The sequence below is a fragment of the Bradyrhizobium algeriense genome (assembly GCF_036924595.1).
GTDB classification, from domain to species: Bacteria; Pseudomonadota; Alphaproteobacteria; order Rhizobiales; family Xanthobacteraceae; genus Bradyrhizobium; species Bradyrhizobium algeriense.
The window spans coordinates 6,453,545-6,510,791 of the sequence record NZ_JAZHRV010000001.1 but is presented as its reverse complement, the minus strand read 5'-3'; the positions used below and the strand labels follow the sequence as shown (position 1 = coordinate 6,510,791).

The 57,247-nt window shown below is 63.1% G+C and carries 52 protein-coding genes and 2 pseudogenes (1 of these 54 only partly in view); 32 read left to right on the top strand and 22 right to left on the bottom strand.

Annotated features, from left to right (window positions below; genetic code table 11):
- Positions 1-352 precede the first annotated feature (352 nt).
- The 6 genes from V1286_RS31365 (at position 353) to V1286_RS31340 (ending at position 6,492) form a co-directional block, all read left to right on the top strand.
- Entirely contained in the window at positions 353-1,270 is a 918-nt protein-coding gene (locus tag V1286_RS31365; RefSeq protein ID WP_108512285.1) for an ABC transporter permease, read from the top strand.
- Positions 1,267-2,148, top strand: coding sequence for an ABC transporter permease (locus V1286_RS31360; RefSeq protein WP_334486314.1), 882 nt, complete (start codon positions 1,267-1,269; stop codon positions 2,146-2,148). The genes V1286_RS31365 and V1286_RS31360 overlap by 4 nt, the downstream gene beginning before the upstream one ends.
- Positions 2,145-3,125: an ABC transporter ATP-binding protein gene (locus V1286_RS31355; protein ID WP_334486311.1), complete on the top strand. Its 981-nt coding sequence runs from the start codon at positions 2,145-2,147 to the stop codon at positions 3,123-3,125. Before V1286_RS31360 ends, V1286_RS31355 begins: the two co-directional genes overlap by 4 nt.
- Complete coding sequence (locus V1286_RS31350; RefSeq protein WP_334486309.1) at positions 3,122-4,072, top strand: ABC transporter ATP-binding protein; 951 nt, start codon at positions 3,122-3,124, stop codon at positions 4,070-4,072. The genes V1286_RS31355 and V1286_RS31350 overlap by 4 nt, the downstream gene beginning before the upstream one ends.
- 46 nt (positions 4,073-4,118) lie before the next feature.
- Positions 4,119-5,648, top strand: coding sequence for an ABC transporter substrate-binding protein (locus V1286_RS31345; protein WP_334486306.1), 1,530 nt, complete (start codon positions 4,119-4,121; stop codon positions 5,646-5,648).
- Positions 5,649-6,258: 610 nt separating this feature from the next.
- Positions 6,259-6,492, top strand: a complete 234-nt coding sequence (locus tag V1286_RS31340; RefSeq protein WP_108512281.1) for a hypothetical protein — start codon at positions 6,259-6,261, stop codon at positions 6,490-6,492.
- Positions 6,493-6,558: 66 nt separating this feature from the next.
- Here V1286_RS31340 and V1286_RS31335 read toward each other — a convergent pair whose 3' ends face one another.
- A complete protein-coding gene (locus tag V1286_RS31335; protein WP_334486302.1) occupies positions 6,559-7,263 on the bottom strand; it encodes a glutathione S-transferase family protein in 705 nt (234 codons plus the stop codon).
- A 109-nt stretch (positions 7,264-7,372) separates the two neighbouring features.
- Between V1286_RS31335 and V1286_RS31330 the strand changes: the two genes are divergently transcribed.
- Positions 7,373-7,726 (top strand): winged helix-turn-helix transcriptional regulator, encoded by a 354-nt coding sequence (locus tag V1286_RS31330; RefSeq protein ID WP_334486299.1) that lies wholly within the window; start codon positions 7,373-7,375, stop codon positions 7,724-7,726.
- Positions 7,727-7,743: 17 nt separating this feature from the next.
- On the opposite strand, the gene V1286_RS31325 is transcribed toward V1286_RS31330, so the two are convergent.
- Entirely contained in the window at positions 7,744-9,417 is a 1,674-nt protein-coding gene (locus V1286_RS31325) for a tetratricopeptide repeat protein (protein WP_334486296.1), read from the bottom strand.
- A gap of 576 nt (positions 9,418-9,993) precedes the next feature.
- Between V1286_RS31325 and V1286_RS31320 the strand changes: the two genes are divergently transcribed.
- Positions 9,994-10,281, top strand: a complete 288-nt coding sequence (locus V1286_RS31320) for a hypothetical protein (protein ID WP_334486293.1) — start codon at positions 9,994-9,996, stop codon at positions 10,279-10,281.
- A gap of 46 nt (positions 10,282-10,327) precedes the next feature.
- Here the strand turns inward: V1286_RS31320 and V1286_RS31315 are convergent.
- The 9 genes and pseudogenes from V1286_RS31315 to V1286_RS31280 form a co-directional block, all read right to left on the bottom strand.
- A pseudogene (locus tag V1286_RS31315) lies at positions 10,328-10,576 on the bottom strand (integrase core domain-containing protein); the annotation flags it as partial.
- A gap of 293 nt (positions 10,577-10,869) precedes the next feature.
- Positions 10,870-11,232: pseudogene (locus tag V1286_RS39065) on the bottom strand (hypothetical protein); the annotation flags it as partial.
- 135 nt (positions 11,233-11,367) lie between these two features.
- On the bottom strand, positions 11,368-12,774 hold the full coding sequence (locus tag V1286_RS31310; protein WP_334486290.1) for a DUF7986 domain-containing protein: 1,407 nt from the start codon (positions 12,772-12,774) through the stop codon (positions 11,368-11,370).
- Positions 12,775-12,875: 101 nt separating this feature from the next.
- Positions 12,876-13,334, bottom strand: coding sequence for a hypothetical protein (locus tag V1286_RS31305; RefSeq protein WP_334486287.1), 459 nt, complete (start codon positions 13,332-13,334; stop codon positions 12,876-12,878).
- A 78-nt stretch (positions 13,335-13,412) separates the two neighbouring features.
- Positions 13,413-14,888, bottom strand: a complete 1,476-nt coding sequence (locus V1286_RS31300; RefSeq protein ID WP_334486284.1) for an amidase — start codon at positions 14,886-14,888, stop codon at positions 13,413-13,415.
- Between the two features lie 122 nt (positions 14,889-15,010).
- On the bottom strand, positions 15,011-15,289 hold the full coding sequence (locus tag V1286_RS31295; RefSeq protein ID WP_108512275.1) for a DUF1488 family protein: 279 nt from the start codon (positions 15,287-15,289) through the stop codon (positions 15,011-15,013).
- A gap of 28 nt (positions 15,290-15,317) precedes the next feature.
- Positions 15,318-15,497 carry a hypothetical protein gene (locus tag V1286_RS31290; protein WP_334486279.1) on the bottom strand — a complete coding sequence of 60 codons (180 nt, stop codon included), beginning with the start codon at positions 15,495-15,497 and terminating at the stop codon, positions 15,318-15,320.
- 85 nt (positions 15,498-15,582) lie between these two features.
- Positions 15,583-15,882 (bottom strand): hypothetical protein, encoded by a 300-nt coding sequence (locus V1286_RS31285; RefSeq protein WP_108512273.1) that lies wholly within the window; start codon positions 15,880-15,882, stop codon positions 15,583-15,585.
- The gene (locus tag V1286_RS31280; RefSeq protein WP_334486275.1) at positions 15,879-16,145 is read right to left on the bottom strand and encodes a hypothetical protein; all 267 of its coding nucleotides are present in this window, start codon (positions 16,143-16,145) and stop codon (positions 15,879-15,881) included. The genes V1286_RS31285 and V1286_RS31280 overlap by 4 nt, the downstream gene beginning before the upstream one ends.
- Before the next feature lie 194 nt (positions 16,146-16,339).
- Between V1286_RS31280 and V1286_RS31275 the strand changes: the two genes are divergently transcribed.
- Positions 16,340-17,146, top strand: a complete 807-nt coding sequence (locus tag V1286_RS31275; protein WP_334486273.1) for a transglutaminase-like domain-containing protein — start codon at positions 16,340-16,342, stop codon at positions 17,144-17,146.
- Positions 17,147-17,188: 42 nt separating this feature from the next.
- Here the strand turns inward: V1286_RS31275 and V1286_RS31270 are convergent, their stop codons facing one another.
- Complete coding sequence (locus V1286_RS31270; protein WP_108512270.1) at positions 17,189-17,416, bottom strand: hypothetical protein; 228 nt, start codon at positions 17,414-17,416, stop codon at positions 17,189-17,191.
- Positions 17,417-17,953: 537 nt separating this feature from the next.
- Here V1286_RS31270 and V1286_RS31265 point away from each other — a divergent pair.
- From V1286_RS31265 to V1286_RS31235, 7 genes are all read left to right on the top strand, one after another.
- On the top strand, positions 17,954-18,889 hold the full coding sequence (locus V1286_RS31265; RefSeq protein WP_334486271.1) for a class I mannose-6-phosphate isomerase: 936 nt from the start codon (positions 17,954-17,956) through the stop codon (positions 18,887-18,889).
- Positions 18,886-21,171 (top strand): glycosyltransferase family 4 protein, encoded by a 2,286-nt coding sequence (locus V1286_RS31260; protein ID WP_334486269.1) that lies wholly within the window; start codon positions 18,886-18,888, stop codon positions 21,169-21,171. Before V1286_RS31265 ends, V1286_RS31260 begins: the two co-directional genes overlap by 4 nt.
- A 39-nt stretch (positions 21,172-21,210) precedes the next feature.
- On the top strand, positions 21,211-22,506 hold the full coding sequence (locus V1286_RS31255; protein WP_334486266.1) for a glycoside hydrolase family 130 protein: 1,296 nt from the start codon (positions 21,211-21,213) through the stop codon (positions 22,504-22,506).
- Positions 22,507-22,549: 43 nt separating this feature from the next.
- Positions 22,550-22,792, top strand: coding sequence for a hypothetical protein (locus tag V1286_RS31250; protein WP_334486263.1), 243 nt, complete (start codon positions 22,550-22,552; stop codon positions 22,790-22,792).
- A gap of 375 nt (positions 22,793-23,167) precedes the next feature.
- On the top strand, positions 23,168-23,365 hold the full coding sequence (locus V1286_RS31245; RefSeq protein WP_334486260.1) for a hypothetical protein: 198 nt from the start codon (positions 23,168-23,170) through the stop codon (positions 23,363-23,365).
- A 33-nt stretch (positions 23,366-23,398) separates the two neighbouring features.
- Complete coding sequence (locus tag V1286_RS31240; RefSeq protein ID WP_334486258.1) at positions 23,399-23,638, top strand: hypothetical protein; 240 nt, start codon at positions 23,399-23,401, stop codon at positions 23,636-23,638.
- A 52-nt stretch (positions 23,639-23,690) separates the two neighbouring features.
- Complete coding sequence (locus V1286_RS31235) at positions 23,691-23,825, top strand: hypothetical protein (RefSeq protein WP_256473058.1); 135 nt, start codon at positions 23,691-23,693, stop codon at positions 23,823-23,825.
- A 100-nt stretch (positions 23,826-23,925) separates the two neighbouring features.
- Here V1286_RS31235 and V1286_RS31230 read toward each other — a convergent pair whose 3' ends face one another.
- Positions 23,926-24,891, bottom strand: coding sequence for a VOC family protein (locus V1286_RS31230; RefSeq protein WP_334486253.1), 966 nt, complete (start codon positions 24,889-24,891; stop codon positions 23,926-23,928).
- 307 nt (positions 24,892-25,198) lie between these two features.
- Here V1286_RS31230 and V1286_RS31225 point away from each other — a divergent pair, with 307 nt between their 5' ends.
- Both V1286_RS31225 and V1286_RS31220 read left to right on the top strand, forming a co-directional pair.
- A complete protein-coding gene (locus tag V1286_RS31225; RefSeq protein WP_334486250.1) occupies positions 25,199-25,765 on the top strand; it encodes a thiamine pyrophosphate-binding protein in 567 nt (188 codons plus the stop codon).
- Positions 25,762-26,361: a thiamine pyrophosphate-dependent enzyme gene (locus V1286_RS31220; protein WP_334486247.1), complete on the top strand. Its 600-nt coding sequence runs from the start codon at positions 25,762-25,764 to the stop codon at positions 26,359-26,361. Before V1286_RS31225 ends, V1286_RS31220 begins: the two co-directional genes overlap by 4 nt.
- A 101-nt stretch (positions 26,362-26,462) precedes the next feature.
- Here V1286_RS31220 and V1286_RS31215 read toward each other — a convergent pair whose 3' ends face one another.
- Complete coding sequence (locus V1286_RS31215; RefSeq protein ID WP_334486245.1) at positions 26,463-27,386, bottom strand: LysR family transcriptional regulator; 924 nt, start codon at positions 27,384-27,386, stop codon at positions 26,463-26,465.
- Between the two features lie 165 nt (positions 27,387-27,551).
- On the opposite strand from V1286_RS31215, the gene V1286_RS31210 reads away from it, so the two are divergent.
- On the top strand, positions 27,552-28,784 hold the full coding sequence (locus V1286_RS31210; protein WP_334486242.1) for a rhodanese-like domain-containing protein: 1,233 nt from the start codon (positions 27,552-27,554) through the stop codon (positions 28,782-28,784).
- A 70-nt stretch (positions 28,785-28,854) separates the two neighbouring features.
- Here the strand turns inward: V1286_RS31210 and V1286_RS31205 are convergent, their stop codons facing one another.
- On the bottom strand, positions 28,855-29,574 hold the full coding sequence (locus tag V1286_RS31205) for a DNA-3-methyladenine glycosylase I (RefSeq protein WP_334490026.1): 720 nt from the start codon (positions 29,572-29,574) through the stop codon (positions 28,855-28,857).
- A 318-nt stretch (positions 29,575-29,892) separates the two neighbouring features.
- Here V1286_RS31205 and V1286_RS31200 point away from each other — a divergent pair, with 318 nt between their 5' ends.
- The 4 genes from V1286_RS31200 to V1286_RS31185 all read left to right on the top strand — a co-directional run bounded on the left by V1286_RS31200 (position 29,893) and on the right by V1286_RS31185 (position 33,584).
- Positions 29,893-31,767, top strand: a complete 1,875-nt coding sequence (locus V1286_RS31200; protein ID WP_334486239.1) for a DEAD/DEAH box helicase — start codon at positions 29,893-29,895, stop codon at positions 31,765-31,767.
- 60 nt (positions 31,768-31,827) lie between these two features.
- The gene (locus V1286_RS31195) at positions 31,828-32,118 is read left to right on the top strand and encodes a DUF1330 domain-containing protein (RefSeq protein ID WP_108512257.1); all 291 of its coding nucleotides are present in this window, start codon (positions 31,828-31,830) and stop codon (positions 32,116-32,118) included.
- Positions 32,115-32,267 (top strand): hypothetical protein, encoded by a 153-nt coding sequence (locus V1286_RS31190; protein WP_334486235.1) that lies wholly within the window; start codon positions 32,115-32,117, stop codon positions 32,265-32,267. The genes V1286_RS31195 and V1286_RS31190 overlap by 4 nt, the downstream gene beginning before the upstream one ends.
- Positions 32,268-32,330: 63 nt before the next feature.
- Positions 32,331-33,584, top strand: a complete 1,254-nt coding sequence (locus V1286_RS31185) for an aminopeptidase (protein ID WP_334486232.1) — start codon at positions 32,331-32,333, stop codon at positions 33,582-33,584.
- Between the two features lie 25 nt (positions 33,585-33,609).
- Here the strand turns inward: V1286_RS31185 and V1286_RS31180 are convergent, their stop codons facing one another.
- From V1286_RS31180 to V1286_RS31170, 3 genes are all read right to left on the bottom strand, one after another.
- Positions 33,610-34,662 carry an amidohydrolase family protein gene (locus tag V1286_RS31180; protein ID WP_334486229.1) on the bottom strand — a complete coding sequence of 351 codons (1,053 nt, stop codon included), beginning with the start codon at positions 34,660-34,662 and terminating at the stop codon, positions 33,610-33,612.
- Positions 34,663-34,724: 62 nt separating this feature from the next.
- Positions 34,725-35,726, bottom strand: a complete 1,002-nt coding sequence (locus V1286_RS31175; RefSeq protein WP_334486227.1) for an alpha/beta fold hydrolase — start codon at positions 35,724-35,726, stop codon at positions 34,725-34,727.
- 132 nt (positions 35,727-35,858) lie between these two features.
- The gene (locus V1286_RS31170; RefSeq protein ID WP_334486224.1) at positions 35,859-36,686 is read right to left on the bottom strand and encodes an MBL fold metallo-hydrolase; all 828 of its coding nucleotides are present in this window, start codon (positions 36,684-36,686) and stop codon (positions 35,859-35,861) included.
- A 211-nt stretch (positions 36,687-36,897) separates the two neighbouring features.
- Between V1286_RS31170 and V1286_RS31165 the strand changes: the two genes are divergently transcribed.
- Both V1286_RS31165 and V1286_RS31160 read left to right on the top strand, forming a co-directional pair.
- Entirely contained in the window at positions 36,898-37,782 is an 885-nt protein-coding gene (locus V1286_RS31165) for an alpha/beta fold hydrolase (RefSeq protein WP_417021293.1), read from the top strand.
- 94 nt (positions 37,783-37,876) lie between these two features.
- The gene (locus V1286_RS31160) at positions 37,877-38,845 is read left to right on the top strand and encodes a Bug family tripartite tricarboxylate transporter substrate binding protein (RefSeq protein WP_334486219.1); all 969 of its coding nucleotides are present in this window, start codon (positions 37,877-37,879) and stop codon (positions 38,843-38,845) included.
- Between the two features lie 2 nt (positions 38,846-38,847).
- Here V1286_RS31160 and V1286_RS31155 read toward each other — a convergent pair whose 3' ends face one another.
- Positions 38,848-40,371, bottom strand: coding sequence for a permease (locus V1286_RS31155; RefSeq protein ID WP_334486216.1), 1,524 nt, complete (start codon positions 40,369-40,371; stop codon positions 38,848-38,850).
- Complete coding sequence (locus V1286_RS31150; protein ID WP_334486212.1) at positions 40,368-41,120, bottom strand: ABC transporter ATP-binding protein; 753 nt, start codon at positions 41,118-41,120, stop codon at positions 40,368-40,370. The genes V1286_RS31155 and V1286_RS31150 overlap by 4 nt, the downstream gene beginning before the upstream one ends.
- A 294-nt stretch (positions 41,121-41,414) precedes the next feature.
- On the opposite strand from V1286_RS31150, the gene V1286_RS31145 reads away from it, so the two are divergent.
- From V1286_RS31145 to V1286_RS31120, 6 genes are all read left to right on the top strand, one after another.
- Complete coding sequence (locus V1286_RS31145) at positions 41,415-42,290, top strand: branched-chain amino acid ABC transporter permease (protein WP_108512250.1); 876 nt, start codon at positions 41,415-41,417, stop codon at positions 42,288-42,290.
- The gene (locus V1286_RS31140) at positions 42,290-43,441 is read left to right on the top strand and encodes a branched-chain amino acid ABC transporter permease (protein WP_334486209.1); all 1,152 of its coding nucleotides are present in this window, start codon (positions 42,290-42,292) and stop codon (positions 43,439-43,441) included. The genes V1286_RS31145 and V1286_RS31140 overlap by 1 nt, the downstream gene beginning before the upstream one ends.
- The gene (locus V1286_RS31135) at positions 43,438-44,196 is read left to right on the top strand and encodes an ABC transporter ATP-binding protein (protein ID WP_108512248.1); all 759 of its coding nucleotides are present in this window, start codon (positions 43,438-43,440) and stop codon (positions 44,194-44,196) included. The genes V1286_RS31140 and V1286_RS31135 overlap by 4 nt, the downstream gene beginning before the upstream one ends.
- Positions 44,197-44,206: 10 nt before the next feature.
- Complete coding sequence (locus V1286_RS31130; protein ID WP_108512778.1) at positions 44,207-44,986, top strand: ABC transporter ATP-binding protein; 780 nt, start codon at positions 44,207-44,209, stop codon at positions 44,984-44,986.
- Positions 44,987-45,122: 136 nt separating this feature from the next.
- Positions 45,123-46,961: an AMP-dependent synthetase/ligase gene (locus tag V1286_RS31125; RefSeq protein WP_334486204.1), complete on the top strand. Its 1,839-nt coding sequence runs from the start codon at positions 45,123-45,125 to the stop codon at positions 46,959-46,961.
- Between the two features lie 93 nt (positions 46,962-47,054).
- Positions 47,055-48,254: an ABC transporter substrate-binding protein gene (locus V1286_RS31120; RefSeq protein ID WP_334486201.1), complete on the top strand. Its 1,200-nt coding sequence runs from the start codon at positions 47,055-47,057 to the stop codon at positions 48,252-48,254.
- Positions 48,255-48,562: 308 nt separating this feature from the next.
- Here V1286_RS31120 and V1286_RS31115 read toward each other — a convergent pair whose 3' ends face one another.
- The gene (locus tag V1286_RS31115; RefSeq protein WP_334486198.1) at positions 48,563-50,743 is read right to left on the bottom strand and encodes a PQQ-dependent dehydrogenase, methanol/ethanol family; all 2,181 of its coding nucleotides are present in this window, start codon (positions 50,741-50,743) and stop codon (positions 48,563-48,565) included.
- A gap of 258 nt (positions 50,744-51,001) precedes the next feature.
- Positions 51,002-51,778 carry a transglutaminase-like cysteine peptidase gene (locus tag V1286_RS31110; protein WP_334486195.1) on the bottom strand — a complete coding sequence of 259 codons (777 nt, stop codon included), beginning with the start codon at positions 51,776-51,778 and terminating at the stop codon, positions 51,002-51,004.
- A gap of 618 nt (positions 51,779-52,396) precedes the next feature.
- On the opposite strand from V1286_RS31110, the gene V1286_RS31105 reads away from it, so the two are divergent.
- Positions 52,397-57,247: the 5' portion of a VCBS domain-containing protein gene (locus V1286_RS31105; RefSeq protein WP_334486193.1), read on the top strand. 270 nt of this gene lie beyond the right edge of the window; 4,851 of the gene's 5,121 nt are visible here — the first part of the coding sequence; it begins with the start codon at positions 52,397-52,399; the stop codon falls past the right edge of the window.

Below are 57,247 nucleotides of genomic sequence, written 5' to 3'. Positions count from 1 at the left end.
CGTGTGGAGCCATCTCGGTTCAGGTCGCTCGAAAAATGGGCGCAGGCTTCGAGGCGGCGGGCCTCGGTATCCGGTGCGGTCCCTGCATGGCCCACATTCTGGAACCAGGGACATTGAACTCGCTCGAACTTTTTGCGGCCGCGAAACCTTGTCTGGATCTGGCGCCTGTCGTGAGACCGGGGGGGTGCCGTGGCACGCGCATTGCAGTCACCGCAATGGGCATTGTCGCGGTGGGCAATCGTGGCAATCTCTAACTCGCTCTTGCATGGGACGACAGTTTGGTGACACCGTTGCGCTTGCTTTGCCGGCCTGAGAGCGTGGGGCGTGCTGGTCGGTTTTGGGGTTGTTGTAGATGTTGCGTCTGATTGCCCGGCGTCTTGCCATCGGTGTGCTGGTTGCGCTCACCGTGATGACGCTCGCGTTCCTGCTGACGCGGCTGTCCGGCGACCTTGCGGTTTCGATCGCGGGCCCGTCGGCAACGCAGGCCGACGTCGAAATCGTGCGCAAGGCCTATGGCCTCGATCGCCCGCTTTATGTCCAGTTCTTCGCCTGGACCGGCCGCGCCATGGTCGGCGATTTCGGCCAGAGCTATTTCTTCAAGGACAGCGTGGCGAACCTGATCCAGAAGCGCCTGCCGATCACGGTCACGCTTGGCCTCGTCGGCCTGAGCCTTGCGTTGGTCATCTCGATTCCACTCGGCATCCTGGCGGCGCTGCGCGAAAATACCTGGGTCGACCGCGGCGTCACCCTGTTCACGATGGTGGGGCAGGCGGTGCCGAGCTTCTGGCTGGCGCTGATTCTGATGATCGTGCTCGGCCTGCAGCTCGGCATCCTGCCGATCTCGGGCACCGGCACCTGGCAGCATTTCGTGATGCCGGGGATCGTGCTTGCCTTCACGGCGATCCCGGCGCTGACGCGGCTGACGCGTTCGGGGATGATCGAGGCAATGGCGTCCGACTATATCCGTACTGCGCGCGCAAAGGGCCTGTCGCGGGCGCGCATCGTCTTCAAGCACGCGCTGCGCAACGCCGCCATTCCCGTCGTGTCGATCGCGGCCGTTCAGCTCGGCTTCATGCTGGGCGGCTCGATCGTCATCGAGACCGTGTTCGCGCTGCATGGCGTCGGCTATCTCGGCTGGGAGAGCATCGCCAAGAACGATTTTCCGGTGGTGCAGGCGGTGGTGCTGGTGCTCGCCGTGTTCTATATCGGCCTCACTCTCCTGGCCGACATCCTCAATGCCCTGCTCGATCCGAGGCTGCGTACGGGATGAGCGAGCCGATCGCCATTCAGGCGCCGCAGCCTTCGAGCACAGGTAGCTCGCGCATCGGCACCGCCGGCTTTGCGATCGGGATCGCCATCGTCGCGCTCGTCGCCGCAGCCGCGGTGGTCGGCAACGCGCTGGTACCGCAGGACCCGTTCATTCAGGACCTCGGCAACCGTCTCAAGCCGCCATTCTGGATGGAGGGCAGCCAGGCCGGGCACCTGCTCGGCACCGACCAGCTCGGGCGGGACTATCTGGCGCGGCTGGTCTATGGCGCGCGCATTTCATTGTTGATCGGCATCATGACGGTGATCACGTCGGGCCTGATCGGCATCACGCTCGGCGTGCTCGGCGGATTCTTTGGCGGCCGTGTCGACGATTTCGTGCTGTTCGCCATCACGACGCGGTTGTCGATCCCCGTCGTGCTGGTCGCGCTTGCGGTGGTCGGGCTGATGGGATCGGGCCTCGGGCTCGTCGTCGCGACCCTTGGGCTGTTGTTGTGGGATCGCTTCGCGGTGGTGGCGCGCGCGACCACCATGCAGGTCCGCAACCACGATTATGTCAGCGCCGCCTGGTGCGCCGGTGCCTCGATGCCGCATATCCTGATCAGGGAGATCCTGCCGAACATTGCGAGCCATCTCGCCGTGGTGGCAACGCTGGAGATGGCGCTGGCGATCCTGCTCGAAGCCGCCTTGTCGTTCCTTGGCCTTGGCGTGCCGCCGCCGCTGCCGTCCTGGGGGCTGATGATCGCCGAGGGCAAGGATTACATGTTCTTTTCGCCCTGGGTGATCATGATTCCCGGCGTGGCGCTGGCCGTTCTGGTGCTCGGCATCAATCTGGTCGGCGACGGATTGCGTAACCTGCTCGGCGCGGAGCGGCTGCGATGAGCGCGCTGTTGGAGGTCGAGGAGCTTCAGGTGAGTTTTGGTGGCCGCACCGCGGCGGTGCGCGGCGCCTCGTTCTGGGTCGAGAAGGGCGAGACGCATTGCCTGGTCGGCGAATCCGGCTGCGGCAAGTCGGTCACCGCGCTGGCCGTCATGAGCCTGCTCGCCCGCGGCGGCCAGCGTTCGGCAAAACATATGAGCTTTGCCGGCACCGACCTCACGTCGCTGTCGGACCGCGAAATGGCGCGGCTGCGCGGCAACCGCATGGCGATGATTTTCCAGGAGCCGATGACCAGCCTCAATCCAGCGTTTACGATCGGTTCGCAGATGGCCGAGGTGCTGACGCGCCACAAGGGCGGTTCGCGCGTCGCGGCGCTGGACCGCGCCGCCGAACTGATGGGCCGCGTCGGCATCACCGCACCTGGCATGCGGCTTGGCCAGTTCCCGCACCAGCTCTCGGGCGGCTTGCGCCAGCGCGTGATGATCGCGATGGCGCTGATGTGCGATCCTGAATTGCTGATCGCCGACGAGCCGACCACCGCGCTCGACGTCACCGTGCAGGCGCAGATCCTGCGGCTGCTCGCCAACCTCAAGCGCGAGTTCGGCCTCTCGATCCTGCTGATTACCCACGACCTCGGCATCGTTGCGCGCATCGCCAATCACGTGTCTGTCATGTATGCCGGCGAGGTGGTCGAGCGCGCGACGACCGCGGAACTGTTCCGTGCGCCGCAACACCCCTACACGCGCGGTCTCCTGTCCTGCGTGCCGGTGCCTGGCCGCGTGCAGCGCGACCGGCCGCTCGGCTCGATCCCCGGCGTGGTGCCGGCGATCGGACCTGGCTTTGCCGGCTGCGCCTTCCGCTCGCGTTGCGCCCACGCCGACGAGACTTGCGAGCATAAAATTCCGCGGCGGCAGGCAGGCGACGCGCACGACTATCTTTGCCGGCTCGAGCCGGACTGGGCGGAGCTGCAACCCGCATGACCGCCGCGATCGAGGTCGAGAACCTGCGGTGCGAATTCCGCGTCCACACCGGGTTGATGTCGGCGGAAAAGCGCGTGGTCGCGGTCGACGATGTCACCTTCAGCGTCCCGGCCGGCAGCGTGCTCGGCATTGTTGGCGAGTCCGGCTGCGGCAAATCCACGCTTGCGCGCCTGATCCTTGGGCTGCTCAAGCCGACGGCGGGGACCGTGCTGGTGGACGGCAAGCGCCTGTTCGACCTCGACCGCAAGGCGCGTGCCCGGCTGATCCAGCCCGTGTTCCAGGATCCGTTTGCTTCCCTCAATCCGCGTCGGCGCATCAAGGACATCGTCGCCCTGCCGCTGGCAGCCCAAGGTACCTTCTCGCGCGGCGAGATCGAGCGCCGGGTCGGCGGCATTCTCGAGCGCGTCGGGCTGTCGGCCGCCATGGGCGAGCGCATGCCGGCGCAGCTTTCCGGTGGGCAGCGCCAGCGCGCGGCGATTGCACGCGCACTGGTGCTGGAACCCAGGATCGTGATCTGCGACGAGCCGACCAGCGCGCTAGACGTCTCGGTGCAGGCGCAAATCCTCAACCTGCTCGCTGATTTGCGCCGTGATCTCGGGCTGACCTACCTCTTCATCAGCCACAATCTCGCCGTCGTGGAGCACGTGGCGAGCGAGGTCGCGGTGATGTATCTCGGCCGTTTTGTCGAGCGCAACGAAACCGATGCACTGTTTCGCAAGCCGCGGCATCCCTATACCCAGGCGCTGCTGGAGAGCGTGCTGACGCCGGAGCCGGGCAAGGGCGTGCCGGACATCGGCCTCGGCGACATCATGCCGGATCCGGCCAATATTCCGCCGGGCTGCCGGTTTAACCCGCGCTGCCGCATCGCAGTCGAGCGCTGCCGCCATGAGGCACCAACGCGCATGGTCCGGCCTCCCCAGGGAATGGTAGAGTGTCATCTGGCATAGGGCGTGCTTCACGCCACTTCGAAAAACACCAATAATGGAGGGCGATATGCGTATGCAAAATAAACTCGGTGCTGCCATTCTGGCGGCGGCTTTGCTCGGCGCCGGTGCGGTGCCCGCGACGGCGCAGAAATCCGTCGACACGCTGCGGATCGTGATGCGCGATGCGCTTCCCAACATCGATCCCTATTTCAACAATTTGCGCACCGGCGTGGTGATGCACCACCAGGGCTGGGACGCGCTGGTCTACCGCAATCCGGATACGTTCAAGCTCGAACCGCTGCTCGCCACCGAGTGGAAGCTGCCGGATCCGACCACCATCGAGTTCACGCTGCGTCCGGGCGTCAAATTCCACGACGGCAGCCCGTTCACGGCCGATGACGTCGTCTACACCATCAACCTCGTGGCCGATCCGACGAGCCGCGTATCGACGCCGTCGAACTACAACTGGATCGACAAGGCCGAGAAAACCGGCGACCTTTCGCTGCGCGTCACGCTGAAGCGGCCGAACCCCGCGGCGCTGGAATATTTCGCGCTGGTGCTGCCGATCTATCCCAAGGCCTATCGCGAGAAGGTCGGTGCCGAGGGCTACGCCAAGGCGCCGATTGGTGCAGGTCCCTACAAGATGACCAAGGTCGAGCCCGGTGTCTCCATCGACTTCGAGCGGTTCGAGGATTACTGGGCCGGCAGTCCGAAAGGCAAGCCGGCGATCAAGAAGATGAGCGTGCGCTTCGTGCCGGACGCCAGCACCGAGATGACTGAATTGCTCGCCGGCCGTGCCGACTGGATCTGGAACATGAATCCGGACCAGATTGAGCCCGTGAACCGGATGCCGCATCTGCAGGCGGTGCGAAAAGAGTCGATGCGGATCGGCTTTCTCTCGCTCGACGCCGGCGGCCGCACCGGCGCCGACAATCCCCTGACCAAGCTGAAGGTACGGCAGGCGATCTGGCATGCGATCGACCGCAAAGCGATCGCCGAGAAGCTCGTCACCGGCGGCAGCCGCGTTCCTTCAGCGCCATGCTTCCCAACGCAGTTCGGCTGCGATGCCGAAGCAGCAGTAGCCTACGACTACGATCCGGCGAAGGCGAAGAAGCTTCTGGCAGAGGCCGGTTATCCCGATGGCTTCGACGTCGAGCTTGCCAGTTACGTGCTGCCGCAATGGGGCTCGGCGGTCCAGAACTACCTGCATGCGGTCGGCGTCCGCGCCAAGCTCAACCAGCTTCAGACGGCAGCCCTGATCCAGCGCGCCAAGGCGGGCGAATTGCGGATGTATCTCGGAAGCTGGGGCAGCTATTCGATCAATGACGTCTCGGCGGTCCTGCCCAATTACTTCGACGGCGGCGCCGATGACTACGCGCGCGATCCGGACGTGCAGAAATGGCTGCTGCAGGGCGGATCATCCATTAACCCGGAGGCGCGCAAGGAAGCCTATTCGGCGGCGATCAAAAAGATCACCGAACAGGCCTACTGGGCGCCGCTGCATACTTACGTGACGACCTACGGTCACTCCAAGCAGCTCGACTTCACGCCGTACCCGGACGAGCTGCCGCGCTTCTATCTGGCGAAGTGGAAGTAGGGGCGGCGAGGGCTCGCAGGCTTAACCGACTTTGGCTGGGGCTTCTGAGCGGTGCGATGCTCTTAAGCAAGCCATGACCTGTCGCGTCGCTGTTTCAATTTGAGCCAGCGTTTCTCGAAAAAACACAACGCCGCACCAGCGGAGTATAATCGCTGGGCGGCGTTGGTGATTTACTGGGCCCTCAAATCCCCAGCATCGGTATGTCAGCAAGACGCGTGCCGGGTTCGATCACGAGCGCGCCTACCCACGGACCATCGGAAATCGGCAAATTCTGCGCCTGGGCTGCGAAAGGCGGTTTCTAATTGATGAACTCAATGCCGGTCCGGCCGTTCCATCGTGGCGAGCGGAGTGCCTTGAGCCGACGGGACAGGAGCCGCAGTCTGTCGACTACCCGACACGGCTTGTCTTTTGACTACCTTTGATCGATCGGATCAGGGGGGCGGCGGGCTCGAGTAGCAATTGCCACTGCGCTAGCTAGTCCGACTTCTTTACGCCCAGAGCCTTTGCAACGGTATATCGACCAGGGGCGAGGTACCATCCTCGTCAGGCGTTGATCGTCGCTAACGCAGACCCCGGCCGTCAACGGTCGGCTCGATTGGATTTGAGACCGATGGATTATCAGGCGTTCACCAACGACAGCCTCACCATGATGTACGAGGGCATCCGTGGCGCGCTTGCCTCTGATGATGCGCAGAAGGCGGCAGGCGACCAGCCCCGGTTTCGCGTTCGGGAGACGCCCGATTGGAGAGCGCACGCGGCCAATCTGGAGAGCGAGATGCTTCGGCGCGGCATGTTTTTCGAGATCATTGACTGGTCGGAAGACCAGCAGCAGCTTCCGTTCTAGTCCGGCTGCCCGGATGCACGCCGGGCTTCTTGCCCAGCGCCACCCAGACGATGCTGCGCAGTGACCTCAGCCGCCGAACCGCTCGATAACATCCGCGAGTGGGGTATGGCCGACACAAGCGCCTGTTCCCGAACCAATGTCGCCGCTCTCCAGCGCCGTTGCATAGATGACGGCGGGGTCGGCCTCAATGCGTCGGCGTATCGCGGCGAGTTTTGGCCAGCGTGAGGGATCGGCGACCTGATGGAAGTCGAGCCATCGCGCGACGCCGACCAGAAGGCCGTCGGCCAGCGTCGGGCGCTCACCCATGAGAAAGGGCTGATCGTCGATCATGGCCTCGAGCTTGTCATGCCGCTCGATCACCCGCGCGGCGCCGAACTCGCGCAACGATGCCTGCATTTGCGGGTTCGGCTTTTCCATCTCCATCGCGACCCATAGCGGCGAGAAGGCGCCGGTGAAGCCCGTGTTCACAAAGGCCATCAGCTGGTGCATCCGGTCTGCTTCCGGCGACAGCGGCGCGAAGCTGATGCGGCGCTCGCTGTCTCGTGCCTCGAGCCATCCGGCGATCGCCATCGTCTCGGTCAGTACCCGCCCTGCATCCGTGATCAGGGCCGGCGTTTCATGCCTTGCATTGATGCGGGCATAGGAAGGGTCGCGCATCTCGCCGAGCATATCGACGCGGCACAGCCGATAGGGTTTGCCAAGCCATTCGAGCGCGGCGACAAGCCCCATCGAGCTTCCGGCCGGGAAGCCATAAACAAGAATCGGTTCCATTGGTATGTTCTCCGTGATTTCTGCTGATCACGCTGCGCAGCGTGACTGGAAACTACGGATCGCGCTGCCCAAGTAAATGACGCACCTTTTTGTAACCACGAGCAATCGGATGAAAGATCTCGTCTCCCGCTGTCCCATCGAAGAAGTGATGCAGGTCGTGAGCGGTCGCTGGCCCGGTCTGCTGATCTACTATCTGAAGCAGGGCACGAAACGCTTCAGCGACCTGCGCAGGGACAACCCCGCCATATCGCACAAGATGCTCACTTTGGAGCTTCGCAAGCTGGAGGACGCCGGCATTGTCGCGCGCACTGAGTTCGAGGGATATCCGCTGCGCGTGGAATATGATTTGACGCCGGCCGGTCTCAAGCTCGTGCCGCTGCTTGATGCGCTGGGTAGCTGGTGGGAAGCGACTGAAGCTGGCCGCGGTCATGGCAGCACGTTACCGGTCGAGGTGACGGAATAATCGCAGGGCGCAGTACGTCAGCCTTCCGGCAACCCCGCCGCCGCCATCAACTGCATGATCCGTTCGGCAGCCTCGATATAGACGGGGCTGGAATTCTTCCTGGGCGTCGGAACGTTTTGCACGGTCGAGCCGGGCCGCAATTCACGGCCCTTTTCCATCGCCGCTCTGGCTTCTTCGGTCTTCCCCAATTGCTGATAGGCCGCCGCAAGCAGCATATGCGTGCGCCCGCTGGCGGCCGTGATCGCGATCGACTTCAGCAGCCACGGCACGGCGTCTTCGGCGCGGCCCATCAGCATGTTGGCCCAGCCGGCACCGATCATCCATGTCCAGCGCGACACCTGCGGCGTGTCGAACCGGTCCGCCTGCTTGAACGTCGCGAGCGCGTCCTCGAAGCGCCCCAATTGGATCTGGGCAAGACCGACATGATACAGCGCAATCCCGTTCCACGGGTCGAAGCTCAAGGCTCGCGCGCAGGCGACGAGACTCGCGCTAAACTGGTTGGTGGCGTTGAGGAAGCGGCAATGGGCCTCGTGCGCCGGAATATAATTGGGTTTTGCGCGCAACGTCCGCTGCAGCATCGCCTCGGCCTTGGTCTCCGCCGCCTCGCGCTCGTCCGTACCCAACCACACCATCTGCACGCCGCGCATCAGCAGCGCGGCGAGTGCGACCTGAACCTCGACATTGTCAGGATCTTCGGCCAGCGCTTTCTCCAGTATGGCCTGCGCCGCCTGAAAACGTTCCGGCGAGGTCTGGTTGATATGGGCGGTCGCCTGCTCGATCACGACCTTGCTCTTCGTAGCCGATGGCCCGTCGGCATTCAGCAACTCGTTGATGCGCAGCGCCAGGGCGTGACCGACGCCCGCCGCCAGCCGGGACTGCTGCATCTGCAGGTCGGTGTCCGCCGGGTTGACCTGATATGACGCCGTCCACGTCACCTCGCCGGTTGCCGTGTTGGTCATGCGCATTCGTATCGACCAGGCCTGCTCGCTCTTCTGCAGTTCGCCCTTCACCACGAAGTCCGCCTTGGGTGCGCCCGTTTCCGGAGCGAGCACGCGGATGTTTTCGATTTTCGCCAGGCCGTCAGTGAGGCGGCTGCTGACGTCGGCCGCCATCTGGGCGACGAGGGGATCGCTGCTCGCATCCGTCATCGGCATGACGGCGATGGTTGTGGGCCCGCGCGCAAAGATCAGGCCGGGGCGCAACATCCACACGGCGATCGCCGTGCACAGGATGGCGAGCCCCGCGACAGAAGCGAACGCGATGCGCCGCCGGCTGAAGTCGAAAAGCCGTTTCGCGGGCTCATTGTTCGCCTCGACCGTCGCCTTCGTGTCCGATGCAACGGGCACCGGCTGGCTGACGGGCGCAATTTCCGGCGCCGCAGGGACGGGGACCTCGGTCACCTCGGCCTGGAACAGATAGCCGCGCCCCGAAATGACCCGGACCACCTGGCGCTTGCCGTCGCCCAGCGCAGTGCGGATTTCGCGGATGCACTGGAACAGGCTGTCCTCACCGACATGGACGTTCGGCCAGACGGCTTCCATCAACTGCTGTTTGCTTAGGACCCGGCCGGCATTGCTGGCGAGTAGCCGCAGTATCTCCAGGCTCTTGGGCCGGAGCCTGATCGTCCCGCCATCGGATGTGCGCAGCTCGGCGCGCTCAGAATCGAGCTCAAACCCAGAAAAGCGCAGCACCGTCCCCTCCAAACCGGCAACTGTGCCCATTTAGTGCCCGGATTGACCCTAAAAATGTGCCCAAACGCACAAGTGGGCCGAATATCAGAAAAATTTCAGAATGTCCTGGGTGCAATCTCAGGACCTCCGGACGGCGAAATGAGAGGAAAGGGGAGTTGAAGCGGGGAGTCGTGCCGAATGGGGACTGCGATTCTGGAGAGGCGCGCGGACCTCTGCGGGCTGGGGGCGGAAGATGTTCGGTATACGTAATTATTACCGTGCTGCGGGCTGTGTCGCCGGCAAGCGGCTGCGCGTCGCGCTTCTGGCTTTGCCTGCGCTGGTGGCCGCGGGCTCACCGGCGGCGGCCCAGGACGCCACCTGGCTCGCCAGCCCCGGCTCGGGCGACTTCAATACGGGCGGCAACTGGCGCACTGGGCGCGAGCTTCGTAGTCAACGGCGCCGCGCAGGCACGCGATGCCGCCCTGACCACCGCGTCCGCCGAAGTGAAATGGCGCAACGGTTTTGCGGTCGGCGCCACCTTCGAGGGCGGGTTCTCCAACGTCACCCGCAGTTACGCAGGCAGGGGATTCTTGCGCCATGTGTGGTGAGCTTCACAATCGGACCGGCATCTTCATGCTAAAATCAATTCGCCCCGCCCACGACATGGCCTTTGAAGAAGCCGATCAGCCCGCAGAGCAAGGATCGAACGAGATGGACAATGCGGTGAACCTCGCCCAGGTCAGGGCCGAACTGTCCTATCTCAATCGTCTGGACGAAATTCGCGAGACCAATGTGGCGAGTTTGAAGCGCCTGAAGGAAGCCCGTGACGCTCTGCTTGGCAGAGGAAGTGAAGTCGCGGAAATCTCAACCTCACGCAGATTCTAGAGCCGCCGAAATACTGCAACCCCGCCGTCATTGCTGTCGATGTTCACTAATTCGCTGATTGGATCGCGGTGGCCTTGGTAGCGGCGAAGGCCTTGGGAGTTTGCCCTGCCAAGGCCTGATGGGGCCTGTGGTTGTTGTAGTAGATCAGGTACTCGAACAGTTCGTTGGCGAAGTGGTCGAGATTGTCGAAGGTGGCGCCCTCGATGACGTCCTCATCGAGCGTGCGCCAGAAGCGTTCGACCTTGCCGTTGGTCTGCGGCCGATAGGGCCTGGTGTAGCGGTGTTTGATGCCGAGCTCGAGCAGCATGGCCTCGAACGGATGCTCGTCCGGCTTGGTGCGGGCGGCGAACTCGGCGCCGGCAGCGCCTTCTTGGAGGTCAGGACCTCGGCCCAGGCCAGCCGCGAGCAACTGTCGATCAGGCTGACGATGTAGGCCGTGGCCGGGGGTGGCGCGAGAAACATATCGCGCGGCAATTGATGCAGATCGACGTGGCCGAGCTCTCCGAGCTTGTCCTTGATAATGCGGCGTTTCTCCTCGCGCATCGCCGGCGTGCGGCGGTTCAGCCCATAGCGTGTCAGCACCCGATAGATGGTCGAGGGCGAGGGTATCGTGTCGCGCCGCTCGCGCAAGACGGCATGGATCTCGTAGCGGTTCATACCCTTCTGCCGGCATGCAACGATCTCCGCCTCGATGCCCTCTGGCTCGCGCCGTTCCCGCCATTTGGGTCCACGGCGGCGCGGCAACAAATCTGCCTCATCGCCGCTCTGCAGATAGCGGTTGTAATACTTGCGGAACGTCTGCGAGCAGGTTCCGTGGTGGCGGTAGAAATCCCCAACCCGCTTGAACAGCTTCGACCGGCCCGCCTTTACCGCCTCGTACTCCGGGATCAGGAACCGCCACTTCTGCAGGTAATTGCGTTCAATCGTCCGGTCATAGCTGTTATCGCGCATTGGATCGTCCTCCAGAGGAGCGATCCAATCAGCGAATTAGTGAACATGCACAATTGCGAGCGCAATTGCGCTCGTCGCCGGGCGGCGCTTTTGCGCTCGACCCGTTGGCTCGCAATGGCGGACCAAGTTGGTGATCTATCGTCTCAACTCGGCGATGCCCAGCTCCGTCCACATCCAGTCGAAGCGGTAACTCGCCATCGCACTGTCGGACTCGCCGGCCCTGGCCGTCCGGTTTTCCATCATTTTGAGCCAGTCGACGACTTTCGCGCGCCCGCTTGCGGTCTTGACCGCGGCGCGCGGCGATTTGTTTCCGAGCGCCGGGACGGGCTGATCGAGCGTGTCGCGATAATGCCGGTCCATGGTTTCGTGGATGATGGCGTTCCGCTCCTGCTCTGAAAGATCGGCCTTCTGCGGCGCACCCGCGTCGCGTGACGCCAACACTTGCTCGATGGTTTCCGTCACAACCAAGGGCTGCCCGACGCGCGCTCCGAGTATCGTGGACAACAATTTATTCCCCCGTTCCGAACGCTCCAGCGAATTGACCGATAGCACCAGGGCTCTGCCATCCAGTTTCACGCTGCCGAGCACGAGCGCGCCGTCATCGCGCGTGGTTTCGATAGTGAGGGATTTCGACGGTCGGGCGCGACCGGTCGACGCGGCGGCGCGCTTCCCCCGACGGACCCAGTTCCATTTCGTTGCGGTTGCAGGCACCAGATCGGCGCATGAATCCAGTGCCGCGCGGACGTCGTCATCCGCCGTGCCGTCGGCGAGTGGATATCTAACCGTACATTGAAGGAGTTCATCGTCGTCGGCGTTGCGCAAATCGGGCATTGCCGGCTGTTCGGCCCGATCGATCGCGTCGATGAGCCAGCAGGTCGTGAACGTCGAGCTTACCGCACGCAGCCTTTCGGTTTCCGAAAGGCTGGCGATAACGGCTGGGTCGAAATCTTCTCCGATCGCTTTGGCAAGTTCCCGCTTTTCCTTCCGGGTGAGCTTGCTGCGAAGGCCCTGGATGAGGTTCTCCGACGTCTCGTACTCGTACGGCAACACGGCGCCGCTGATCTGTGTCCGCTGCCCCACCTGAACGACGCGCCCGGCGAAGCGGTCCCATTGCTTGAGGGTGCGGGTTGCCGACCGCTCGCTGATCAGCACCGGCTCGCCTCCGCGGACGAGGTCGCGAGCGCGGAACGATTTATCGAGCACGACATCACTCACTTCATAGAGACTCACCACCGAATTTCGTAATGCGGTCATATAAGCCCGAACGTCCGCGGCTTCCTTCCATCCGCGGCGCTTCAGATACTCGTCGACGATGTTGCTGTCGTCGTCGAACTCCCGCGTCAGCAGGTCCTCGAAGGCGCAGGCCCAGACCGTGCTCATGAACAGATCTTCGCCAAGGGTCGAGACGATGTCGTCGACCGCGAGGCCGGTCTCGTCGCAGGTCGGCAGCACGTGATCTTCGAGGACCATCTCAAACCGGTCGCGCCATGGCTCGCGCGTCGCCCATTTCATCAGTCCTTCGAGCAGATGCTTGCGCGCCATACTCCAGCTCCACCACGGGACCGCCGATCGCGGTCCGTGGCGTTATTTTATCGTTCCGATGATGGTGTGCAATCGCTCGCGGCGAAATCAACAGGGTCTTGTCAATGCCGGTCCGGTTCCGGCGCCGGGCCGGCTCCAGGCTCGATCGTTATGCCGTTGATTTCGCACCATTCCCGCAGGGCCGCTTCAGTTGCCTTGCTCTCGAAATCGTACCATCGATCGAGGGCCTTTTTTCGTTGCAGCAGATCCTTGAACCGCGCATAAGCGCCCCTCTTATGGAATATCCGCTGGATTTCGTCGAGTTCGTCCGGAAGAAATTCTCTGGCGAATGCGAACACCAGCGGCGTGCCGAGATCGAGTTCCTTCTTGTGAGGGATCGAAAGATATTTTTCCTCGTCGTCGGCATCGTCCGGCCACTCGTCGACGTCGTCCCCCAATTCAGAATGCCACAGAAATTTGCCGGTTTTCCGGCAGAGCACGGCCTCATGCTCGTACGGCTGCCCGAGACTGACGAATTCGAACGTGTGTAGCAGCTCAGTCCAATCAAGTGACACCGGCATTGGTGTTCTCCTGCTTGCCGCCAGCAGCGTCTCCAATCCACTGGCGCTTATATGGTCATTACTTGATTCCTGTGCCGTTCAGCCGTTCGTCACATGCACGCCCGGCTTCTCCCCCGCGTTCCACTTGCCGCCGATCGCGCGCTCGATCTGCGCGGCCAGTTGCAACAACAGCCCGTCATTGGCCTGCTTTCCGATCGCCTGGATGCCGAGCGGCAGGCCGTGCTCGTGGGTGGCGAGCGGCAGCGAGATCGCGGGGATGCCGCAGAGATTGGCGAGCGGCGTGAAGGCAAAATTGCGCCAGAGATTGCCGAACCAGTCCAGCACGGACGGATTGTCGCTGATCGTGAGGTACTCCGTGGTGCCGACCTTCGGCGTCGGCAATGCCGTGATCGGGGTCAGGATGATGTCCCAATCCTCGAAGAAGGCGCCGAAGCCGCGCGAGGTGGTGTTGAACACCGCCTGCATGCGCGCCCGGTCGGCAAAGCTCATGTGTCGGCCCGCCTCCCAGATCCGCACGTTGACCGGTTCGATCAGATCGGCCGGCGGCTGCATCAGCCCGCGCGCGGCGAGCATGTTGCCGATGACGATCGCAAAATTGCTGATGTAGCAGGTGGTCTGCGCCGCGAAGGCTTCGCGATAATCCAGATCGGGCAAGGCGTAATCGACGTGATGGCCGAGGCCTTCAAGGAAGCGCCCGACCTTTTGCAGCTCGGCCGCGATCTGCGGCGTCGCCTGGTAATCGCCCCACTTGTACGACAGCGCGATTTTCAGCCGGCCCGGATCGCGCATGATCATCCGCGTATAAGGCTCCGGCGAACTCCAGAACGGCATGAATTCGCCCGGCGCCGGCCCGCGGCAGGCGTCGACGAAAGCCGCGGTGTCGCGCACCGTGCGCGACTGGCAGCCCTGGATGGAGACCAGCCCGCTGAGGTCGGACAGAAGCGGCGATAGCGAGAACACGCCGCGCGAGACCTTCAGCCCGATATTGCCGTTGACGCCGGCTGGGATTCGGATCGAGCCGCCGCCGTCGGTCGCATGCGCGATCGGCACCGCGCCGGCGGCGACCATCGCGGCGCTGCCGGCCGACGAGCCGCAGGTGGTGTAGTCGGTATTCCAGGGGTTGCGCGTGACATAGACGGCGGGATTTTCGGCCGAACTGCAGACGCCGAATTCCGGCGTCGTGGTGCGGCCGATCAGATTGAGCCCGGCCCCGCGCATCTTCGTCGTCATGAACGTGTCGGCCGTGGCGCGGTTACCGCGCATGTAGAGCGAGCCCATTTCCTGCAGGCGGCCCTTCATTGTCGGGCCAAGATCCTTCATCAGGAAGGGCAGGCCGGCAAACGGGCCGTCGAGGTTGGTGCCGTCGGTGCCGGGGTCTGTGACCGCATCCTCGAAGATTTCGACGACGGCTGAAAGCGCGGGATCGACTTTGGCGATGCCGGCGGCCGCCTGCGCAGCCAGTTCCGCGGCCGTCAGTTCACCCTTCGCTACGCGCGCAGCCAGCGCAACGCCGTCGTGGTCAGCCCATTCGTCCCAGCTCATCGGCAAGTTCATGCAATCGGTCCCCTCGGAAAATAGCTCGGAACCTTAGAACATGATTGGGGAGGGCGGAACTTTTTTTCACCGGTCCGCAGACCGCTTCATCGCGGCCGTCGTGACAGCGCTGAGCCGCAGCGTCAGGAACGGAAATCGATGCTGCGCACGATGATGCCGGGGGGAGTGCCTTCGAACTCCCGCGCCTGGAATTTGCGGGACGCGCAGGCTTCGATCCGGTCCCGCAACCGCGCGAACTGTTCCTCGCGCCGGTTGGCCGGCGTCCGCGGCACGTGTTCCAGATCGTCCATCGCCGAAGCGCTGACGGCGCAGGGCACTTCCCTGCCGCCGTCCATCATCGAGAACAGCAGGACCATCCGGTCATCGTCATAGCCTCGGATGTTGCCGCGCGCGAACGTCATCAGGCTTTCCTCCCGGAACGGAGCGGACTTAACTCTTCTTTTTCGTTACCGGCGGATTGATTTCTGCGATCCTGCGCAGGCAGTCCGCTTCGGAAGAATGCGGGCCCGAGACGAAGGTTCCGCTGACTTTGGTCGAGTACCAGCCGGACTCTACCCCGAGACGAAGCGATTCTTCGGTCATGACGTGACGTGGCGAGAGGTTCTGCATCAGGTGCTTTCGGTTTACGCCGTTCGATCCTGGTCGGGACGGCTGGATGAAGTGTACAGTTCTTTTAGGCCGAACATCGTCCTGTTCAGGTCTCCTCCCCGGAAAGCCGGGTAAGATCGGCAAGCACCGCGGCGACGAGGTCGCGGTGATGGGTGTCGGTCGGCGCGAGACCGGCCGAATACAGATTGAGCACGTAACGCGCCTTGGCCACCGCCTCGGGCCACGAGGTGGCCGGCACGGCAAGGAGCTGGAGTTCGACAGCGCCCTGCTCGTCACGCAACAGTTTTGCGTTGGCCTCGACGTCGGCAAGCACGCGACGGATATCGGTGGCCTTCTGCGCCGCCATGCCGCGATGCTTGTCGAGCTCGATCGGGGTCTCGGTCACGCGGGGGCGCTCGCGTCGATGCGTTGCGCGTCGGACAGATCGATCGAACTGATCGAGATCATTTCCATCGCGGAGCGGTGCGGCGGCGCGCCGGGCACCATGATCATGGTGGCGACCCGCCGAAAACACGGAAACGAAAGGCCCTCGATCATCTCCTCGTCGGTGATGATTTCGTAAGCCCCCGGTGCGAGCTGCCGATCGATACCCTTGATGCGGAACGGATGCCTGAAATGAACCGTTTCCCGTCGTGTGCGCGTGGTCATGCCGGCAGCCTCGCGTATCTGCGCACGAAGTCATCATGTTTTGCGGACATCATCGCAACGTGCGCGCTTTTGCGCCAATTAGCTATCGTTTTCTTTGGTACTCGCCGCATTTGGTCGAATGAGGCAGCCCGCGCCTTGTATTCGCCGGTTTCGTAGCCACTTCGAGCAGTCAGTAGATGGAGAAGGGCTTTCGAGTGAAGATTCGCGTCGGATTCGAAATGCTCTACGATTTCCCGCAGCCGACGCCGATGATCATGGTGCTGGGCACACACTTCACCCGTGCGTCCGACGTCATTGTGCCGGACTTCCTCACCACCGACCCCGTCGTCGAGATCGCACCCTATCGCGACATGTTCGGCAATTGGTGCAGCCGCATGGTTGCGCCCGCCGGCCGCGTGCGTCTCGCGGCCGATGGCGTCGTTCGCGACAGCGGCCTGCCCGATCCGGTGTTTGCTTCCGCGGTTCAGCATGCGGTCGAGGACTTGCCCGCGGACACCCTGGTCTATCTGCTCGGCAGCCGCTATTGCGAGACCGAGCGGCTTTCGGAAATCGCCTGGCAATTGTTCGAGAAAACGCCGCCAGGCTGGGCGCGGGTCCAGGCGATCTGCGATTTCGTGCACCGTCACATCGCATTCGGATACGAGCATGCGCGCGCCAGCAAGACGGCGTGGGAGGCTTACACGGAAGGCAAGGGCGTCTGCCGCGATTACGCTCATCTTGCCGTCGCGTTCTGCCGCTGCATGAACATTCCCGCACGCTATTGCACGGGCTATCTCAGCGACATCGGTACGCCGAAGCCCTGGGCCGCAGGCGATTTCGCCGGCTGGTTCGAAGCCTATATCGGCGGGCACTGGCGCACCTTCGATCCGCGCAACAACGTGCCAAGGATCGGCCGCATCCTGATCGCGCAGGGGCGCGATGCCTCCGATGTGCCGATCACCCAGACGTTTGGGCCAAACACATTGGCCGGCTTCAAGGTCTGGACCGACGAGGTTGCGTGACGACGGATCGTCTCGAGTCGACCGGCTTGGTTAGCCAGCCAGCTAGCTCAACAAGGTGCGCGCCTTCATGACGGCATCGTAGACCTGGACCTGAAGCATCGGATAAGCGGTCTTCAGCTTTCGGCCGGAGACTTCCGCAGCCTCGGCCGTGTCAAACTGCGACTTGAAATGGCCGTCGACGATCGTCGCGAACCCTTCGGTCGGAGGCCTGTCGGCCCGCACCGTCTTCTTCGGCTCCGGCTCTTCAATGGAAAGCAGGGGTTTCTTCATCGTCATTCCTTTCGCGTTCACCGCGATGATCTCGTCGGAGCTGGCTCGGCGGCTGGTCTGAATGGGCGGCGGCACAAGATGGAGAGATGTCAGATGGAGAGATATCGTTCCGATCTTGCCGGAGATTCGCAGGGCCTCGCCAGAACAGGCCCGGACGCCCATCGCCTTGCGGCCTGGGATAGGCGGTGATCGGGGCAGCAGACGCTCTTTTCGTCACGATGTCGAGGGAAATCCCCACAGCGAAGGCAAGGTCAGCGTTCATGCCGCATCTAATCCGATCGCGATAGAAACGTGATGTAGAACCGGGATCGATCTCCGGCGAGCCGAGCCATGCTCGGCGTGCCGTCTTCTACGATATCGACCGCGCGCGAAGCAAAGTGGTTGCTATTGGGTGCGGCAGTATCCATATGACCAACAGCGTACCCGGTTTCGCAACAAGGCGAGTCCGCAGACGCGACGCTTAGCCACACAATCCTACAGACGATATCGACCAACGGCATGTCGCTTCGGCATGCGCGTTACGGGTCAGGAGACGCTATGTCCATCGAACACGCGTCCGTGCAGGCCTTGCGCAAGCCTTGGGGCGTCAGCGATCTCCAACCATGGAGCAGCGTCGACGGTACCGGGGATGCCGTGGGAGAGCTCTGGTTCGAGCGCGCTGACAGCGGTGCGCCGACTCCCGCCTTGCTTCTCAAGTTGTTGTTCACCAGCGCGCCGTTGTCGATCCAGGTCCATCCGGACGATACGTTTGCGCGCGCGATGGGGATGCCGAACGGCAAGAGCGAAGCATGGTACATCATCTCGGCGGAGCCGGGCGCGCAGATCGGCGTCGGCCTGAAGCGACGGATCACACCACAGGAATTACGCGCGGCGATAACGAATGGCTCGATCGTTGAGCTGGTTCAATGGCGTCCGGTTGCGAAAGGCGATGTCATCTTCATTCCGGCCGGCACCATCCACGCTCTCGGCGCAGGCATCGTGCTCGCCGAGATTCAGCAGCGCAGCGATACGACATTTCGCCTGTTCGACTACGGCAGAGCACGCGAATTGCACATCGACGATGGCGTAGCAGTCGCCAATGTCTTTCCGCTTGGGCCTCCACGTCAACCGACCCGCCTGACTCTTGAGCGGACGGTTCTGGTCGCGAGCCAACATTTTGTGCTCGAGCGGCTCGATCTGCCCGGGGGTTCGAGCTGGGCGCTGCTCGCCGATTCGGAAACCTGGGTTCTCGCGCTCGACGGCCATGCGGCGATCGGATTGGCCGCGCTATCCATCGGGCAGGCGATCTTCGTCGGCGGCGATCGCGCCAGCATCGAAGTCGGTGCCAACGGGTTATCCGCCCTGATCGCGTATCCCGCAAGCGGTCCGATCGGCTCCCTTTTGCACAGGCTTTCCGGGCGATCGACCAGACCTGTTCAGGCCGTTGCTGCCGACCTGGCGGAACTCACCGGCCTGGCCGAGGCGCACGTATGACGCCGCTCCGCAGGATCGCGGTGATCGGAAATTCATTGCCTCGCCGCTGCGGGATCGCAACATTTTCGACGGACCTGCAGCGCGCGATCTCGAATTCAGGGCCAAACCTGCAAACCTGCATCGTGGCGATGACCGACCACGACCAGACTTACGATTATCCGGCCTCGGTCGCGTTGCAGATCAAGGATGGAAGCATCGAGGAGTATGTCGGCGCCGCAGCGTTCCTCAACGCCGGCCGGTTCGACATCGTCTGCCTGCAGCACGAGTTCGGAATTTTCGGCGGTGAGGCCGGGGCTCATATCCTGGAACTGCTGTCGCGCCTGACCATGCCGGTCGTCACGACGTTGCACACGGTGCTGGCCGCGCCGACGGCGGCTCAGCGCGCGGTGATGGAGCGCATCGCCGAGATGTCCTCGAAGGTCGTCGTGATGGCCAACAAGGGCCGCGAGCTGCTGCGCGATATCTATCGGGTGTCGGACGAAAAGATCGAGGTCATTGCCCATGGCATCCCCGACTTTCCGTTCGTCGCGCCGGACGCGGCAAAGGCCAAGCTCGGATTTAGCAACCGGTCGGTCATTCTGACGTTCGGTCTGCTGTCCCCCAGCAAGGGCATCGAGGTCATGATCGACGCCATGCCGTCGATCCTGCAAAGGCGGCCGGACGCGGTCTATGTGGTACTCGGTGCGACGCACCCCAATCTGGTTCGCGATCAGGGCGAAGCCTATCGCGGCAGCCTGATGGAACGCGTGCGCAAACTTGGCATCGAGGACCACGTCGTATTCCTCGACCGGTTCGTTGATCAGGCCACGCTGCTCGAATTCATTTCAATGTGCGACGTCTACGTCACGCCCTATCTCAACGAGGCGCAGATGACGTCGGGCACGCTGGCCTACAGCTTCGGCCTCGGCAAGCCGGTCGTCTCGACACCTTACTGGCATGCGCGCGAATTGCTGGCCGACGGGCGCGGCGTTCTCGTTGCCTTTGGCGACGCGACAGGGACCGGCAACGAATTAGCAGGATTGCTTACCGACAGTCCTCGCCGGCAGGCGATGCGCGAGCGCGCCTACGCTGCCAGCCGATCGATGACATGGGAGCGCACCGCCGAGCGTTACATGACCGCCTTCGAAAATGCCCGGCAGGGCCACCGGCTGAAGGTGATCGCGCGTGCCGCGCCGGACGCGATCGCGCTGCACGGTCACGCGGTGGCCGATATGCAATTGGGCCATTTCCTGTCGATGTGCGACGATACCGGCCTGTTCCAGCACGCCGTGCATTCGGTGCCTGACCGCGCGCACGGCTACTGCGTGGACGACAATGCCCGGGCGTTGCTGTTGGCTTGCGCGCTCAATGAACCGGGCGAGCACCCGCTTTCGGAAAGCCAGACGGGCCGCTTTGCCGCCTTTGTGCAGCATGCGTGGAATCCCGATACCAGGCGCTTTCGCAACTTCATGGGTTTCAACCGGACCTGGCTCGAAGATGAAGGCTCCGAGGACAGTCACGGGCGAACCCTGTGGGCCCTGGGTGAATGCGCGCGGAAGGATGCCAGCCGGTCACGGCGTCGATGGGCGGCGGCCTTGTTTGCCGAAGCCTTGTCGACCGCCGCGGCCTTTCGCTCGCCTCGCGCCATGGCCTTCACGCTTCTCGGGCTGGACGCCTATTGCGCCGCAGCTCCTGATGATCAGCGGGCCCGTGAGATCAGGCATTCTCTTGCCGACACGCTGGTGTCCGCCCTCGCTCTGGTCGAGACGCCGGACTGGGTGTGGTTCGAGGGAGGCCTGGCGTATGACAATGCGCGCCTGCCGCAGGCCCTGATTGCCACAGGCCTCGCAACACAAACGTCCGCCTATGTCGATGCCGGTTTGAGAACCCTGCGTTGGTTGATGACGCTGCAGACGGCGTCGACCGGACATTTCCGCCCCGTGGGTACGACGAGCTTCGGTGAACTTCGGAAGCCTCCCGGGGCCTTCGATCAGCAGCCGGTGGAAGCCACCGCCACGATTGCGGCGTGCCTGACCGCGTGGCGCGCGGACGGCGATGCCGAATGGAAAGTCATCGCGGCGGGGGTTTTCTTCTGGTTCTTTGGCGGCAACGACCTGTCGGTTGCGCTCGTCGATTCCGAGACCGGCAGTTGTCGCGATGGGCTGCATCCCGATCGTGCCAATGAAAATCGCGGCGGCGAGTCGGTCGTGTCCTACCTGCTGGCGTTGGCCGAGATGCGCCAGCTTGCGCGCGCCAATATCAATCCGACGAACCCCGTGGCGCTTCGCGCCATCGGCGCTTGAGTTAAGCGTCCACTCACGCAAACGCGAACTGAGGACATCTTGTCACAAGCCAATTTTCTCAATCGGCAGGCACTCTACCTGCGTCCCGATCCCGCGCGCGTGATCGTGCGTCCGTTCAAGCCGGCGACCGAGCCGCGCGATCTCAACCCGACCGACAAGACCCGTGCCAATCATATCGTCGAGCGTGTTCTCAATCTCGATCCGCAGGCCGCGGCCGGCCAACTGGCCGACGTGCTGGAGAACTTCCAGGGCCGGCACCGCAACCTGCTGAAGACATTTGAGCTGCGCGCCGACGAAATGGAGGAGGCGCTGCTGGCGCACATTACGTTTTCCGAAGTGCAGCGCCAGCTTATTGGCGCCTACTTCCTGCACGAATACTCGTTCGAAGCGTCGGCATTGTTCAATCCCAGCATCGTGCCGCACCCCGACCAGTCAGGAATCCCGAACGGCAGCCTGCGCTTCATTCTGAGCCTCCGAGCCGTCGGCGAGGGGCACGTATCGTCACTGACGTTTCGCGCTGGCACCATCGCCGCTGAAGGCAGCATCAGAGTCGATCCGACGGCCCGGCTCGCTTCGAGTCCCCGGATCAGGCACCGGTTAGCTGGACCGATGGGCGACGAAGTCGACGTCGTTTTCGAGCCGGCACAGGACATCAGTGAACGCGTGATCTTTCCGGTCACCGATTCGCAATCGAACGGCATCGAAGACGCGCGCTTCGTCCAATTCAGCGATGGCGGTCGGACGACCTATTACGCAACCTATACCGCCTACAAGGGTACCGCGATCCGGTCGGAACTGATCGAGACCAGCGACTTCCTCTCGTTTCGAATGACGCCGCTGCACGGCGCAGCCGCGCGCAACAAGGGCATGGCGCTGTTCCCGCGCAAAATCGACGGCAAGTACGCCATGATCGCGCGACAGGATAACGAGAACCTTTATTTGATCTATTCCGACGACCTCTACAGATGGGAAGGCGGTCAGCCGATCCTGAAGCCGCAATTCCCTTGGGAGTTCGTGCAGATCGGCAACTGCGGATCGCCGGTCGAGCTGGAGGAGGGCTGGCTGATGCTGACGCATGGCGTCGGCCCGGTCCGAAAATATTCGATCGGCGCGGCACTGCTCGACAAGCGCGACCCCACCAGGGTGCTGGCCCGTTCGAGCGAACCGTTGTTGCGGCCCGAGCCGTCCGAACGCGAAGGCTACGTTCCCAACGTCGTCTATACCTGCGGGGCGATGGCGCACAATGATCAGCTCATTTTGCCCTACGCCGTATCGGATACGTACTCCAACTTTGCAACAATCCAAATTTCCGCGTTGATGCGATCGATGTCCTGAATCAGAAATCGCTCAGTGCGGCCCGTCCTCAAAGGAGCGCCCCATGGCTCGCGAAACAAGCTACTTCGTTCAGGTCTTCGATGCCGGCCGGGGAGGAAACCTGAAAGCGGGCGCTCCGATCGCCTGCAAAACGGCAACGGGCGCGCTTCGCACCGCGGAGCGGCTGGCCTTGAGCAAGCTCGGGGTTGTTGCCTTTTCATCCACCGGCGATCCTGAGATGGGCGACTATGATGACGAGCCGACGGTCATCTTCCGCAAGGGAGAGCTGCCATCGGCCTTCGATTGAGACAGGCTCGGCAACTTTCCGCGGATCGGGCCTGCTGTCGGACCGAACACGTGGATCTGCTTCGAGCCGGAAGCAACGGGATTGTGTCAGCTATCCTTCCGTAACCGCGATTGAGGTTGGGACACGCTAAGTGCGGGCATTACCGCTGGAAAGGCGATCGCGATTGTCTACGCGGCGTTTTAGCGCTCGCTATTCCCGCGACGCGAGCCTAGGGTCGATCATCACCGCGTTTCCCACGGCGTCGATCGGGTGATTGAGGGCTGAGAATGCTCACGCCCGGGCGAACGGAGCTTTTGTTGTCCCAGGTTTGCTTGGCCGCCGACCGGACCGTCCCGCAGTTCCATCCTTTGTCGGTGTCGGCCGTGGCATCCCTGCATGGATAGGACGACCGAACTGCATTACCTGATCAGCGGCAACAATCAATTTGGCCGGATCAATCTCAGCCGTGCGGCGGCGGGGGCGGCCGTCAAGAAGGCAAACGAGCTTTTGCAGGAAGGTTATTTGGACGTGAGGATATCCACGCCCCGGGGCCGGATCCTGTTGTCTGATGAGTTCGATCAGCTTGAAGGATAGCCGAGCGCCCACCAGAGGTCCGGGAGGCAAGCCATGAGCATCAGAGCCTGCAAGACCGCCGATGAGCTCCAGGATATAATTGTCGAGCAGGCAAGGACCCTCCATGGTCCCTGGCCGTCGGGGATGACGATGTTTGTTTTCGACGATGCTTACGGATGGAGCGCGAGCATCAGTCGGCCAATTTCGGAGGCCGACAATTTCTATCGCACCCGCACGCTCGATCTGATCGGGACCTTGAAGGTCCGATATGATCTGGACGCGCCGCGCCTCTAGTCGACCAGTCTGCGTTAGTTCCGCCATCACCATCAACCCTAAGGAGATCGACATGGCTAAAGGCGAGCAAAGAGGCAATCGGGAAACCAAGAAACCCAAGAAGGAGAAGATCAAGGTGATTGCCGCGGCACCGAGTCAGAAGACCGGAGGCTGGCAGCCGACCTTGGGTACCGGCAAGAAGAAATAATGCTTGCTGCGCCCTGGCGGGGATGGACCTCATTCCGTCCCGCGGTCGCATGGCCCATCGGGGGCTGCTGAGCAGGGCTAATCGACGATTGCTGCCAGCATCAGACTTTGATCAGCCGCAGCTTCGTGCCCCAGGGATCTGATGTCTCGATGCCGTTCTCAATCGCTGCAGCCGGCGCACCCGCCTGCTGCAGTCGCAGCGTTTGGGCCTCAAGAATTTGCTGCGTCGCGACCTCCAGCGAAAACCACGCTAGCCCGGTGGCTGTGTCGTCGCGCGGGCCGGCGCCGGCGCTCTGCCAGACGTTGATCCCGAGGTGATGGTGATAGCGCCCTGAGGAAAGAAACGCGGCGCCGCTCCGCTTGCGGGTCGGGTCGAAGCCGATGGCGTCGCCGTAAAAGCGGTCCGCCTGTTCGAGGTCGCCGACGCGCAGATGCATATGGCCGATGCGCAGGTCATCGGGGGCCTTGGCATAGTTGGTCGTGCGCGTGTCCGTTAGCGCCAGCAGGCCGTCGATGTCGAGCTGGTCGGTTGCCATCGCGACCGAGCCGCCATCCCATTTCCAGGTTTCGGGCGCACGATCGGCATAGACCTCGACGCCGTTGCCTTCGGGGTCGTCGAGGTAGACGGATTCGCTGACGAGGTGATCGGCAAAGCCGGACAGCGGGATCTTGTTTTTCGCCGCGTGCACCAGCCAGCGCGCGAGGTCCTTGCGCGTCGGCATCAGGAACGCGGTGTGATAGAGCCCCGCCGCGTTCCGTGCCTCGCGCGCCGCGCTTTCGCGCCGTTCGAGGTCGAGCAGCGCCACGCCGCCCGAGCCGAGACGCGCGCTTGTGGCCGAGCGCTGCATCACAGTCAGGCCGATCGCGTCGCGATAGTAATCAGCGACGAGGTCGAGGTTGCGCACGCGCAAGGTCACCATGCCGATCCGCATCGGCGTCCGGTTGGCAAAGGTCGGCCCGCTGCCGCCTGCGGTCCCCTCGGCTTGCGCCGCCGCGATCGCCGCCGCGCCCAGCGAGGAGGCGCCGGCGAGGTGAAGCAACGTGCGGCGGGTCAGGTCGATGGTCATGAAAGCTCCTCCGGCGATCGGTACAGGGAAGCAAATCCTGCGCCGGATTCCAAGCCGCAGTTGACCTCTTCCTCCGTCATTCCAGGGCTCGCGCTTCGCGAGCGCTCGCAATGACGTGGAGAGGCCGAGCCGCGCGTCCATCCCTCACCCTGAGGAGGCCGCGAAGCGGCCGTCTCGAAGGGCGAGTCCCACCCCAGCCTTTCAATTTTGCGATAGAAGCCATGTCCACATTCAAATTCCTTAAGGCCAGGCTGCGATCTATGGTTCGCGCCAATCACCTTGGGAATCGCAGAGGAAACTGAGCCCGATGGCGGAAGCAGCAAAATCACGGAGCGAGGCGGCACCAGCGCTGCCGACGTGGCCGGACGAAATCTATCGCGTGCTGAAGGACGCCGGCATTCGCCAGGTGGCGATAGTGCCGGACGCCGGCCACAGCCGTCTGATCCGCTCCTTCGAGGCCGGCCCTGAAACCCGCGTCGTGACGCTGACGACGGAAGAGGAAGGCGTGGCGATGCTGGCCGGCGCATGGCTCGGCGGCGAGCGGGGCGTTCTGCTGCTGCAGTCGAGCGGCGTCGGCAACTGCATCAACATGCTGTCGCTGCCCGTCATCTGTCATATGCCGTTGTTGATGATCGTCACCATGCGCGGCGATTGGGGCGAGTTCAATCCGTGGCAGATCCCGATGGGGCAGGGGACGCGGCCCTCGCTGGAGGCCATGGGCGTGATCGTGAACAAGGTGGACGAGCCGCATCTGGTCGCTTCCGCCGTGCAGGGCGCGGCGCACCTCGCCTTCAACAGCTGGAAGCCGGTGGCGGTGCTGATCGGACAGCGCGTGCTCGGCGCCAAGAACTTCAAGGAGCTTGCCAGCAAATGACCAATCCCAACGCACTCCTGCATCGGCGCGACGTCGTCAACGAATTGCTGCGCGACCGCGGCGATCTCCTTGTCATCGCCGGCCTCGGCGCGCCGAACTGGGATGTCTCCGCCGCCGGCGACCATCCGAACAATTTTCCGCTCTGGGGCGCGATGGGCGGCGCCTCCATGATCGGGCTCGGGCTGGCGCTGGCGCAGCCGAAGCGAAAAGTGATCGTCATTACCGGCGACGGCGAGATGCTGATGAATGTCGGCTCGCTCGCGTCAATCGCGGTGGAAGCGCCGAAGAATCTGACGATCGCCGTCCTCGACAATGAACGCTTCGGCGAGACCGGCATGCAGAAAACCCCGACCGCCTCCGGCGTCGACCTCGCCGCCATCGCTACCGCCTGCGGCATCCGCTCCTCGCGCATCGTGCGCACGATGGCCGAAGTCACCGAACTGCGCGACCTCGCCCATGAGGGAAGGGGAACGGCCTTCGCCCAGATCAAGATCAATCCCGAGGCGCTGGTGTTCGTGATGCCGCCGGCGGACGGCGTCATCCTGACGACGCGCTTCCGGCAATCGGTGCTGGGCGACGAGGCGCTGTTTAATTGAGAGACGCTACCCAAAGGACGTCGTCATGCCCGGGTCATCTAGCGCGAAGACACGCTTCGCACTTCTGCCCGGCCATGACGAAGAGCGAATGCCCGGCCGCACTACGCCGTCATGTTGATCTTCCACAGCCCTTCCTTCGAAAGTTGCTGAATCTCCGACATGATCAGCGTCGCAATCGTCGTCGTTGCAATCGACGGCGGATGGGCGATTGGCGAAGCGAGAATCAGTTCGCGCGACACCGAGGGGCTGACGGCCGCCATCTCCAGGCGTTTCGCCGCCACTTCGGTGCGGATGGCGGAGGGCGGCAGCAGCGTGTAGCCAAGCCCTTCCTCCATCAGGCTGATCTGCGCGCGATAGGAATCGACCTCGATCATGGCGTCGAGCTTCAATTTCTCGCGCGCCAGCGCCTTCTCCAGCAGCGCCCGCAAGCCGTGCGAGATGCTGGGCAGGATCAGCTTCTGCTTCACCAGCCATTTCAGGTCGACCTGCTTCCGCTTGTTGAGGCCCGAACCCGGCGGCCCGACGGCCACGATATCCTCGCGGCCGATCGACTGGACCTGAAGATGCAGGTCGACCGCGGGGCCGTAGATGATCGCGAGATCCATTTCGCCGCGGTGGAGCCACTCGACCAGATGCCCGCCATAGCTCTCCACGATGCGCAGCGAGACGTCGGGAAATTCGCTGATAACGCGGCGGGCGAACCGCCCGGACAGCACCGCGCTCACCGTCGGCACCAGCCCGAGGATGACGCGGCCCGACGGATTGCCGTTGGCCGACTTGAGATCATCGCTGACCTGTTCGATCTGGCGGATCAGGCCCGTGGTGCGGTCGAGCAGCATCCGGCCGGCGCTGGTCAGGAGCATGCCGCGGCCGTTGCGGACGAACAGCTCGACGCGCAGCTCGTGCTCGAGCAGCTTGATGTGCCGGCTCAGCGCGGGCTGGGCGGCGCGCAGCCGGTCCGCCGCCTTGCTGAGGCTGCCCAGCTCGGCCACGGCGCGGAAGGTGCGCAATTGTTTGAGGTCCATCGGATGCCTGGGTGCTTATCTGGTGGGCATCATATGCTGTTTTCGGCGAAGTCGGTGCAATCAGTTCAATGTTCGATGACATGAGAGTTAATGCCTCGCCCGGCGTGACGCGTGGCTCTCGATGCTGTTAATGGAGCAACGATCCCCATCCGGAATTCACGATCCATGACCGTACCCCCCGTCAGTCCCTCGCAAATCCGCACCGCGCTGCTGTTGCGCGATGAAATCGCACTGCTCGACGTCAGGCACGAGGCCGTCTTCGCCACCGGCCATCCGCTGTTTGCCGCCAACATGGCGGCTGACCGGATCACGCTGGAGGCCGCAGCGCGGCTGCCGCGCAAGGACGTGCCGATCGTTATCTATGATGACGGCGAAGGCCTCGTCGCCGTCGCGGCAGACCGGCTCACGGCGCTGGGCTACAGCAACGTCCGCCAGCTCGATGGCGGATTGCAGGGCTGGAAACAGGCGGGCTTTGAGCTGTTCCAGGACGTCAATTCCTATGCCAAGGCGTTCGGCGAGCTGGTGGAGCATCGCCGCCACACGCCTTCGCTGGCCGCCGAGGAAGTCAGCGCCCTGATTGCGAATGGCGCCAACATTCAAATCCTCGATGTCCGCCGGTTCGACGAATATGCGACCATGAATATCCCGGGCTCGATCAGCGTACCGGGCGCCGAACTGGTGCTGCGTGCCGGCCGCGCCGCGCCGGATTCCGAAACCACCATTATCGTCAATTGCGCCGGCCGCACCCGCTCGATCATCGGCACCCAGTCGCTGATCAATGCCGGCGTTACCAACAAGGTGCGGGCGCTGCGCAACGGAACGATCGGCTGGACGCTGGCCAAGCAGAATCTCGAACATGGCTCCAACAGACGCGGCGAGATCGGCACCATCGCGGGCGGTGAGGTCAGCGCGCGCGATGTCGCCTATCGCGCCGGCGTCCGGCACATCGGCGTTGCGGAGATGGCGGCGCTGCAGGCGCAGGCCGATCGTACGCTCTATCGTTTCGATGTGCGCTCGGAAGAGGAATACACCGCCGGCCATCTCGCAGGCTTTCGCCATTATGCCGGCGGGCAATTGGTGCAGGAGATCGACATGGCTGCGCCTGTGCGCGGCGCGCGCATCGTGCTGACCGACAATCTGCGTGTCAGGGCCGATATGACCGCGTCCTGGCTCGCGCAGATGGGATGGGAAACCTATGTGCTCGAAGGCGGCTATGACGGCACGCTCGAGATCGGGGCGCCGCTTGCGATCCCAAAGCCCGATCCGTCACACCGCTACCGCCGTCCCTATGAGGGCACCGATATCAAGGAAAGCGCGATGCAGGCCTATCTCGACTGGGAATACGGCCTCGTCGAGCAACTCCGCCGCGACGCCACACATGGATTCTTCGTCATATGATTCCAACCGACGAATTCAGCCGATGGATTGGGCGGACTTGTCGCGCCGTAGCTCGAAGAGCGAAGGCGGATCATTCGTCGCCGCCCATCATGCTCTCGAGCTTCTCCGCCGCATAATTCTCGCCGATCGATAGCGCACAAATCCGCGAGAGCTGCACGTAGGAAAGCCCGGTCTCCTCGGCCCAGGCGTTGAACTGCGCCTGCACTTTGGCGAGATCGCGCTTCGAGGTCACCGTCTCCGCGATGTCGAGCCCGGCGTCGCGCAGGCACAGCACGACGTCCCTAGAGGTGACAAAACCGTCCCAGCCGAGGAAGCGCAGCATCATCTGCCCGGTATTGCCGCCGAGCCGGCTGCCGCGCTTGGCCAGCAATTCCAGCAAGCCGGCCTCGTCGGACGAGGGCCAGTTCGCGAGGAACTTGCCGAAACTGCCGTGCTCCCTGGCGATGTCCCTCACGAAGCTTGCATTGGCGCGCACCGACATGATCTTGGCGCCGTTGCGGACGATGCGCGTGTCCTTCATCAGATCGTCCCAGAATTCGTCCGGCTTCAGCGACAGTGGGCCCGGCTTGAAGCCGAGAAACGCCTTCTCAAAACCCGGCCATTTGGTCTCGATCACGCTCCAGGCAAACCCCGCCGAGAACACCCGCCTGGTCATTTCCGCGAGAATCCGGTCATCGCCGAGGTTGCCAAGCGCCTTCGGGTCGGGCTTGGCCGGCAGCAGCCTGGCGAGCGCCTTGGGGCCGCCCTTGCGCTTCTCGGCCCGGGCACGAACGGTCTTGAACGCGATCACGGTATACGGCCCCTTTGAGCGACGCATGATCTGAAAACACGGGCGAAACGCCTCAAAACCGCAGTTTAGCCGATCGCTCCAGGATTCCCAGCGTCGGGATGCGTGCAACGCGAAAGGTTAATCGCCACAGAAGTGATCGGCTGATCTGCAAAGAATGGATGGCGTATTGGCTGGTTTTCGCCTAAAGCATCCCCACCTCAGTGAAATCGGTCAGGCCGTTCGGCTGCGCTTCGTGAAATGCGCAGCGTTGAGCCATTTCGGTTCGGGGCGGTATTCAACATTTCCGGCTGATAGAGCCAACCTAAGGTCTGACATCTCGTGACATTATTGCCCACCCATCCGCCGCTCGCCCGAGCTTTGGCGGAACGCAACTTCGATCGGCTTACACAGGTCCAGACCGCGGTGCTGGCCGACGACGCTGCCGGCCGCGACCTGCTGGTTTCGGCGCAGACCGGTTCGGGCAAAACGGTCGCCTATGGCCTGGCGATCGCGAAGAATTTGCTGGATGGCGCCGACCGGTTCGAGCGGGCCGCGGCTCCGCTGGCGCTGATCGTCGCGCCAACCCGCGAACTGGCTCTTCAGGTCCATCGCGAACTTGCCTGGCTCTATCAGCATGCCGATGCGCGGGTGGTTTCCTGCGTCGGCGGCATGGACCCGCGCCGCGAGCAGCGTGAGCTCGCCGCGGGCGCCCACATCGTGGTCGGTACGCCCGGGCGGCTATGCGATCATTTGCGGCGAGGCCGGCTCGATGTTTCGGAACTGAAGGCGATCGTGCTCGACGAGGCCGACGAGATGCTCGATCTCGGCTTCCGCGAGGACATGGAGTTCATCCTTGAGGCCACGCCGGAGGACCGGCGCACGCTGCTGTTTTCGGCAACCTTGCCGCGCGGCATCGTCGCGCTGGCGAAAGAGTATCAGCAATCGGCCTTTCGCGTCGAAGTCGCGGGCGAAGAAGGCGGCCATGCCGACATCGAATACCGCGCCATCCGGATTGCCTCCGGCGATGTCGAGCATGCCGTCGTCAACATCCTGCGGTTTTTCGAATCGCCAGGCACGCTGGTGTTCTGCAACACGCGCGATGCCGTCCGGCATCTGCAGGCGACGCTGCTGGAGCGCGGCTTCTCCGTGGTGGCGCTGTCGGGCGAATTGACCCAGAATGAGCGAACGCTGGCGCTGCAAGCCCTGCGCGATGGCCGCGCCCGTGTCTGCGTCGCGACCGACGTGGCGGCGCGCGGCATCGATCTGCCGAACCTCGATCTCGTCATTCACGCCGATATTCCGAACGATCCGGAAGTCATGCAGCACCGCTCCGGCCGCACCGGACGCGCTGGTCGCAAGGGTGTCAGCGTCTTGCTGGTGCCGCCGGCACGCAAGCGCCGAGCCGAGGTGCTGCTCAATCTGGCCGGCATCGATGCCGCCTGGGGTCAGGCACCGCAGCCGGATGAAATTCGCAAGCTCGATCAGGAGCGCATGCTGCGCGACGATCTGTTCGCCGCCGAGACGACGCCTGAGGATCTGGCGCTCGCGCAGGCGCTGCTCGCCGAACGCTCGGCGGAGGATATCGCCGCGGCGCTGGCGCGGCTCCATCGCTCGCGGCTTCCGTCGCCCGAGGATATCGTCGATCCCGGTGAGGATCGCGTCAAATCGCGGGCGGAACGTGCGCGGGAGAGGGCCGATCGCGAGGCCGGACGCGGGTCGAAGCCTGCGAAATCATCGCCGCGCCATCGCATGGCGGAGGATTCTGTCTGGTTCAGCGCGGCGATCGGACGCCGGAAGAATGCCGAAGCGCGCTGGCTGCTGCCGATGCTGTGCCGTCGCGGCGGCATCAAGAAGGAAGACATCGGCGCCATCCGCATTCTCGATACCACCACCGAGTTCGAGATTTCCGCGCGCATCGCCGAACGGTTCGCAGCGCAAATTCGCCGTCCCGACAAGGAAGACAGCATCCGCATCGAGGCGCTCGCAGGCGCTCCGTCGCGCGAGCCGGTTCGCGACGCGGCGGCGCCGAAGCCGAAGCACTTCGGCAAGAAGACTGAAGGCGCCGACAGAGCGGGATTTGACAAGAAACCGCGTTACGATACCAAGAGGCGGGATCGAGGCGAGCAGGCGCATGCCGGAAAGCCGCGGCATGAAAATGGGACGTCTGCAAAGCCCGCATTCGGAAAGAAGAAAAACAAGAAGTTTCGTGGCTGAGCGGCGCGACCATTGCTGAAAGCGCCGGCGCTCACCTGCCACGTGAGATGAGGAGCTATCATGAGCGTCTACATCATCGCGCAACTGAAGTTCACGCGCCGCGAACTCTACGACCGCTATCAATCGCGCTTCATGGACGTGTTCAAGAAGTTCAAGGGCAAGCTGCTGGTGGCGGACGCCCATCCGGTGGTGCTGGAAGGCGAATGGCCGCGCGACAAGGTCGTGATCATGGAATTCCCGGATGAGGCCGCGGCGCAGGAATTTCAGACCTCTCCGGAGTATCAGGAGATATCCGTCGACCGCAAAGCGGGCGCCGACGGCATTGTGCTCACGGTGAGGGGCTTGCGTTGACGGCGGCAGCGCTGATGGCTGATGGCCCGGCGCTGTTTGCGGGTTCCCTGCTCGGCATTGTTGCATTCCGGAACATCAACGAGATCGGCTTTCGCCGGACCATTCCTGTGCTATTGCTGTTGCCAGGCGCTTCGCTCGCTTTGGCTTGATTGTGTGATCACGGCCGAGGGCTGCGAGGCCTTCAAAATCGATGAGCATTGGCCGAAAGAATCATGACCGCACAGCGCAACGTTTCCCCTTCGATCGATCCCGTGAAACTCGACCGCCTCGCCGAAGTCGCGGTCAAGATCGGCCTGCGGCTGCAGCCGGGACAGGACCTGCTGCTGACCGCGCCCTCAGTCGCGCTGCCGCTGGTGCGCCGGATCGCCGAACATGCCTACAGGGCCGGCGCGGGAATCGTGACCCCGTTCCTGTCGGATGAGGAGATCACGCTGGCGCGCTATCGCTATGGCCACAACGAGAGTTTCGATCGCGCCGCCGGCTGGCTCTATGAGGGCATGGCGAAGGCGTTCGCCGCCAACACCGCGCGGCTCGCCATCGTCGGCGACAATCCGATGCTGTTGTCGGGCGAGGACCCGGCAAAGGTCGCGCGCGCCAGCAAAGCCAATTCGATCGCCTACCAGCCGGCGCTGGAGAAGATCGTCAATTTCGACACCAACTGGAACATCATCGCCTATCCGAGCCCGTCTTGGGCCAGGCAGGTTTTCCCCGATGTTCCCGAGGACGTCGCGATAGCAAAACTGGCGGACGCGATTTTTGCGGCCTCGCGCGTCGATCAGGACGGCGCCGTTGCCGCTTGGGAAAAGCATAACGCCGTGTTGCGCGAGCGGACCGACTGGCTGAACGGCCAGCGCTTCCACGCGCTGAAATATTCCGGCCCCGGCACCGACCTGACGATCGGTCTCGCCGACGGCCATGAGTGGGAAGGCGGCGCCTCGACTGCGAAGAACGGCATCACCTGCAACGCCAACATCCCGACTGAGGAAGTCTTCACCACGCCGCATTGCCGGCGCGTCAGCGGCCATGTCGTCAGCTCAAAACCGCTGTCCTATCAGGGCACGCTGATCGACAATATCGCGGTGCGGTTCGAGGAAGGCCGCATCGTTGAGGCCAAAGCCTCGCGCGGCGAGGAGGTGCTGAAGAAGGTGCTCGACACCGATGAGGGCGCCGCGCGCCTCGGCGAAGTGGCGCTGGTGCCGCATTCCTCGCCGATCTCCAAGAGCGGGCTGCTGTTCTTCAACACCCTGTTCGACGAGAACGCCGCCTCCCATATCGCGCTCGGTCAATGCTACTCGAAATGCTTCGTCGGCGGCGACAAGCTGACGCCGCAACAGATCGCGGCGCAGGGCGGCAACAAGAGCCTCATTCACATCGACTGGATGATCGGCTCGGCCGAGACAGACATCGACGGCATTCACGCTGACGGACGCCGCGTGCCGGTGTTCCGCAAAGGCGAGTGGGCGTGAGGTCGCGGCCCCACGCGGGCCGCGATCACTCAAGCTTCAGCTTGTAAAATTCCGTCGCCGTCCTGGAGAACAGCGCCGTCTTCTCCGCTTCGCTATATTGCGTGGCCAGCCGTTTGAAGGCGTTGAAGATCACCTGATAGCTGCACTGGCCTTTATCCGGTGGAAAATTGCTTTCGAACATGCATCGATCGGGACCAAACGCCTCGATGCAGGTTTCGATATAGGGACGCCACGCGGTAGCCGCCTCCTCCGAAGACGGCGGCTTCGGGCGCAGGTGGAAGTCATAGCCAAGCAGGCTCATCGCGAGCCCGCCGAGCTTGACGACGACGTTTTCACATTTGGCGATTTGCTGGATCGAGGCCTTCCACACCGGGAAGATTTCCTCGCGCCGCCCGGCATAGCTGCCGATACCGATCGGCCCGCCGCAATGATCGAGCACGATTTTGGTGTCCGGAAAGGCGCGTGCGAGATCGGTGAGTTCGCCGATCTGCGGATGAAACAGCCAGGCGTCGAAGCTCAAGCCCAGTGGCGCGAGGCAGGCGAAGCCTTTGCGGAAGGTGCTGTCGAGCAATAGTCCTTTCGGCCGTGTGGCATACATGCCGGCGACATTGGGGTCGGCATCCCACGCCGCCGAGTGCCGAATGCCGCGGAAGCGGCCGTTGCCGGCAACGATCTCCGCCTCCAGCACGACTTTCGCGCCGTCGCCGAGCAGCAAATTGACGTGGCTGACGATGCCGGCGCAGATCGCGGCCTTGCCGTAGGCGCCGCTCGCGGCCATCGCCGCCACGCCATTGGCGAACTCGACCTCGCCGACGGGGCGGAACGCCTCAGGGCCGCGCGCACGATACATCGAGCGGCAGTCGACGTAGACGGTGGCGACGATGTTGTGGCCGGAGGCGATGTCGGCGGCCATCTCCTCGATCATGTAACGCAAGCCGCCGCGGTCCCAGAGATGGTGATGCGGATCGACGATTGGGCGGGCGGGATCGATGATCTCTTCGGTATATTGCGCGAGCCAGTCCTCGCGCGGATCGGCGTAGAGCCCGCTCTTCGAGGCGGGTGCAGTGCTGGCGGCCATGGATTTCGCTCCCCTGGATTTTCTTGGATTATTGTTGGCGTGACCTTCCGTTCGCGAAAGCTTCAGCCCGGCAGGCCACGGATGAAATCGATGATCGCGGCATTAACTTCGCTCGGGCGTTCCTGCTGGGTCCAGTGTCCGCAGCCGGGCAGTATCAGTACGTCACGCAGCGTCGGGACGAACTGCCTGAGGTTGACGAGATGCTGGTCCATGCCGGGTGGAGCGGCCATCACCATGTCATGGTCGCCGGCGATAAAGAGCGCCGGGACCTTCACCGTGGCGCCCGCAAATGCCGCCATCAACTCCCAATTGCGGTCGAGGTTGCGATAATAGTTGAGCGGACCGCGGAAGCCGGTGCGCCTGAATTCGCCGGCATAGAAATCGATGTCCGCGTCGGTGAGCCACGCAGGCAATTCCGGCGGCAACGTCGGTTCCCGCAACCAACTGCCGTTGCGCGGCACCATGCCGGGGGTTCCTGTGTTATCGCCGCGGGCTATGGCCGCGCGGAATGCCGCGGCGCCTTTACCCGATATGCCGTAAAGCGAGCTGAGCAGGGTGGTCCGTGGGTCTCGCTCCATCTCGGCCTCTGCTACGCCGGGCTGCTGGAAGTACAGCTGGTAGAATTGCGCGTCCGCGGTCTGTGGCATCACGCTGGTCGGGCGCGCCGGGCCACGCGGCCGAAGCGGTACGCTGAGGCTCGCAACGGCGCGGAAGCGGTCGGGGCGCAGGCGTGCCGCTTGCCAGGCGATATGCGCACCCCAGTCGTGGCCGACGATAATTGCGGTCGGCGCTTCGAGCGCATCGAGCAACCCCACCATATCACCGATCAGATGGAACATCGTGTATTGATCGATTGCCTCCGGCCGGTCGCTCTTGCCGTAGCCGCGCATATCAGGAGCGACGGCGTGGAAGCCGGCGGCGGCCAGCGCGGTGAGTTGATGGCGCCAGGAATACCAGGACTCCGGGAATCCGTGACACAGGATCACCGGCGGCCCCTCGCCCTGCTCGGCGATGTTGAGACGGATGCCGTTGCTCTCGACCAGTCGCTGCGAAGGTGCGCTCAAGTTTCTCTCCCCTTGCGGATTGTTGTTATTCGTCATTGCGAGCGCAGCGAAGCAATCCATCGCTCCGCTTGCTGCACTATGGATTGCTTCGCCGCGCTCGCAATGACGGTGGCAGGCTTTCGCGCCCGCGTATCAAACCCCTTCCAGAATGATCACCGTCGGCGTGCCCGGCAGCGTGTCCCGCGATATCTTCAGTGTCCGCTCGGTCCGCTGGTCGATGACGAATTGCTGGCCGATCAGCCGCATGAATTCGTCGAGCGGGGTGGCGAAGCGATGCATCGGCAGCACGATGGAGGAGCGCAGGCGCTTGGTGATCTCGGAGACGCCGTCGAGCGACATCGTATAGGTGCCGTCGATCGGCACCATCAGGATGTCGAGCCGGCCTATCGCCGCGAAATGCGTCTCGTCGAGCTTGTGGTGCAGGTGTCCGAGATGGCCGATGCAGAGGCCGGCGACCTCGAAGATGAAGATCGAATTGCCGTCCTTGATCATCGCGCCGGAGCCCTCGCCATAGTAGCGGCGGATGTCGGTGGGGACGTTACGGATATAGACGTCGCCGACGCGCGTTGAGACATGCGCGGCCTGGCCATTCTCGCCCCAGCCATGCAGAACGTGCGGAATCTTTGGATCGGGAAACAGCGTGTAGTGGGTCGAGTGTGCGCGATTCATGGTGACGACGTCGGGCAGCCTGCCGGTCCGGTAGGCGCCGTTGAAGTCGGTCGCGATCCGCACGCCGCCGGGCGTGTCGATGTAATAGGTGGAATGCCCGACATAGGTGATCGCGACCTCTTCGGTCTTGGCGGCCGTGCGGCGAAGGCTGACGGGCACGGCGAGCGGCGAGGCGTTCGCCATCGCGAGGCACTCGCTGCGCAAGGGCTGCTGCTGGGCGGACGCCGGGACGATCAGCGAACCAAGCAAGGCGAGGGCGACAGCAAGGACTACGTTAAGCGATCGCAACATGGCATGACCCATCCGCGGCAAAGGCCGCAGGCCGCACTGTATCGCCGAATTTTGGAAACGTCATGATGGCATTCGCGCACGGCAGCGTGCCGGAATTGCTTCATCGGGGCGGGCGATGCCATATTGTAAAACTCAACCAGGGAGTTTTGCCGTGACTGAAAAGACCACCGCCCCGGCTCCGCATGCCCCGTCATCGAAACGGCTGGAGCCGTTGCGCCAGGTCGATGCCGGTGTCCTCAGTATCGCTTATTACGAGGCGGGTCCCGCCGACGGATCGGCCGTGATGCTGATGCATGGCTTTCCCTACGACATTCACAGCTATGTCGATGTCGCGCCGCAACTGGCGGCCCAAGGCTGCCGCGTCATCGTTCCCTATTTGCGCGGCTACGGCCCGACCCGGTTTCGCGACGCGAGCACACCGCGCTCGGGCGAGCAGGCGGCGGTCGGCGTCGACATGATGGCGCTGATGGATGCGCTTGGCATCCGCGGCGCCGTGTTCGCGGGCTATGACTGGGGTGGGCGCGCGGCCTGCGTTGGCGCCGCGCTATGGCCGGAGCGCTGCATCGGCCTCGTCTGCGTCAATTCCTATCTGATCCAGGATATTGCGAAGGCCATGGCGCCGCTGCGGCCCGAGCGCGAGGTGGCGTACTGGTACCAGTATTACTTCCAGCTCGAGCGCGGCCGTGCGGGCCTTGCCGCAAACCGGCGCGAGATCGCCAGGATATTGTGGACGCAATGGTCGCCGAACTGGGATTTTGACGACGCCTGCTTCGAGCGGACGGCGATCGCCCACGACAACCCCGATTACGTCGATGTGGTGATCCACAGCTATCGCCACCGTTTTGGTCTGGCCGACGGCGATCCGCAATATGCTGAAATCCAGCACAGGCTGGAGGCACTGCCTCCCGTCACCGTGCCAACGATTACGCTGGATGGCGCAGGCGATGGCGTTGCGCCGGCAACCGATGGCACCGCCAGCGCGGCAAAGTTCACCGGTCGTCGCGTTCATCGCGTGGTGCCGCGCGCCGGGCACAATCTGCCGCAGGAAGCGCCCGAGGCGTTTGCAGCGGCGGTGTTGGAGCTGATCAAGACATAGGTCGAGTTTGCCGCATGGCAAGCCGTTGCGAAAACCGTCATCCTTCCTGCGCAAGTCCTCCGAGAAGGACAGAAATTTTACGGGGCGGAATTCCATGGCGAAGCATCACGTCTTGCTTGCGATCTGGCTGGTGACCTTTGCCTCGATCACATCGGCCTCGGCCGAGGAATTCCCCAGCCGTCCGATCACCTGGGTCGTGCCCTTCGCGCCGGGCGGCATCACCGACACGACTTCGCGCGTCGTCGCCGAGGAAATGTCGAAAACGCTCGGTCAATCGGTCCTGATCGACAATCGCGGAGGCGGTGGCGGCACGGTCGGCACCGAACAGGTGGCGCGCGCCAAGCCCGACGGCTACACGATGATCTACGGCACGCAGGGCACGATGGCGGCCAACGTCACGTTGCGCAAAAACCTGTCCTATGATCCGCTGACGAGTTTCCTGCCGGTGCATCTGGTCGGCGAAAGCCCGAACCTGTTCGTCGCCTTTGTGGATGCGCCCTATAATTCGGTGCCTGAGTTCATCGCCTACGCCAAACAGAATCCGGGCAAGGTGACGTTCTCCTCTTCCGGCGTCGGCACCGCGACGCATCTGGTCGCCGAATTGTTCAAGACCGTCACCGGCATCGAAATGCAGCATGTGCCGTACAGGGGCAGCGCGCCGGCACTGAACGACATGATCGCCGGCCGCGTCGATGTCATGTTCGATTACCCGGTTTCGGTCGGCCCGCATGTCGAGGCCGGCAAGCTGAAGGTGCTGGCCACGACCGCGCCGGAACGGCTACGCGCATTGCCTGATGTGCCGACCATGGCCGAACTCGGCATGAAGGAGATGACCACCCAGAGCTGGTCCTCGATCATGGTGCCGGCGGGAACGCCCGCACCGGTCGTCGACCGGCTGGCGGCGGCGCATGCGGCGCTGACGTCGGAACGCGTGCGCACGCATTTCGAAAAGGTCGGCACCCGCCCGATGCTGCTGCAGAAGGCCGAGATGACCCCGTTCATCGAAAAGGAGATCAAGCGCTGGGGCGAAGTGATCGAACGGGCGGGGCTGGAGAAGCAGTAGGACTAGCCCCGCCGCGGGCTGATCTTCCATGTTGCCGCGAGAATTGCCGCGGTCATTGCGCCGCTGATCACGGCAGCGATCGGGATCGTCACGGCGAGTGCTGCGGTCGCGGCCCAGCCGATCGAGCAGAAGGCCTCTGCGAATGTCGCAAGCCGCGATGAGGTCTGGCGGCGGCGAAACTGGCTGCGTCTGGCCTGCACGCGGAACCAGAGCTGGATCGCGGCCGCGGAGACGGTTGCGACGATGACACCGAGCGCGGTGACGATCGCCTGCGTCACGGAGGCAAACGCAAGTGCTGCGATCAGTGGCGTGAAGATGGCGCCGATTGAGATGAGCACCACCTCGACCTTGGCGCGGATCACGCGCGATGGCGGCAGCGGCGCGGTCGCGACCAGGTCGGCGGCGTCTTCGCCCGAGATCGTGAGCCAGGCGAGGCCGCCGGCAAGCTGGCCGGCCGCCATCACGATCACGGGCGTGATCAGAACGATCGCGGCCGAGCTTTCGGAAAAACTTCGCCACAGCAGCAAGGCCGGCGGCACCAGATAGAGCAGTTGCATCAGGCTTTGCGACAACAGCCACGGATCGCGCCGCAGCAGCAGGAACTCCTTGGTGCGCAGCGCCTGTTGCCGCGAACCGCCGCGGAATGCGGTCGAGCGCGGCCCGCGACGGACGGACCGGACAGTTGCGGCGACACTGACGACGGTATCGGCAAATCTCGGCGAGAAGACCGCCATCACAACGCCGAGCAGCAGGAGCCCGCCCGCCATCAGCCACGACAGCACCATGCCATCGCCGATCGCCGCGCGCGCCGGCCACCACAACGGGCTGTCGAGCGCAGGTGCGTAGGCTGAAGCGGCATCGGAGGTCAGCACCGTAAAGCGCGACAACGTACCGTATGAAAGGATGGCTGCGACCTGGAGCGCGATGACGAAGCCGGCGCCGATGATGGCGGCCACGACCTGCGCGACGAGGCGGGTGCGGCTTGGGCCGATCAACCTGAACAGCGCGACCGTGATCGCGATCGCAACGGCCGCGGCCGTAAGGCCGATGGCGATGACGACGCCGAGCGCGGAGAGCCATCGGATGCCGCCGCCGATCACGAGAACGTCGACAAAGGGCGTCGACAGCAACAGCGCCATCCCGATCACGGACAGCCCGATCGCCGCGATCCGCACCGAGAATACGTTGGCGAGATTCGCCGGCGACGACATGATGAGGTCGAGGTCGGCGCGGGCGTAGAACACCCGCGTCACCGATTCGATCGCCTGTGACAGCATCAGGGCCCAGGCGAGAAAGATGGTCGCCGTGATGACGATCAATTCCGGCTTGCCGAGCGGGGCTTGCAAATCGGCGAAGCGGCCGATCACCGCATAGGCCGGCAGGTGCATGACGGCGACGAATACGATCAGGGCGATGATCGCGCGCTTTCGCTTGCCACGTCTGCCGGCAATCATCGCCAGCCATTCGCGCCACGCCAGCCGGATCTCGTGCCGGGCAAACCAGGTGAGCGCCGCGGCCGAACTCATGCGGCGGCCGCCTCGGCGTCGACGAGGGCGATGAACATGTCTTCCAGGCTGGTGTCGTTGCGGCCGTTCTGCTGGCGCAGCTCAGTGAGCGTGCCCTCGGCCACCAGTTTGCCTGCGGTGATGACGCCGATGCGGTCGGCCATCCGCTCGGCGACTTCGAGAATATGCGTCGTCATGATCACGGTGCAGCCGGCACGGACGCGGTCCTGCAGCAATCCCTTGACGTGACGCGCCGACAGCGCGTCGAGCCCGGTCAACGGCTCGTCCAGGATGATCAGCCGGGGATCGTGAACCAGAGCACCGGCCAGCGCGACCTTCTGGCGCATGCCCTTGGAGAAGCCCTCGCAGCGTTCGTGCAGATGCGGTTCGAGGCCAAGCGACAGCAGAAGCTGCTGCGCCGCTGGCGCGGAAACCGTGGGATCGATGCCCCAGAGACCGGCAACGAATTCGAGGTACTCCAGCGGCGTCAGCTTGTCGTAGATCATCGGCTCGTCGGAGACCCATGCGATGATCTGCTTGGCGGCGACGGGATCGGCGAGTGCGTCGATGCCAAAAATGGAGACAGAGCCGGCGTCAGGCCGCAGCAGGCCCGCGACCATCCGCAAGGTCGTGGTCTTGCCGGCGCCGTTGGGGCCGAGCAGGGCGTAGAACTCGCCGGTCCGAATGGTGAGGTCGAGCGCGTCGACCGCCGGGCGGTCAAAACGCTTCGTTAACCCTCGCACTTCGAGCGCCGATAGATCTGACTGCATAGTGACGGGACGGTCCGGTTCGCATTGTCGTTGTCGAAACATGGACCGAAGAACTTTCGGCGCGGTGAATCTCGCGGCCCAAATCGTGCCGAACCCCGCAACTTCCCGGGCTGCGGCATTTCTGCGCAATTCTTAACAACACAGCAGCCAGCGCTTTGTTGACAGGGCTCGGCGCTTTGGGCTCAATGCAGCGGGACATATGCAGCTGTTCGGCATCGTGGATGCCGGGTAGCGTGTAGACACAAGATGCGGAAGAGGCGATCGACAGAATCGCCCGGCATCGGGGAGGGAATGATGCTGGACTTCGTTCAGCAGCTGGTGAGTGGCATCGCGCTCGGCTGCGTCTATGGCCTGATCGCGCTCGGCTTCGTGCTCGTTTACAAGGCAACCGAGGTCGTCAATTTCGCCCAGGGCGATTTGATGATGTTGGGCGGGTTCTTCGCCTTCACCTTCATCGGCATGCTCGGCCTCAACTACTGGCTCGGATTCGCCGGCGCGGTCATCGCCATGGCGGCGTTCGGCATGCTAGCCGAACGCGTCGTGGTGCGTCCGATCCTCGGCTATCCGCAGTTTTCCATCATCATGGCGACGATCGGGCTCGGATATTTCCTGCGGTCCGTGGTCGGCATGATCTGGGGCACCGACGATTTCAAGATCGACACGCCGTTCAGCGATGGCGTGTTGCGGATCGGCTCGCTGGTGCTGGCATACGACAAGCTCTCGGTGATCGCCGCAACCGTGATCCTTTGCGCGCTGCTGTATCTGTTCTTCAACCGCACCACGCTCGGCACCGCGATGCGTGCCAGCTCCGAGAACATGCTGGCCGCCTACTACATGGGCATTCCGGTCAAGCGCGTGGTGTCGATCGTGTGGGCGATCAGTGCTGCGGTCGCGACCGCTGCCGGCGTGCTGCTGGCGCCGATCACCTTCATTCACTCCAATGTCGGCCTCGTGCTGGGCCTGAAGGCGTTTCCCGCCGCCGTACTCGGCGGCTTCGGATCGATTCCCGGCGCCGTGGTGGGCGGCGTGCTGATCGGCGTGATCGAGAGCATGGCCGGCTTCTACCTGCCGCAGGGCTGGAAGGACGTCGCGCCCTACATCGTTCTGCTGGTGGTGCTGCTGCTCAAGCCCGAAGGCCTGTTCGGTATTCATACGCGGAAGAAGGTCTGATGCGGTTCCTCTTCAAGACGGATTACGAAGACGACATCAGGCTGTTTCCGCACAGCGGCTACGTCGTCTCCTACGGCATCCTGCTGGCGTTTCTTGTGATCGCGCCGTTCGTGCTGTCGAGCTATCTGGTCAGCCAGCTGGTGTTCGTCTGCATCTACGCCACGGTGGGCGTAGGCTTGATGATTCTCACCGGCTTCACAGGGCAGGCCTCGCTCGGCCACGCCGCCTTTCTGGCGATCGGCGCCTATACGGCGGCCTATCTGCAGCAATACAACGTTCCGTTCCCGGTCTACTTCCTGGCCGGCGGCCTGTTGACCGGCGTGGTCGGTGCGCTGGTCGGATTCCCGGCGCTGCGGCTGACGGGCATCTACCTCGTCATCGCGACGATTTCCTTTGCCTTCATCGTCGAGGAAGTGCTGGCGCGCTGGGAAAGCGTGACCCACGGCAATGAGGGCATGCGGGTCAAGACCTTGAGCCTGTTCGGGCAGGCGGTGCCGCAAAACGGCCCAACCTTCTACTTCCTTTGTCTCGGCGTGTTGATCCTGACCATCATCGGCACGCTCAATCTGCTGCGCTCGCCCACGGGGCGCGCCTTCGTCGCGATCCGCGACAGCGAAACGGCGGCGCGCAGCATGGGCGTCAATGTCTCGCTCTACAAGGTGAAGTCGTTTGCGATCAGCGCTGGTATCACCGGATTGGCCGGTGTGCTGTTCGCGCACAAGCTCTCCTTCATCTCGCCGGAAATGTTCACGCTGCAGCTCTCGATCGAGTTCATCATCGTGATCCTGATCGGCGGCACCTTCAGCCTGCACGGCGCGGTACTCGGCGCGATCTTCCTGGTCATGATCGATCCGTTTCTGACCTATCTGAAGGACGACCTGCCCGGCATCATCGCGGGAATCTTCGCAACGTTCGGCACGGACAGCGTGACCGCGGGTAAGATCCACAGCAACGTCGCCGCCATTGCCTCCGCCAACGGCCTCAAGGGCGCCATCTACGGGGTGATCATCGTGCTGTTCGTCCTGTTCGAGCCGCTCGGGCTGTACGGACGCTGGCTGAAGATAAAGCTCTTCTTCCAGCTATTCCCGCTCTACAAGCGCGCCACCTTCAAGCGTCAGAAAATCTACGTGAAATCGGAGCGGAACCGATGAGCTATTTCCGTGCCGAGAACCTGTCTTTGCATTTCGGCGGCCTGAAGGCGGTCGATTCCGTCAGCTTCGCGGTGGAGAAGGGCGAGATTCTCTCGATCATCGGCCCCAATGGCGCGGGCAAGAGTTCGATCTTCAACCTGATCTCGCGGATCTATCCGCCCACTTCGGGCAGGATCTTTTTCGAAGACCAGGACATCACCGAGCAGCCGGCCTACGAGATTGCCGGCCTCGGCATTGCCCGTACCTTCCAGAACATCGAGCTGTTCGAGAATGCGACCATGCTGAGCAATCTCCTGGTCGGCCGTCACCGGCACTCCACCACGCAGCTCTGGCAGGAATTGCTGTTCCTGCCGAGCGTGCGCGCCGGTGAAAAGGTCCATCGCCGCCGCGTCGAGCAGGTGATCGAATTCCTCGATCTCGAAGCCTATCGCGACAAGCTGATCTCGGGCTTGCCTTACGGCGTCCGCAAGGTGATCGAGCTCGCGCGTGCGCTGTGCTCGGAGCCGAAACTGATCCTGCTCGACGAGCCGTCGTCGGGGCTGAACGTCGAGGAGACCGACGACATGTCGTTCTGGATCCGCGACATGAAGACCGAGCTCGGCATCACTGTCTTGATGGTCGAACACGACATGACGCTGGTCAATCGCGTCTCCGACCGCGTGATTGCGCTCAACTACGGCCGCGTGCTCGCGATGGGCTCGCCGTCCGAGGTGCAGCGCCATCCCGACGTCGTCGCCGCCTATCTCGGCGCCTGAGGATGATGCCATGAGCGCTTCCGACATTATCCTCAAGCTCAGCAATATCGAGAGCTATTACGGGCCGATCATGGCGATCCGCGGCATCAGCCTGGAGGTGCCGCGCGGCCGGATCGTCACGTTGCTCGGCGCCAACGGCGCCGGCAAGACCACGGTGCTCAAGACCATCTCCGGGATTCTCGATCCCCAGAAAGGCTCGATCGAATTTTTGGGCAAGCCGATCCAGCGCATGGAAGCCGACAAGATCGTGCGGCTGGGCTTGAGCCACGTGCCGGAGGGGCGTGAAGTATTCCCGTTCCTATCGGTGCGGGAAAACCTGATGATGGGCGCCTATCCGCGCAAGGACCGCGACGGTGTCGCGGAGGATCTCGAGCGGGTCTACGGCTATTTCCCGCGGCTGAGGGAGCGCATTAACCAGCCGGCCGGACAGCTTTCCGGCGGCGAGCAGCAGATGCTGGCGATCGGGCGGGCGTTAATGAACCGTCCGACCCTGCTACTTCTGGATGAGCCGTCGCTCGGGCTGTCGCCGATCCTGGTGAAGGAGATATTTACCATCATCAAGCGCGTCAACGAGGAGCAGGGCATGTCCATCCTGCTGGTCGAGCAGAACGCCAAGGTGGCGCTGGAGACGGCGCATTATGGCTATGTGCTGGAAATCGGCAGGGTCGTGATGAACGACACCTGCGAGCGGCTGATGAATTCAAAGGACATCCAGGAATTCTATCTCGGCGCCAAGGAAGAAGGCGCCCGCGGCGAGCGACGCTGGAAAAAGAAGAAGACCTGGCGTTAGAAGACATGGCGTTAACCGTCGCAGTCAAAAGCATGGCGTTCAGAACGAGTTAGGGCTAGATTCAGGCCTGCTTCAAGAAAGCAAGACCGGTTGCCAAGACCGGCACCTGAGGCAGGCGACAGAGGGAGGAAGACGCATGGCCAGACCGGCAGTGCTGACGGTCGCCGACACGATCGCGAAGAGTTTTCTGAAGTCCGTGGAAACCCGCGGCGACCGGCCGGCGATCCGCGAAAAGAAATTCGGCATCTGGCAGCCGACCAGTTGGCGCGAGTGGCTCCAGATCTCCAAGGACATCGCGTTCGGCCTGCATGCGTCAGGCTTCCGGCCCGGCGACGTCGCGTCGATCATCGCCAACGCGGTGCCGGAATGGGTCTATGCCGACATGGGCATTCTCTGCGCCGGCGGCGTTTCTTCCGGAATCTATCCGACCGACTCCTCGTCGCAGGTCGAATATCTCATCAACGATTCCTCGACCAAGGTGATCTTCGCCGAGGACGAGGAGCAGCTCGACAAGATCCTGTCGTGCCGTTCGCGGTGTCCGACGCTGCAGAAGATCGTCGTGTTCGACATGGAGGGCCTGAGCGGCTTTACCGACCCGATGGTGCTGTCGCTGGCCGAGTTCACGGCGCTCGGGCGCAACCACGAGCAGGGTAATGAGGCGCTGTGGGATGAGATGATCGGAAGCCGCAGTGCAGGCGATCTTGCCGTTCTCGTCTACACGTCAGGCACCACCGGCCCGCCCAAGGGCGCCATGCATTCCAATCGGAGCGTGACGCACCAGATGCGCCACGCCAACGACCTGTTTCCGTCGACCGACAACGAGGAGCGGCTGGTGTTCCTGCCGCTCTGCCATGTCGCCGAGCGGGTCGGCGGCTATTACGTTTCGCTGGCGTTGGGATCGGTGATGAACTTCGCCGAAAGCCCGGAGACGGTGCCGGACAATCTGCGCGAGGTGCAGCCGACCGCGTTCCTCGCGGTGCCGCGGGTCTGGGAGAAGTTCTACTCCGGAATCACGATTGCGTTGAAAGACGCGACGAATTTCCAGAAGTGGATGTACCGCAACGCGCTCGCCATCGGCAACCGGATGACGGAGTACAGACTGCAGGGCGATACACCGCCATTGTCGCTGCGGCTCGCCAACAGCGCCGCTTACTATCTCGTGTTCCGCAACATTCGCCGCATGCTCGGGCTCGATCGTTGCCGGCTGGCGTTCACTGGTGCTGCGCCAATCGCGCCGGATCTGATCCGCTGGTATCTCGCGCTCGGCCTCGACATGCGCGAGGTCTACGGCCAGACCGAGAATTGCGGTGTCGCCACCGTGATGCCGCCCGATCGCATCAAGCTCGGCTCGGTCGGCAAGGCAGCACCCTGGGGCGAAGTCGCGATTTCGCCGCAGGGCGAGATTCTGATCCGCGGCGATTTCCTGTTCATGGGTTATCTGAACCAGCCGGAAAAGACCGCCGAGACCATCGACGCCAAGGGATGGCTGCACACCGGCGACGTCGGCTCGATCGACAATGAAGGCTTCGTCAGGATCACCGACCGGATGAAGGACATCATCATCACGTCGGGCGGCAAGAACATCACGCCGTCGGAAATCGAGAACCAGTTGAAGTTCTCGCCTTACGTCTCGGACGCCGTGGTGATCGGCGACAAGCGGCCGTACCTGACGTGCCTGGTCATGATCGACCAGGAGAATGTCGAGAAGTTCGCCCAGGACCACGACATTCCCTTCACCAACTACGCCAGTCTGTGCCGTGCGCCCGAAATCCAGGACCTGATCCAGCGCGAGATCGAGGCAGTCAACGTCAACTTCGCGCGCGTCGAGACCATCAAGAAGTTCTATCTGATCGAACGTCAGCTCACGCCTGAGGACGAGGAACTGACGCCGACCATGAAGCTGAAGCGCAGCTTTGTGAACAAGCGCTATGCCGCCGAAATCAACGCCATGTATGGCGAACGGGCGGTAGCGTAGCCAGACGGATACTTGAAGCGAAATTAACGAAGCGGCGAAGGAGAAGAAGGCCCCACCCTTCGCTCAACACGGGCCAACAAGGAGGATATTGCAATGTCGAAATCGTTTAGGGCGTTGGGCCTTGCGGTGAGCGCCCTTGCGCTGACCCAACTGCCGGCCGCAGCCCAGACCAAGATTACCGATCAAGGCATCTCGGCGAGCGAGATCGTCATCGGAACCCATCAGGATCTATCCGGCCCGATCAAGGTCTGGGGCGTTCCGGTTTCCAACGGCATGAAGATGGCAGCCGAGGAAATCAATGCCGCCGGCGGTATCCACGGCCGCAAGATCAAACTGATCATCGAGGATAGCGGCTACGATCCGAAGCGCGCCGTGCTGGCGTCGCAGAAGATGGTCGAGCGCGACAAGGTCTTCGCCATGGTCGGCCCGATGGGTTCGCCCACCGTGCTCGCATCGCAGGACATCCTGTTCGATGCCGGCGTGCTGCAGCTATTCCCGCTGACGGCGGCCGAATTCACCTTCAAGTTCGATCCGGCGAAGCCGCAGGAGCGGCTGAAGTTCAACAATTTGCTGCCCTACGTCGAGAGCACGCGCGCGGCGGTCAAATACATGATCGAGGGCAAGAACTTCAAGAAGCCCTGCATCATGTATCAGGACGACGAGTACGGAAAGAACGTGCTTGACGGCTTCACGCAGCAGGTCAAGGCGATGAAGCTGGAGCCGGCCTCGGTCACCAGCTACAAGCGCGGCGCTTCCGACTTCAGCGCGCAGGTCGCCAAGATGAAGTCCGACGGCTGCGATATGGTCGTGCTCGGTACGGTGATCCGCGAAACCATCGGCGCGATGGGCGAAGCCAAGAAGCTCGGCTGGGACGTCACCTTCCTCGGCGCCACGCCGACCAACGTGCTGGAAGTTCCGGCGCTCGGCAAGGAGGCGGTCGAAGGCCTCTATGCGGCTTCGGGCTTCGAAATTCCGTACGAAGACACGGCAAAGGGCAAGGTCAAGGACTGGCTCGCCAACTACAAGAAGATGTTTGGCTCGGACGCCAATACGCAGGCGATCATCGGCTACAACGCCATGACGACCTTTGCGTTCTACGCCGAGAAGGCAGGAAAGGACCTGACCGGCCAGAAGATGATGAACGCGCTGGAGTCAGGCGAGCAGTTCCGCGACATCTTCAACTCGCCGCCGACCAAGTTCTCCAAGACCGACCATCTCGCCAACACGATCACCCAGGTCCAGCAGATCAAGAACGGCCGCTGGGTGCTGGTGAAGGAAGGCCTGATGTTCTGAGGGGCGTCGCCTCTACCATCGGGACCTCAACGACAAAGGGCTGCGCGAGATGATCGCGCAGCTCTTTTTGTTTTTTGTGCCTTTCGCTCTGACGGCAAACGCCGTCATTGCGAGGAGCGAAGCGACGAAGCAATCCATTCTTTCCTGCCGCAAGATGGGTTGCTCCGCTTCGCTCGCAATGACGGTTGTTACTACTTCGGCTGGAACTCCGCCGAAACAACAAAGGGCTGCGCGATCGTCTCGTGCAGCCCTTCTGCTTCGCTATGTGCTCCGGGTTCGCGGCTAACACGCGCCCCGGGATGACTTCGTCACTTCGGCCGTATCGCGTCAGCTGTACCCTGGATGAAGGCCTGCAGTTTCGGGATATCCTCTTCCTTCAGCTTGCCGGTGAAGTCAGGCATGCCGCGGTCGCGGAACGGGCCCTTGAACACGATGTCCTTCAGGTTGGTGATGGTTTCGGGGGCGACATAGCCGAGGTTCCGGATGTTGCCGCCGTTGTCGACGCCGGGCACGCTGTGGCAGGCGGCGCAGGCGGCGACATAGATGGCGGTGCCTTCGGGGATATCCTTCGGATCATACTTCACGCCCTTCAACAGCCCCTCGGTCTGGTACTTCACAAAGGCCGGCAGCGGCGCCTTGCCGTCGATCGCGAAGGTATAGACCGTGCCGGGGCTCTGCAGTTCGGTGGCGCGAATCCACTGGCCGATCACGCCGCCCCAGCCGACCGCGATCGACACATATTGCTTGCCGTCAAGCATGTAGGTCGAGGCCGCCGCGACCACGCCGGTGCCGGTCGGGCTTTCCCAGAGCTTCTCGCCTGATGTGGCGTTGTAGGCGACGAAGCGGCCGTCGGCGATGCCCTGGAACACCAGGTTGCCCGCGGTGGTGAGGGTGCCGCCGTTCCACGGCGCCACGTGCTCGACGCGCCAGGCTTCCTTCTGCTTGACCGGATCCCAGGCCACCAAGCGCCCGAAGGCCGAGTTCTTGGGGGGTGTAGCGTTCAGCTGGAAGCCGATATTCCAGCCCGTTGCGCTGGCGAATTTGCCGGGCTCGACGGCATTGTGCTTGAAGGCCTTTTCCGGCGTGAGGTTGGTGGGGATGCCCTGTGCCGGAATATAGACAAGACCGGTCTGCGGATTGAACGACATCGGATGCCAGTTGTGGGCGCCGGCCGGGCCGGGAATGCTGTCATACGCTTCGTCGCTACGCGCCTCCTTTATCTCGATCGGCCGGCCGTTGGCGTCGTAGCCGGTCGCCCAATTCACATCGACGAAGTTCTTTGCCGAGATGAACTTGCCGTTGGTGCGGTCGATGACGAAGAAGAAGCCGTTCTTCGGTGCGTGCAGGATCACCTTGCGCGGCGCGCCGTCGATGTTGATGTCCGCCAGGATCATCGGCTGGGTAGCCGTGTAGTCCCAGTGGTCGCCGGGCGTTTCCTGATAGTGCCAGGCGTACTTTCCGGTATCGGCATTGAGCGCGACGATCGAGGACAGATAGAGGTTGTCGCCGCCGGAGGGGCTGCGGACTTTCTGATTCCACGGCGAACCGTTGCCGGTGCCGATATAGACGAGGTTCAGGTCGGGATCGAAGGTGATGGTGTCCCAGGCCGTGCCGCCGCCGCCATTGATCCAGTACTTGCCGGCGGGATCCCAGGTCTTCGCCGCGACCGCCATCGATTCGTCTTCGAACGGCTTTGACGGATCGCCGGGCACGGTGAACCAGCGCCATGCCTGGTTACCGGTCTCCGCGTCATAGGCGGTGACATAGCCGCGCGCGCCGAATTCGGCGCCGCCATTGCCGATCACCACCTTGCCGTTGAACACGCGCGGCGCGCCGGTGATGGTGTAGGAGTGCTCCTTGCTGGCGATGGTGTCCTTCTCCCAGACCACCTTGCCGGTGGCGGCGTCGAGCGCGAACAGCCTACCGTCATAGGCGCCGAAATAGATCTTGCCCTTCCAGAGTGCGACGCCGCGATTGACCACATCGCAGCAGCCCCTGTAGCCCTTCTCGCGGTCGACCTTCGGATCGAAGGTCCAGAGCCGCTTGCCGGTGCGGGCGTCGATGGCGTGCACCACGCTCCATGACGCGGTCTGATACATGATGCCGTCGACCACGACCGGCGTCGCCTCGACGCCGCGGGAAGATTCGAGCGGATAGCTCCACACCAAGCCGAGTTTCTTGACGTTGTCGGCATTGATCTGGTTGAGCTTGGAAAAGCGCGTCTCGGCATAGTCGAGGCCGATGGTCGGCCAGTCCTGCGACGTCGCGGTATTGGCCTTGATCAATGCGCCATCCACCGCAGACGTGACGGCCTTGATGTGCTCGGGCGATCCCTTGGCGGGTGTCTGCGCCAGCGCGGCGCTGCAGGATAGCGTCAGGCCCAGCCCGACCGCGATCGCGGCCTGTGCAAGGCGCGCCGGTCGACGGGAAGTAGCGGCAATTTCAGGTAACGAACGGCAAGCAGAATTAACGCGCGGCAAACGTGTCATCTCATTCCCCTCCCAGTGATCTCTAGCGGATCTGCCGGAATGCTATGCCGGTGAGAAGGATCGCGTCAATCAATGCGGGGCGTGAAATGAAAAAGAGAAAATTCGTCTTGGCATGTTTCACTGAAACGAATGCAATCGGGCATACCGGCTGCAGCGTACCATCGGCCGTGAGGCAGGGAAGATCAGGCAAGGAAAGCAGATTGTTGTCGACTGTCGCCGTGCAATATTTGCGCGCCGTCGGTCGGCGCGATCGCGTGATCAGTCTGCGGAGGCAGCCTGATAGCTTACGACGAGCGGAGCCACAGGGTTGTTGCCCACAGCTGCGAGCAGGGGAGAATCGGCTAATCGCATCACGCCGTGTTCGCCGATTGCAAATGTCGGCCGGTAGTTTCTGACATGCGAATCCTCGATCATCGCCATGCGGCGGTTGTCGAGCATCAGCCATCGCCCGTCCAGCCGCGCGGCGGCCACCGCATGGTCCTCGCCATGAATGGTGTCGTGCAGGACCACGATCCTGAGATCGTCGGGCGCGACGCCGGCGCGGCGCAGGGCGACGAATTTCGCAATCGCATAATCCTCGCAATCGCCACCGCCGCGCGCGAGCGTTGCGAGCGGCGACGTCCAGACGTCGATCTGGCCGTGTTGGGCGAGGTCGCTCATCGGCCGGATGACGAGATTGATGGCGCGGTTGATTTCGCCGAGTCGGGCGCGGCCTTCGCGCAACTGCGCGGCGTCGACGATGTCGAGGAATTTCAGGGCGGCTGGCGACACGCAGCCGTCGCGGTCGCCCTCGCAGAGCGCAAGCTGCACCATTTCGTCGTCGAGCCGGCGTTGCACGCCGAGCCATTTGTCGCGCAGTCCGCCGCTCGGGAGGAGAGATGCCGCAAGCCCGAACGGCTCGGCCGATCGCTGGATCAATTCCGCCGGCGCGGACGGCTCCGCTGCCGCGGCCCGCAGGTCGACTGGTCCGAACCAGGCCAGGCCGCACGCGACGATGCCCGCACGCCATGCGCGCGAGGTGACTGACAACCCCATCTAACGCCCCTTGTCCGGGCATCGGCGGGCGTATTCTGCCTGCGCGTGACCGGATCATTTTGCAGGGGCAGGATGGGGCGGGGGTGCTTTTAATCCGCTTAAAACGGGGGGAGGCTGGCCGCGAACTGCGAAACAGCCCAAAATAACCGCCGCCGATTTGGCGAGAATTTAATCGATCGGCTTAAGCAAGCCGCGCGCGGGGCTGTTGGAGACAGCCTTTAACTGCGCTTTATGGTTGATTTTCCGTTAATGTGACTTTTTTGTTGAAAATTGTCTGATTTGTTAGCTGGTTCACAGTTTGAACTTTAAAAATCGCATCATAGTTCCCCGTGGAACCATGGGGAAACAGTGCCAGGTATATTTTTCAAATTTATACTTCGAATACTTGAAGTAATGTTGTTGAGGCCGGAGAATTCCGCCCGTATTGTTGCCGGGACAACCAGCGATACCTGCGATCTCCCGGGGGAATTCCACGAAGACCGACCCGCCAGGGCGTCGCTTTCCGCGATATTAACAAGCATTGGGTGGTTCCGTGCGGGACCTTCCAATGATATGCAAGCTTAGATATTTCAATATTGTATAAATATTAACCTTAGCGGCAACGGTGCCATTTTGAGCTTGGCCGGTAAATTTACCGATGTGGTGTCGGACGCCCATGGTTCGCACCCCCATGGTTCCGTCCGCGTCGACAGCGTTTCGACGCATGCGCCGGTCGATGCCGTTATCGTTCCTGATGCCCACCTGCTGTTCACCGGCGATTTCAAGCGCTCGGGCGTCGACCTGGTCCTCACCAGCGGCGACCGCGAACTCGTCCTGCCCGATTACTTCAGGGGCGAGAAACGCGCCGCGCTGGCCTCGCCCGATGGCGCCCACCTCACCGGTGACATCGTCAACGCGCTAGCCGGGCACATCCAGCTCGCGCAGGCCGACGGCAGCGCCAGCGTTGCTCCCGCTCTCATCGGCCATGTCACCAAGCTGACGGGCAGCGCAACCGCGATCCGCAACGGCGTGTCGATCATCCTGAACCAGGGCGACACCGTCCACAAAGGCGACGTCGTCCAGTCCGGCTCCGATTCGACGCTCGGCATTACCTTCATCGACGGCACCGTGTTCGGCCTCGCGTCGAACGCCAAGATGGTGCTGAACGAAATGATCTACGACCCCAACGGGTCGGACAACAAATCGCTGCTCAGCCTGGTGCAGGGCACCATCTCGTTCGTCGCCGGCGCCACCGCCAAGAAAGGCGACATGAAGGTCGACACGCCGGTCGCGACCATGGGCATCCGCGGCACCGCGGTGCTGGTCGAGATCGATTTCGAGGTGCCGTCGCAAGGTGGTGCGCCGCCGGCGAAATTCCAGGTGCTGGTCGAACCCGACGGCACCACCGGCTCCTACATCCTGTTCGACAAGACCACGCTGACGCCGATCGCAACCGTCAACCGGGCCGGCACGCAGACGATCATCAACGGCCAGGGCTCGGTCACCTTTCAGTCGTCCGTGCAACTGTCGCCCGACGCGCAGAAGGTCATCAGCGACGTGTTTTCGTTGAAGTTCACCGACCTGAACAACCCGAACACCAAGCTGACGACCAACTTTACCGACTCGATCGTTCCGCAAACGTCGTTCCTCAAGCTGGCCAGCAACGACTTCGTGCCGGTGACGCTTCAGTTCGTCAATGTCCCGGACAAGCCTGCTCCATCGCCCGGCACAGGTCCCAGCCCCCATCTCGATCACATTCCCGGGCCGCCGGCGGCCGCCGCGCACGGCGGTTCGTTTACCGAGCGCGTCGACATCACCGCCAGCGCTGCCGTGGACAGCGTGTCCGGCATAGTCAGCTATGCCGACATCAACCCCAACGACGTTCCGAGCGTCCAGGCCGCGTTTTCCTCCTTCACTTACGCGAACGCGCAGAAGGCCGACGTCACCGCGACGCTGACGGCGGAGCAGCTGGCTGCGATCAAGGCGGTCGAAGTGCCGCTCTCCGTGGTCCAGGACCCCAACGGCAAGAACACCGGTCAGGCTACCTGGACCTACAACATTGCCGATGGCGCCTTCGACTTCCTCGCCTCCGGCGAGACGCTGACGCTGACCTATATGGCGCGGGTCGACAACAACTACGCGCCGAGCAACGAGACGACGTTCGTGCCGTTTACGGTCGTTATCACCGGCACCAACGACAAGCCGACGCTCTCCGCGACCGGCGGCACGATCACGGAGCGGATCGGCACCGGCAATACGGCGGTCGATACCGTGACCGGCACCGTCACCTTCGCCGATGCCGACCTGACCGACCGGCCCGTCGTCAGCGCCGCGATCTCCGCGACCGATCCGTTCCGCTATTACGATGCAGAGGGTAACGACGTCACCGCGACGCTGACGCCGGCGCAACTGGCGGCGATCCTGGCCGTCGAGGTGCCGCTCTCCGTGGTGCAGGCGGCCGGAAACACCCACAACGGTTCGGCGAGCTGGACCTACAGCATCGAGGACAGCAAGTTCGACTTCATCGCCAAGGGCGAAAGGCTGACGCTCAACTACGTCGCCCAGGTCGATGATGGCCATGGCGGCGTCATCTCCACGCCGATTACGGTCTCGATCCACGGCGCCGACGTCGTCGTCACCGGCACCAACGACCTGCCGACCATCGCCACGACGAGCGCCGCCTTTGCCGAGTTTTCGAGCGCCAGTCAGCCGAACCCGACCGGCTCCAATGCGCTCCATGTCGCAGCCGGCACCATCAGCTTCACCGACGTCGACCTGACCGACCGGCCGGTGGCGAGCACGGCCTTCACTGCGTTCACCTACCTGAACGCATCCAGCATCGACGTAACCTCGCAGCTCACGGCCAAGCAACTCGCGGCGATCGCAGCGGTGGATGAGCCGCTGACGGTGGTGCAGAATTCTGGCAATACCAATAATGGCTCGGCGAGCTGGAGTTATAGCGTCGCCGACAGTGCATTCGATTTCCTTGCCGACGGCGAAATCCTCAACCTGACCTACACGGCAACCGTGAATGACGGGCATGGCGGCGTGGTGACCAAGCCGATCACTATCACCGTCACCGGCAGCAACGATACGGCTCAAATCATCAGCGATCTGCAGGCCGCGACCATTTCGGAAGTCGCCGACACTCACGGTTCGACGACGCCGGATACCGCAAGCGGCATGATCAAGTTCATCGACGCCGATCTGACCGACACGCATGCGGTCAAGATCGCGAGCGTCCACGCCTCCGGCGTCACGACAGGCCTCGCCAACGGCACGGTCCAACTTAGCTGGCTGTCGCTGGGCCCGCTGGCCGATTCCACCGATGGGAAGACCGGCTCGAAGTCCTGGTCGTTCTCGGCACCGGATAGCTATTTCGACTACCTTGCTGATGGCGAGACGGTCACGCTGACCTACACCGTCGAGGTCGACGATCACCATGGTGGCGTCACGTCGCAGGATGTTATCGTCACCGTCAATGGCAGCAACGACGCGCCTGAAATCGCCGATATCGCGAAGCAGGGCATCTCCGAGCAAACCGATACCGCGCCGCTGACAACGACGATATCAGTCACTTTCACCGATCGCGACCTGTCTGATGTCGGCCACACCGCTGCCATCACCGGCGCCGCGGCGTCCGGCACCACCACGGGTCTTGCGCTCGACGAGGCGGCGCTGGTCGCCCTGGTGACGCGGGGTACCGTGACCAAGGCCGCCGGCTCGTCGTCCGGCTCTGTCGATCTGTCGTTCTCGGCGGCCTCGACCGCGTTCGATTATCTGGCCGAGACCGAGTCCGTTACGCTGACCTATACGGTCGCGATCAACGATGGCGATAGCGGGATCACGTCACAGACTTTCACGATCACCGTCACCGGCACCAACGACGCGCCGGTCCTGACCGCGTCGGCGCCGTCGCTGATCACGATTACCGAAGACCAGACCGCGAATGCCGGCCAGACGGTCGCCTCGTTCCTCGGAGCCAGCATTGCCGACGTCGATCACGGCGCGCTGCAAGGCATCGCTATCACCGCTACGACCAGCGCGCATGGCCACTGGGAATATTCCACCGACGGCAGCACGTTCGTCGCTTTCCCGGCGGTGTCGGGCGGCTCCGCGTTGCTGCTGGCGGCGACCGACAAGGTCAGGTTCGTTCCCGACGGCGAAGATGGCGGGACGGACACGTTCACGTATGTGGCGTGGGATCAAACGACTGGCATCCACGGCACCATGGCGGACGTCTCGGCAGCGGGCGGCTCCACCGCTTTCTCCGTGACGTCGGATACCGCAACGCTGACGGTGACGGCGGTCAACGACGCGCCGACCGCGGCCGCGCCTGCAACGCATTACGTTGCGACTGAACAAGCGCCGCTGGTCATCAGCGGCACCGGCTTGCATGTCGCTGATATCGATGGCAATGGCGGCACCGAAACGGTGACCCTCTCCGTCGGCCAAGGCATCCTGGACGTCGCCCTGGGTGGAAACGACGTTTCGGTCACCGGCAACGGTACGTCCTCCGTGACGATCACCGGACTGGTCGACTACATCGAAGCGCTGCTCTCCGGAGACAATTCCGGCACGATAAGCTACACCGCGAATTCGGACAATCCGAGCGCATCGACCGGCCTGACGCTGTCCGTCAACGACGCTGGCAACAGCGGATCGAACGGCAGCCAGACCGCAACCGCCACCGCGACCATCGATATCACGCCGATCAACGACGCGCCGGTCGCAACCGACGATGTCGCATCGATTACCGGCAACACGGGAAGTATCACCGGTCACCTGCTCGCCAACGACACTGACGCCGAACACGACACGCTTTCCGTGTTGAACGTCGTCAACGGCGTCGCGGCGTCTGGCCACATTACGGTTGATGGCACCTACGGCCGGGTTGTCATTGACCAGGCGACCGGCGACTACACCTACACGCTCGGCGCTACCTCCGCACAGGCAGCGGCGGTCGCCGCGCTGGACCATGGCGTTACCGTGCAAGACGATTTCACCTACACCGCTTCCGACGGGGCGCTCGGAAGCGATGGGCATCTCAAGGTGAACGTCACCGGCGTCGACGGGGCGCTGGTCCTGAGCGCTGAAAGCATCAGGGTTGAAGCGAACGACGACGCCGCAGTTACCACCACCGTTTTTGACATCAACTTGTCTAACGACGACCAGGCTTCCGACGTTACGATCACGACGAGCGCTGTGTACGGCACGCTTTCCCCGGTGAGCGCGGGCAACGTTTCGGAAATCAATGCCCAGTTTGCCAACGGCATCATTTACACACCGACGGACTACAACGGCGATACCGAGGTGAGCGACATCGTCACGGTGATTGCGACAGACGCCAATGGCCACAGCGACACCCTTAATTTCGTGTTCCAGCAATCCGGATCGAATGGCGCCGCGCTCGAAGGCACGGACGAAAAGGACGTCATTTTCGCAACCGGAGGCAACGACACGCTGACCGGCAACGCGAAGGCCGACCAG

Excerpts from the sequence above, each read along its gene's own strand:
- V1286_RS31365 (WP_108512285.1), top strand. The coding sequence starts at position 353 with ATGTTGCGTCTGATTGCCCGGCGTCTTGCCATCGGTGTGCTGGTTGCG.
- V1286_RS31360 (WP_334486314.1), top strand. The coding sequence starts at position 1,267 with ATGAGCGAGCCGATCGCCATTCAGGCGCCGCAGCCTTCGAGCACAGGT.
- V1286_RS31355 (WP_334486311.1), top strand. The coding sequence starts at position 2,145 with ATGAGCGCGCTGTTGGAGGTCGAGGAGCTTCAGGTGAGTTTTGGTGGC.
- V1286_RS31350 (WP_334486309.1), top strand. The coding sequence starts at position 3,122 with ATGACCGCCGCGATCGAGGTCGAGAACCTGCGGTGCGAATTCCGCGTC.
- V1286_RS31345 (WP_334486306.1), top strand. The coding sequence starts at position 4,119 with ATGCGTATGCAAAATAAACTCGGTGCTGCCATTCTGGCGGCGGCTTTG.
- V1286_RS31340 (WP_108512281.1), top strand. The coding sequence starts at position 6,259 with ATGGATTATCAGGCGTTCACCAACGACAGCCTCACCATGATGTACGAG.
- V1286_RS31335 (WP_334486302.1), bottom strand. The coding sequence starts at position 7,263 with ATGGAACCGATTCTTGTTTATGGCTTCCCGGCCGGAAGCTCGATGGGG.
- V1286_RS31330 (WP_334486299.1), top strand. The coding sequence starts at position 7,373 with ATGAAAGATCTCGTCTCCCGCTGTCCCATCGAAGAAGTGATGCAGGTC.
- V1286_RS31320 (WP_334486293.1), top strand. The coding sequence starts at position 9,994 with ATGTGTGGTGAGCTTCACAATCGGACCGGCATCTTCATGCTAAAATCA.
- V1286_RS31310 (WP_334486290.1), bottom strand. The coding sequence starts at position 12,774 with ATGGCGCGCAAGCATCTGCTCGAAGGACTGATGAAATGGGCGACGCGC.
- V1286_RS31305 (WP_334486287.1), bottom strand. The coding sequence starts at position 13,334 with ATGCCGGTGTCACTTGATTGGACTGAGCTGCTACACACGTTCGAATTC.
- V1286_RS31300 (WP_334486284.1), bottom strand. The coding sequence starts at position 14,888 with ATGAACTTGCCGATGAGCTGGGACGAATGGGCTGACCACGACGGCGTT.
- V1286_RS31295 (WP_108512275.1), bottom strand. The coding sequence starts at position 15,289 with ATGACGTTCGCGCGCGGCAACATCCGAGGCTATGACGATGACCGGATG.
- V1286_RS31290 (WP_334486279.1), bottom strand. The coding sequence starts at position 15,497 with ATGCAGAACCTCTCGCCACGTCACGTCATGACCGAAGAATCGCTTCGT.
- V1286_RS31280 (WP_334486275.1), bottom strand. The coding sequence starts at position 16,145 with ATGACCACGCGCACACGACGGGAAACGGTTCATTTCAGGCATCCGTTC.
- V1286_RS31270 (WP_108512270.1), bottom strand. The coding sequence starts at position 17,416 with ATGAAGAAACCCCTGCTTTCCATTGAAGAGCCGGAGCCGAAGAAGACG.
- V1286_RS31265 (WP_334486271.1), top strand. The coding sequence starts at position 17,954 with ATGTCCATCGAACACGCGTCCGTGCAGGCCTTGCGCAAGCCTTGGGGC.
- V1286_RS31260 (WP_334486269.1), top strand. The coding sequence starts at position 18,886 with ATGACGCCGCTCCGCAGGATCGCGGTGATCGGAAATTCATTGCCTCGC.
- V1286_RS31250 (WP_334486263.1), top strand. The coding sequence starts at position 22,550 with ATGGCTCGCGAAACAAGCTACTTCGTTCAGGTCTTCGATGCCGGCCGG.
- V1286_RS31245 (WP_334486260.1), top strand. The coding sequence starts at position 23,168 with ATGGATAGGACGACCGAACTGCATTACCTGATCAGCGGCAACAATCAA.
- V1286_RS31240 (WP_334486258.1), top strand. The coding sequence starts at position 23,399 with ATGAGCATCAGAGCCTGCAAGACCGCCGATGAGCTCCAGGATATAATT.
- V1286_RS31235 (WP_256473058.1), top strand. The coding sequence starts at position 23,691 with ATGGCTAAAGGCGAGCAAAGAGGCAATCGGGAAACCAAGAAACCCAAG.
- V1286_RS31230 (WP_334486253.1), bottom strand. The coding sequence starts at position 24,891 with ATGACCATCGACCTGACCCGCCGCACGTTGCTTCACCTCGCCGGCGCC.
- V1286_RS31225 (WP_334486250.1), top strand. The coding sequence starts at position 25,199 with ATGGCGGAAGCAGCAAAATCACGGAGCGAGGCGGCACCAGCGCTGCCG.
- V1286_RS31220 (WP_334486247.1), top strand. The coding sequence starts at position 25,762 with ATGACCAATCCCAACGCACTCCTGCATCGGCGCGACGTCGTCAACGAA.
- V1286_RS31215 (WP_334486245.1), bottom strand. The coding sequence starts at position 27,386 with ATGGACCTCAAACAATTGCGCACCTTCCGCGCCGTGGCCGAGCTGGGC.
- V1286_RS31210 (WP_334486242.1), top strand. The coding sequence starts at position 27,552 with ATGACCGTACCCCCCGTCAGTCCCTCGCAAATCCGCACCGCGCTGCTG.
- V1286_RS31195 (WP_108512257.1), top strand. The coding sequence starts at position 31,828 with ATGAGCGTCTACATCATCGCGCAACTGAAGTTCACGCGCCGCGAACTC.
- V1286_RS31185 (WP_334486232.1), top strand. The coding sequence starts at position 32,331 with ATGACCGCACAGCGCAACGTTTCCCCTTCGATCGATCCCGTGAAACTC.
- V1286_RS31180 (WP_334486229.1), bottom strand. The coding sequence starts at position 34,662 with ATGGCCGCCAGCACTGCACCCGCCTCGAAGAGCGGGCTCTACGCCGAT.
- V1286_RS31170 (WP_334486224.1), bottom strand. The coding sequence starts at position 36,686 with ATGTTGCGATCGCTTAACGTAGTCCTTGCTGTCGCCCTCGCCTTGCTT.
- V1286_RS31160 (WP_334486219.1), top strand. The coding sequence starts at position 37,877 with ATGGCGAAGCATCACGTCTTGCTTGCGATCTGGCTGGTGACCTTTGCC.
- V1286_RS31155 (WP_334486216.1), bottom strand. The coding sequence starts at position 40,371 with ATGAGTTCGGCCGCGGCGCTCACCTGGTTTGCCCGGCACGAGATCCGG.
- V1286_RS31150 (WP_334486212.1), bottom strand. The coding sequence starts at position 41,120 with ATGCAGTCAGATCTATCGGCGCTCGAAGTGCGAGGGTTAACGAAGCGT.
- V1286_RS31145 (WP_108512250.1), top strand. The coding sequence starts at position 41,415 with ATGCTGGACTTCGTTCAGCAGCTGGTGAGTGGCATCGCGCTCGGCTGC.
- V1286_RS31140 (WP_334486209.1), top strand. The coding sequence starts at position 42,290 with ATGCGGTTCCTCTTCAAGACGGATTACGAAGACGACATCAGGCTGTTT.
- V1286_RS31135 (WP_108512248.1), top strand. The coding sequence starts at position 43,438 with ATGAGCTATTTCCGTGCCGAGAACCTGTCTTTGCATTTCGGCGGCCTG.
- V1286_RS31130 (WP_108512778.1), top strand. The coding sequence starts at position 44,207 with ATGAGCGCTTCCGACATTATCCTCAAGCTCAGCAATATCGAGAGCTAT.
- V1286_RS31125 (WP_334486204.1), top strand. The coding sequence starts at position 45,123 with ATGGCCAGACCGGCAGTGCTGACGGTCGCCGACACGATCGCGAAGAGT.
- V1286_RS31120 (WP_334486201.1), top strand. The coding sequence starts at position 47,055 with ATGTCGAAATCGTTTAGGGCGTTGGGCCTTGCGGTGAGCGCCCTTGCG.
- V1286_RS31115 (WP_334486198.1), bottom strand. The coding sequence starts at position 50,743 with ATGACACGTTTGCCGCGCGTTAATTCTGCTTGCCGTTCGTTACCTGAA.
- V1286_RS31110 (WP_334486195.1), bottom strand. The coding sequence starts at position 51,778 with ATGGGGTTGTCAGTCACCTCGCGCGCATGGCGTGCGGGCATCGTCGCG.